43 protein-coding genes and 1 pseudogene (1 of these 44 only partly in view) are annotated in these 57,671 nt (G+C 50.0%); 15 read left to right on the forward strand and 29 right to left on the reverse strand.

The annotated features are described in order from the left end of the window. Positions 1-3,297, reverse strand: partial view of a pullulanase-type alpha-1,6-glucosidase gene (gene pulA / locus G367_RS0117790; protein WP_020414517.1) — the 5' portion only. 30 nt of this gene lie to the left of the window's left edge; 3,297 of the gene's 3,327 nt are visible here — the first part of the coding sequence; it begins with the start codon at positions 3,295-3,297; its stop codon lies beyond the left edge, outside the window. Between the two features lie 590 nt (positions 3,298-3,887). On the opposite strand from pulA, the gene rsgA reads away from it, so the two are divergent. Next, positions 3,888-5,009 (forward strand): ribosome small subunit-dependent GTPase A, encoded by a 1,122-nt coding sequence (gene rsgA / locus G367_RS0117795; RefSeq protein WP_020414518.1) that lies wholly within the window; start codon positions 3,888-3,890, stop codon positions 5,007-5,009. Between the two features lie 90 nt (positions 5,010-5,099). On the opposite strand, the gene G367_RS0117800 is transcribed toward rsgA, so the two are convergent. Beyond that, positions 5,100-5,417 (reverse strand): DMT family transporter, encoded by a 318-nt coding sequence (locus G367_RS0117800; protein ID WP_020414519.1) that lies wholly within the window; start codon positions 5,415-5,417, stop codon positions 5,100-5,102. Between the two features lie 293 nt (positions 5,418-5,710). Here G367_RS0117800 and G367_RS0117805 point away from each other — a divergent pair, with 293 nt between their 5' ends. Beyond that, positions 5,711-7,786 carry a TonB-dependent receptor gene (locus tag G367_RS0117805; protein WP_020414520.1) on the forward strand — a complete coding sequence of 692 codons (2,076 nt, stop codon included), beginning with the start codon at positions 5,711-5,713 and terminating at the stop codon, positions 7,784-7,786. Between the two features lie 68 nt (positions 7,787-7,854). On the opposite strand, the gene G367_RS0117810 is transcribed toward G367_RS0117805, so the two are convergent. The 5 genes from G367_RS0117810 to G367_RS0117830 form a co-directional block, all read right to left on the reverse strand. After that, on the reverse strand, positions 7,855-9,705 hold the full coding sequence (locus tag G367_RS0117810) for a DUF885 domain-containing protein (RefSeq protein WP_020414521.1): 1,851 nt from the start codon (positions 9,703-9,705) through the stop codon (positions 7,855-7,857). A 141-nt stretch (positions 9,706-9,846) separates the two neighbouring features. Then, on the reverse strand, positions 9,847-11,763 hold the full coding sequence (gene dxs / locus G367_RS0117815) for a 1-deoxy-D-xylulose-5-phosphate synthase (protein ID WP_020414522.1): 1,917 nt from the start codon (positions 11,761-11,763) through the stop codon (positions 9,847-9,849). A gap of 93 nt (positions 11,764-11,856) precedes the next feature. Further along, on the reverse strand, positions 11,857-12,765 hold the full coding sequence (locus G367_RS0117820; protein ID WP_020414523.1) for a polyprenyl synthetase family protein: 909 nt from the start codon (positions 12,763-12,765) through the stop codon (positions 11,857-11,859). Further along, the gene (locus G367_RS0117825) at positions 12,766-13,017 is read right to left on the reverse strand and encodes an exodeoxyribonuclease VII small subunit (RefSeq protein WP_020414524.1); all 252 of its coding nucleotides are present in this window, start codon (positions 13,015-13,017) and stop codon (positions 12,766-12,768) included. Between the two features lie 84 nt (positions 13,018-13,101). Continuing rightward, on the reverse strand, positions 13,102-14,574 hold the full coding sequence (locus G367_RS0117830) for a DUF7133 domain-containing protein (RefSeq protein WP_020414525.1): 1,473 nt from the start codon (positions 14,572-14,574) through the stop codon (positions 13,102-13,104). Between the two features lie 820 nt (positions 14,575-15,394). Here G367_RS0117830 and G367_RS0117835 point away from each other — a divergent pair. Continuing rightward, positions 15,395-15,964, forward strand: a complete 570-nt coding sequence (locus G367_RS0117835) for an HNH endonuclease (RefSeq protein ID WP_020414526.1) — start codon at positions 15,395-15,397, stop codon at positions 15,962-15,964. A gap of 103 nt (positions 15,965-16,067) precedes the next feature. On the opposite strand, the gene G367_RS0117840 is transcribed toward G367_RS0117835, so the two are convergent. The 6 genes from G367_RS0117840 to G367_RS0117865 all read right to left on the reverse strand — a co-directional run bounded on the left by G367_RS0117840 (position 16,068) and on the right by G367_RS0117865 (position 23,373). After that, a complete protein-coding gene (locus G367_RS0117840) occupies positions 16,068-17,078 on the reverse strand; it encodes a D-alanine--D-alanine ligase (RefSeq protein ID WP_020414527.1) in 1,011 nt (336 codons plus the stop codon). Between the two features lie 4 nt (positions 17,079-17,082). Further along, the gene (gene mepA / locus G367_RS0117845) at positions 17,083-17,988 is read right to left on the reverse strand and encodes a penicillin-insensitive murein endopeptidase (protein WP_020414528.1); all 906 of its coding nucleotides are present in this window, start codon (positions 17,986-17,988) and stop codon (positions 17,083-17,085) included. 76 nt (positions 17,989-18,064) lie between these two features. Next, the gene (gene hisC, locus G367_RS0117850; RefSeq protein WP_020414529.1) at positions 18,065-19,138 is read right to left on the reverse strand and encodes a histidinol-phosphate transaminase; all 1,074 of its coding nucleotides are present in this window, start codon (positions 19,136-19,138) and stop codon (positions 18,065-18,067) included. Continuing rightward, positions 19,135-20,178 (reverse strand): FHA domain-containing protein, encoded by a 1,044-nt coding sequence (locus G367_RS0117855; RefSeq protein WP_020414530.1) that lies wholly within the window; start codon positions 20,176-20,178, stop codon positions 19,135-19,137. Before G367_RS0117855 ends, hisC begins: the two co-directional genes overlap by 4 nt. Beyond that, the gene (locus G367_RS0117860; RefSeq protein ID WP_020414531.1) at positions 20,169-21,467 is read right to left on the reverse strand and encodes a S1C family serine protease; all 1,299 of its coding nucleotides are present in this window, start codon (positions 21,465-21,467) and stop codon (positions 20,169-20,171) included. Before G367_RS0117860 ends, G367_RS0117855 begins: the two co-directional genes overlap by 10 nt. A 124-nt stretch (positions 21,468-21,591) precedes the next feature. Further along, the gene (locus G367_RS0117865) at positions 21,592-23,373 is read right to left on the reverse strand and encodes a trans-sulfuration enzyme family protein (protein ID WP_020414532.1); all 1,782 of its coding nucleotides are present in this window, start codon (positions 23,371-23,373) and stop codon (positions 21,592-21,594) included. A gap of 536 nt (positions 23,374-23,909) precedes the next feature. On the opposite strand from G367_RS0117865, the gene G367_RS25750 reads away from it, so the two are divergent. Beyond that, positions 23,910-24,410, forward strand: coding sequence for a hypothetical protein (locus G367_RS25750; protein WP_026305227.1), 501 nt, complete (start codon positions 23,910-23,912; stop codon positions 24,408-24,410). Here G367_RS25750 and G367_RS25310 read toward each other — a convergent pair. The 5 genes from G367_RS25310 to G367_RS0117895 all read right to left on the reverse strand — a co-directional run bounded on the left by G367_RS25310 (position 24,304) and on the right by G367_RS0117895 (position 31,381). After that, positions 24,304-26,949, reverse strand: a complete 2,646-nt coding sequence (locus G367_RS25310) for a serine/threonine-protein kinase (RefSeq protein WP_020414533.1) — start codon at positions 26,947-26,949, stop codon at positions 24,304-24,306. The genes G367_RS25750 and G367_RS25310 overlap by 107 nt on opposite strands. Positions 26,950-27,572: 623 nt before the next feature. Beyond that, the gene (locus tag G367_RS0117880) at positions 27,573-28,547 is read right to left on the reverse strand and encodes an FHA domain-containing protein (protein ID WP_157533606.1); all 975 of its coding nucleotides are present in this window, start codon (positions 28,545-28,547) and stop codon (positions 27,573-27,575) included. A gap of 842 nt (positions 28,548-29,389) precedes the next feature. Next, the gene (locus G367_RS0117885) at positions 29,390-29,956 is read right to left on the reverse strand and encodes a YceI family protein (RefSeq protein ID WP_020414535.1); all 567 of its coding nucleotides are present in this window, start codon (positions 29,954-29,956) and stop codon (positions 29,390-29,392) included. Continuing rightward, positions 29,953-30,564 carry a cytochrome b gene (locus G367_RS0117890; protein WP_020414536.1) on the reverse strand — a complete coding sequence of 204 codons (612 nt, stop codon included), beginning with the start codon at positions 30,562-30,564 and terminating at the stop codon, positions 29,953-29,955. Before G367_RS0117890 ends, G367_RS0117885 begins: the two co-directional genes overlap by 4 nt. Positions 30,565-30,715: 151 nt before the next feature. Continuing rightward, the gene (locus tag G367_RS0117895) at positions 30,716-31,381 is read right to left on the reverse strand and encodes a hypothetical protein (protein ID WP_020414537.1); all 666 of its coding nucleotides are present in this window, start codon (positions 31,379-31,381) and stop codon (positions 30,716-30,718) included. A gap of 304 nt (positions 31,382-31,685) precedes the next feature. On the opposite strand from G367_RS0117895, the gene G367_RS0117900 reads away from it, so the two are divergent. Both G367_RS0117900 and G367_RS0117905 read left to right on the forward strand, forming a co-directional pair. Next, on the forward strand, positions 31,686-33,194 hold the full coding sequence (locus tag G367_RS0117900) for a dipeptidase (RefSeq protein ID WP_020414538.1): 1,509 nt from the start codon (positions 31,686-31,688) through the stop codon (positions 33,192-33,194). Positions 33,195-33,352: 158 nt separating this feature from the next. Next, on the forward strand, positions 33,353-34,258 hold the full coding sequence (locus tag G367_RS0117905) for a 1-acylglycerol-3-phosphate O-acyltransferase, YihG family (RefSeq protein WP_020414539.1): 906 nt from the start codon (positions 33,353-33,355) through the stop codon (positions 34,256-34,258). Positions 34,259-34,323: 65 nt separating this feature from the next. Here the strand turns inward: G367_RS0117905 and G367_RS0117910 are convergent, their stop codons facing one another. Further along, positions 34,324-34,761 carry a host attachment protein gene (locus tag G367_RS0117910; protein ID WP_020414540.1) on the reverse strand — a complete coding sequence of 146 codons (438 nt, stop codon included), beginning with the start codon at positions 34,759-34,761 and terminating at the stop codon, positions 34,324-34,326. Between the two features lie 276 nt (positions 34,762-35,037). Here G367_RS0117910 and G367_RS0117915 point away from each other — a divergent pair, with 276 nt between their 5' ends. From G367_RS0117915 to fghA, 6 genes are all read left to right on the forward strand, one after another. After that, positions 35,038-35,466, forward strand: a complete 429-nt coding sequence (locus G367_RS0117915) for an Hsp20/alpha crystallin family protein (RefSeq protein WP_020414541.1) — start codon at positions 35,038-35,040, stop codon at positions 35,464-35,466. 67 nt (positions 35,467-35,533) lie between these two features. Next, positions 35,534-35,950 (forward strand): CBS domain-containing protein, encoded by a 417-nt coding sequence (locus G367_RS0117920; protein ID WP_020414542.1) that lies wholly within the window; start codon positions 35,534-35,536, stop codon positions 35,948-35,950. Positions 35,951-36,145: 195 nt separating this feature from the next. Continuing rightward, entirely contained in the window at positions 36,146-36,718 is a 573-nt protein-coding gene (locus G367_RS0117925) for a PhnA domain-containing protein (protein ID WP_020414543.1), read from the forward strand. A gap of 220 nt (positions 36,719-36,938) precedes the next feature. Beyond that, positions 36,939-37,952 carry an AraC family transcriptional regulator gene (locus G367_RS0117930; RefSeq protein ID WP_020414544.1) on the forward strand — a complete coding sequence of 338 codons (1,014 nt, stop codon included), beginning with the start codon at positions 36,939-36,941 and terminating at the stop codon, positions 37,950-37,952. 166 nt (positions 37,953-38,118) lie between these two features. Then, positions 38,119-39,252: an S-(hydroxymethyl)glutathione dehydrogenase/class III alcohol dehydrogenase gene (locus tag G367_RS0117935; protein ID WP_020414545.1), complete on the forward strand. Its 1,134-nt coding sequence runs from the start codon at positions 38,119-38,121 to the stop codon at positions 39,250-39,252. An 11-nt stretch (positions 39,253-39,263) separates the two neighbouring features. After that, positions 39,264-40,127, forward strand: coding sequence for an S-formylglutathione hydrolase (gene fghA / locus G367_RS0117940; RefSeq protein ID WP_020414546.1), 864 nt, complete (start codon positions 39,264-39,266; stop codon positions 40,125-40,127). 103 nt (positions 40,128-40,230) lie between these two features. Here the strand turns inward: fghA and G367_RS0117945 are convergent, their stop codons facing one another. The 3 genes from G367_RS0117945 to G367_RS0117955 form a co-directional block, all read right to left on the reverse strand. Next, positions 40,231-40,644, reverse strand: coding sequence for a hypothetical protein (locus tag G367_RS0117945; RefSeq protein WP_020414547.1), 414 nt, complete (start codon positions 40,642-40,644; stop codon positions 40,231-40,233). Positions 40,645-41,220: 576 nt separating this feature from the next. After that, a complete protein-coding gene (locus tag G367_RS0117950) occupies positions 41,221-42,483 on the reverse strand; it encodes an NADH:flavin oxidoreductase/NADH oxidase family protein (RefSeq protein WP_020414548.1) in 1,263 nt (420 codons plus the stop codon). Then, on the reverse strand, positions 42,473-43,132 hold the full coding sequence (locus tag G367_RS0117955) for a TetR/AcrR family transcriptional regulator (protein WP_083922774.1): 660 nt from the start codon (positions 43,130-43,132) through the stop codon (positions 42,473-42,475). The genes G367_RS0117950 and G367_RS0117955 overlap by 11 nt, the downstream gene beginning before the upstream one ends. Before the next feature lie 812 nt (positions 43,133-43,944). On the opposite strand from G367_RS0117955, the gene G367_RS0117960 reads away from it, so the two are divergent. Then, complete coding sequence (locus tag G367_RS0117960) at positions 43,945-46,155, forward strand: S9 family peptidase (protein WP_020414550.1); 2,211 nt, start codon at positions 43,945-43,947, stop codon at positions 46,153-46,155. A 188-nt stretch (positions 46,156-46,343) separates the two neighbouring features. On the opposite strand, the gene katG is transcribed toward G367_RS0117960, so the two are convergent. Continuing rightward, entirely contained in the window at positions 46,344-48,617 is a 2,274-nt protein-coding gene (gene katG, locus G367_RS0117965) for a catalase/peroxidase HPI (protein WP_020414551.1), read from the reverse strand. 575 nt (positions 48,618-49,192) lie between these two features. On the opposite strand from katG, the gene G367_RS0117970 reads away from it, so the two are divergent. Continuing rightward, a complete protein-coding gene (locus G367_RS0117970; RefSeq protein ID WP_157533608.1) occupies positions 49,193-51,166 on the forward strand; it encodes an alkyl/aryl-sulfatase in 1,974 nt (657 codons plus the stop codon). A gap of 78 nt (positions 51,167-51,244) precedes the next feature. Here the strand turns inward: G367_RS0117970 and G367_RS27010 are convergent. The 5 genes and pseudogenes from G367_RS27010 to G367_RS0117995 all read right to left on the reverse strand — a co-directional run. Beyond that, positions 51,245-53,143, reverse strand: a pseudogene (locus G367_RS27010) (DNRLRE domain-containing protein); the annotation flags it as partial. After that, positions 53,143-53,784 (reverse strand): Lcl C-terminal domain-containing protein, encoded by a 642-nt coding sequence (locus tag G367_RS0117980; RefSeq protein ID WP_020414554.1) that lies wholly within the window; start codon positions 53,782-53,784, stop codon positions 53,143-53,145. The pseudogene G367_RS27010 and the gene G367_RS0117980, both read right to left, overlap by 1 nt. After that, the gene (locus G367_RS0117985) at positions 53,781-55,382 is read right to left on the reverse strand and encodes an ethylbenzene dehydrogenase-related protein (RefSeq protein ID WP_040629045.1); all 1,602 of its coding nucleotides are present in this window, start codon (positions 55,380-55,382) and stop codon (positions 53,781-53,783) included. Before G367_RS0117985 ends, G367_RS0117980 begins: the two co-directional genes overlap by 4 nt. Positions 55,383-55,486: 104 nt before the next feature. Next, the gene (locus G367_RS24210) at positions 55,487-56,089 is read right to left on the reverse strand and encodes a glutathione S-transferase family protein (protein WP_020414556.1); all 603 of its coding nucleotides are present in this window, start codon (positions 56,087-56,089) and stop codon (positions 55,487-55,489) included. 82 nt (positions 56,090-56,171) lie between these two features. Beyond that, a complete protein-coding gene (locus tag G367_RS0117995; protein WP_020414557.1) occupies positions 56,172-56,423 on the reverse strand; it encodes an HP1242/YdcH family protein in 252 nt (83 codons plus the stop codon). 117 nt (positions 56,424-56,540) lie between these two features. Here G367_RS0117995 and G367_RS0118000 point away from each other — a divergent pair, with 117 nt between their 5' ends. Continuing rightward, on the forward strand, positions 56,541-56,771 hold the full coding sequence (locus G367_RS0118000) for a hypothetical protein (RefSeq protein ID WP_020414558.1): 231 nt from the start codon (positions 56,541-56,543) through the stop codon (positions 56,769-56,771). 81 nt (positions 56,772-56,852) lie between these two features. Here G367_RS0118000 and G367_RS0118005 read toward each other — a convergent pair whose 3' ends face one another. Continuing rightward, a complete protein-coding gene (locus tag G367_RS0118005; protein ID WP_157533611.1) occupies positions 56,853-57,545 on the reverse strand; it encodes a TetR/AcrR family transcriptional regulator in 693 nt (230 codons plus the stop codon). Between the last annotated feature and the right edge of the window lie 126 nt (positions 57,546-57,671).

The raw sequence follows: 57,671 nt of genomic DNA on the forward strand, positions 1-57,671 counted from the left end.
TGCGGTAGTTCGGCCGGGCAGAGTAAAGGTGCCGCTGCTCCGATCAAATTTCACTTTGTACAGGCGTGAGTCTACAGAGCGACGCTGACGTGGGTGCTTGAACAGGTACTCACCAATGAGGTTTTCGCTGCTAAATTCTAATGATTCGTCATCGCCATTAAACAGCACCACAATACGTTCAAAGCGGCGATCGATGTTGCCATTGGCATCGGATAACTCCATCACAATCAGCCCAGGAATCTGGCCGGGTCCGGTGTTGAGGAAATTGAGGTGTGCCTTTACGGACTCTGCATCAGACAAGCGGAACAGGGGAGAGCTGTTGCGAATCGCCAGCTGCTCGCGGAATAGAGCGGAGCTCCACAAGCGGTGCCGGCGCTCGGGAGCCAATTCCGGGTTTGCCAGTAAAGGTTGCATCAGGGACCAGTTATCTTCGTTTTTATCGGCGATAGGCAAACCTATACCCCAATTATCGGTGGCGAGGCTGAAGTCCAGTGCATTAAACCAGTCACCGGAATTGTAACTGTCCCGATCCATCGACTTTGAGCGCAGGAAATCCTGGCCTGCGTGGATAAACGGCACTCCCTGGGCGAACAGAACCAGGGAATTACTGAATGCCTGGATACGCACTCGTTCAGCCAAGTCGGCGCTGTCGCTGGCTTTGATCTGTACTCCGTCGAACAGCGTCTCGTTGTCGTGGGCGGCAATATAATTAATGGATTCCTGCGGGTCGGCGGTATAGCCGGTGGGCTGGCCGTTATAGACCAGCTCGCTGCCGGTAATGATATTGCCGTTGGCATCTTCAAAAGGATAATCCGCCAGGTTGCCGGCGAGGGAAACGCGGACTTTATCTGTCAGGGTTAGCAGTGTGGCACGCTCATCTTCTCCCTCAAACTTGCCGTTGCTGTCGGTGAACAGACCGGTACCAAAGCCCTGCTCCTCAAAGCCTCCGAAGGGGTTGCCGCCACGCACGGAATCGCGCAGGCGATCGTTAAAAGTGCCTATACCGCTGCCCGCCATATTGCCCTGGCGGGCCTGTACAAAGCGAGCATCGTCAGCCACCTCGCCAAAATTCCAGCCCTCGCCGTACAGGTAGATAGCGTTGCCATCGACACCATCGGCTGCCGGGGTCAGTGATTGCAATGCCGCTTGCGCCTTGAGGATATTGTCGAGGCTGTGGTGTCCCATCAGATCGAAACGGAAGCTGTCCACCTTATAGGCCTGGGCCCAGGTGACCAGGGAATCGATCATCAGCTTTTCCATCATGGCGTGCTCACTGGCGGTGTTGGCGCAGCAGCTGCTCATTTCCACACCGCCCTCCAGATTGCGGCGGTGATAATAGCCGGGGACGATTTTATCGAGTACGGAGTTGTCGTATTGGCCATAGGAGCTGGTGTGGTTGTAAACCACGTCCATCACCAGCCGCAGGCCGGAGTGGGATAACCCTTGCACCATTTGACGGAATTCGCGAATGCGCGCAGGTCCATCGGGAGCGCTGCTATAACTGCCTTCGGGGACCGTGTAGTGCAATGGATCGTAGCCCCAGTTAAAGCCATCGGTATCGCGAACAGAATCCACCTGGGCCTGCTGCTCGCTGCTGTCCGATGCGTAGTCTGAGAGGTCCGGGGTTTGCTGCTGCTGCGTGCGATCCTCATTGACTGTGGCAAAGTCAAAGGCCGGCAGCAGGTGGATATGGGTGAGGCCGGCGCGGGCCAGTTTATTGAGGTGGCGCATGCCGTCGCTGTGCTTGCGGGTGAAAGCCTTGAAGGTGCCGCGCTCTGCTTCGGGGACAGTTTGATCCGCAATACTGAAATCGCGTACGTGCAGCTCGTAGACACTGATATCTTCCGGCTGGGTTAACTGGGGCTTGCGCAGGCGGTCCCAACCGCGCGGCTTCAGGTCCTGGTCATCCAGGTTGACGATCTGGCTTTTGCCGCTATTGATGGAGAGACTCAGGGAGTAGGGGTCGGTGACCAGGTTGGTTTCAACCTGGCGGCTGAAGTAGGAGTACACCTCGACCTCGTAGAGGTAAAAGCTGCGGTCCCACTGCTTATCGATATCGGCACTCCAAACCCCGGTAGATTCATCGCGCAGCATGGATACCACCTGATCGGCGCTATGACTGCTGGAGTCTGTAAACAGGTGCAGCTTTACTGCCCGTGCGGTGGGTGCCCAAAGATCGAGTTGGATACTCTCCTCGCCGACACGGGCACCGAGTTCACCGTCGTAGTAAAAGCGATCATCGAGCGCACCTGCCATCTGCACACCAGTCGCATCCAGTAAGTTGCCCTCCGCATCGTAAGCGGCGAGGGCGAGCTGCTGGGTGACCAGATCACTGATGGAGGCCTGCCCTGGCAATTGCCAGGCACTGAAACTGGCCAGGTGTGGGAATTTTTGTTGGGCGCTGTCGGGCAGGGTGGCGAGAGGGGTGAGATCAATGGTGCCATCGGAACGGATATCACCGTCCTCCAGTTTTAGCTCGGCGCTGTTGCTGTAGTGCAATTTAACCTTGGTGCCTTCCTGCACCTGGATATCCCAGGCAAAGCTGCTGGTATCCACCCAGTGCGCTTTATCGCTGCTCAGGTCACCCTTGGCGAAGCCGTCACTGCTGACGGTGACTTCTTTACTATTCGAGTCAAAAGCAAAGTAGATTTCGTCGTAATCGGCGACCACGGTAAAGCTGACGTTGGCTCCATTGTTGCCGTAGCTCTCCTCCCAGCCTTCGTGCAGTGCTACCTTGAATTCATAGGAACCGGCAGGAAGCGCTGAGGTGATAAAGGTGTAGGTGCCATCTCCATCGGCATCCTGCATCCAGCTGCGCAGGCAACTGGGTTGCCAGTCTCCCGGACACCCCAGCAGGGATTGGAAGTTGCCGGCTACAGCGGCGACCACGCTACTGTGGTTGTCGGTGATCCAGTGAGTCTCGTGGTCGTAGATAAATTTAACTTCGCGGGCCTCATCCAGGCTAAGGGAAATATTACCGCCGTCCCGCTGGCCGCCCCAGCCATAATTTTCATCCCAGCTGTTGTTGAGAGCGGCTTTGTACTCCCAGTTGCCGGCGGGTATCCAAAAGCTGCCTTGCCATTTGTTGTCTTCGCTGTCATAGCTGAGCAGGGTGGCGACACAACCTGGTTGCCAGTCGCCATCGCAGCCCAGTTGGCTTTGTAGGTTGCCGGGAATATTGACCTCTGTGGGGTCTGGTGTGTCAGATGCCCACACCGGTATTTGGATGGAGCAGAAGACTGCCCCCAGAATCAGCCCGGCCTTTGTGCCGGGTCCTGTAAATTTTGTTGTTGGCATAGCGCTTCCCATTTTTTGTTGTACTTGTTGCGGTTCTCTCAGTTGGTATTGAATCGCAGTCACGCATTGACGGCCTCCCACCCCGAGGAGGTGGAGGTCTGGGAGAGGTAGTTGGGGGTGTCATAAAACCTTTATAAATTCGTCACTTGGTGGAAACACCCGCAGGAGAAGATGTTTCCCGAGTAAACGCGATGGCGAAAGAAAAAGCCGGATCTATACTCAACTGATCGGGTTATGGTGAGTCGAGAAAGGTGATGCACTCGCTGTAATCGGATTCGAAGGCCGGCTTTTGCCGGCTTTGCTTTTTGTGGCGGGGCAATTACTGAGAGGCTTCCCGGGATTATCCTTGCTCCTATCCCCGGGTAGTGCTAATTTGCCCATAACCCGCCAGGTACTATGGCGGAATCCAGAATTCAATAACTGCGGAGGATGATTGATGATTGTTGCAACCCTCCGTCGGGTCCAGTAGCAGCCTCCAGCTGCCCACGCCCGGCGATAGATTCCTAGACGTCGGGCTTTCCCTGAGAAAGCTCTGTTGGCCGCGTATCTGCGGTCGCTTGGTGCTTTGTTGCGCCCAGAGGGTTTCAATCTTGAGTAAATCTCACTTTACCCGCCGGTCTGTTAATAGATTCGGCACTAAATCCCCATCTATCAAAATTGAGCGGGAAGCTTCTCCGCTACAAAAGCTCGGTTGGAAGTCTTTTTTCCAACAGCAGGTGACGCTCGAAGAACTCGAACAGTGTTTGCCGCTGCGGGTTATGGCTGTACACCGCGGTCGCCTGGAATTGGCCGGCGAGCAGGGGGCTGTGTCCCTTCCCCTAACCGGGAGTCTTGTGGCTAATTTGCCGACGGTGGGGGATTGGTTGTTGTTAGAGAAGAGCAGTGGATATTTTGTGCGTTTGTTGAGCCGCAGCAGCCAGTTTGAGCGCATGGCACCTGGGGGGCATCAGGTGCAGATGATCGCTGCCAATGTCGATAGTGTTTTTATTGTTTCGTCCCTGAATGAGGACTTTAACCTCTCACGTATTGAGCGCTATTTGGCTCTGGCACGGGAGTCCGGTTGCCGCCCCCACCTGATACTGACTAAGGCCGACCTGTGTGAAGATACTGCCCCTTTTCTTCAGGCATTGCGCCCATTCGGTGAATTACCTGTTGCAATGGTAAATAGCCTGGATCGAGAGAGCGTGGCACAGCTGCGCCAGTGGTGCTTACCTGGGGAAACTATCGCGCTGTTAGGTTCTTCTGGAGTGGGTAAGTCCACTTTGCTAAATGCGCTGTCTGGCGAATCTCTGGCTGAGACTGGGACCATTCGTGAAGCTGACAGCAAAGGGCGCCACACCACACGGAAACGCTCTCTTCACTCCCTGAGTTGGGGAGCGTTGTTACTCGATAGCCCTGGGATGCGGGAGCTGGGGTTGGTGCATGTTGAAGGTGGCGTGGCGGAGACTTTCTCCGATATTGAGGCCTTGGCCAGGGAGTGTCGCTTCTCTGACTGCCAGCACCAGTCAGAGCCAGGCTGTGCGGTACAAGAGGCGATAACGGGCGGTTCGCTGGATGAGCGGCGCCTGCGCAATTGGCAAAAACTGCAACAGGAACTAAGCCGTAACGGTCAAACTCTGGCGCAGAAACGGGCGGGGGAGAGAGCGCTATCCCAGATGTATCGATCTGTGCAAAACCAGGCGCGTAAGCGCAAGTATCACGGGGAGGATTGAAAGTAACTCCTGTATCTCTAATTTTTATAAGTGGTATGCAACCAGGGATAGAAGGGCAGCATTAGCTGCCCTTCAAAACTGTTATGTAAGCTAGCGAGCCAGTTTTAATGTGACAACCCCGACGATAATTAGCAGTACCCCGAGATATCGACCGAGGCTGGCCGTCTCACCAAAGAAAACGATTCCCATCAGAAAGGCACCGGCCGCACCGATACTTGTCCAAACCGCATAGGAAACTCCAATGGGGATTTCCCGCTGGGCCAACCACAGTAAAAATCCGCTGAGGCCAATAAACACAACAGCCATTACAACACCCAGCAGGCGGGTAGATACCTCCTGGGATATTTTTAGCCCCAGTACCCAACCAATCTCACAAAGACCAGCCAACAATAGGTAGAACCAGGCCATGCTTTTCCTCTTTAAAACGTAATTTTTAAAAAATTCCTATTTCATCCTCCTTTTGGAGGTTAGGTCGGAGAATAGCTAACTGCCACTTTACTTAAGAGTTTAGAGAAAATTGATCGACTAATATGCCGGTGGGGTGTCGCTACTGCGTGTTTTTACATTGGCACAGGTTTTGACTGGGAGCTTGATAGGCTAAGGCGGAAAGGGGAATTTGATAGTGGGAAGGGAGAGAATGGGAAAACTCTGCCCAGGTCCTGTATGGTTGACTGTAATCGAAGGAGAATCAAGCTGGAAGCATGTTAAAAAAAATCAGGAGTCTGGGACTAATACTATTGTCGGTCAGCCAGGTGGCTTGGTCCGACCAAGCGAATATCGAATCTGTCGTCGTTACAGCTAGTCGTGTTGAAAAACAGCTTCAGGAGTATCCTGAAAGCTTCTCTATGGTTGCCGGTCAGGAATTAAAGCTGATTAAGCACAATCATATCCAGCAAAGTTTAGCGCGAGTCCCTGGGGCCAATGTGGCAAGAGGCAACGGTCTGGAATATTTGCCCGCATTGCGTTCGCCAGTACTGTCAGGGGCTGGAGCCTGTGGCAGTGTGCTGACAATGGAGGATGGCATCCCTCTGCGGGCAAATGGATTCTGCAATATAAATGAGTTGTTTGAATCCCATAGTGAAGTGGCACAGCGAGTTGAAGTTATTCGCGGACCAGCCGGCACTCTGTATGGTTCCAACGCTATGCATGGTGTCGTGAATATTCTGAGTCCGGAAATTGAAGAAAATACAAAAGCCTTTTCTGGAACTTTAGGTTTTGAAGGTGGCCCCCATGATTACTATCGAACCAGTATTTCAGCTGAATCTGATCTTTCTAACGAAGGCAGAGTACGAGCAGATCTTTCCCTGGCATCTGATGGGGGTTATAGGGACCACTCTGGTTATGACCAGCAAAAGCTCAGTCTTTTGCACTCTGTTTCTACAGCGCAGACACAGATCCGTTCTCGTCTGGCAGTCACGAATTTAAATCAGGAAACAGCGGGTTATATCGAAGGACACAATGTCTATCGGGATGATCGGAGGGACAGGGAAAACCCGAACCCAGAAGCATTCCGCGATGCCTCCGCGGTACGGCTTTACTCTATTCTCGATATTGATTTGGGCTCGGGAAAAAAGCTATCACTGGCCCCTTACCTTAGAAAAACAGATATGCGTTTTCTACAGCACTATTTACCGGGGCAGGCGTTGGAAGAAAATGGCCAGGAGAGTATCGGCCTGCGAAGCAGCTATTTCTTTACCAGGGCAGGCAACCTGGAAATAGTAATGGGGCTAGATATGGAATTTACCCAAGGCTATTTACGAGAACTCCAGAAAGAGCCAACAGAGGGATCGGTTTTTTTACGGGAGACTATCCCCGTAGGTAAGCACTATGACTATCAAGTAGATGCTTATAGCGTTGCCCCTTTTACTTTGGCTACCTGGAATGCTACCGATACTTTAAAGCTCTACAGCGGCGTACGTTTAGAATCGGTACAGTATGACTACAACAATAAAATGCTGTCTGGCCGTACGGCCGAGGATGGTCTCCCTTGTGGCTTTGGTGGCTGTAGGTTTAGCCGGCCAGAAGACCGCAAAGACAGCTTCCAGAATTGGTCGCCCAAACTAGGAGCTACTTACGATCTCAAACCTGGCTTGCAGTTTTTTGTCAATATGGCCCAAGGACATCGGGTTCCCCAAGCAACAGAACTTTATCGTTTACAGCGAGAACAAACTGTTGCCGAATTGGATTCTGAACAAATCAGCAGTATTGAACTGGGGGTGCGAATTCTTAAAGAGCACCTTTCCTATGAACTTGTGGCTTATGGAATGCGCAAGCGCAATGTAATTTTTCGGGATACGGAGTACTTTAACCAATCCAGTGGGAAAACCTCACATCGCGGTGTGGAGATGGCGCTTGGCTATGCATTTGCCCAGAGCTGGCGACTGGAGACATCCTCCAGTTATGCGGAGCACCGCTACCGTGATGAGCGAGAGCTGCAGGGAGTGTTACTGGATGGTAATCTTGTGGATTCAGCCCCCAGGGCTTTCGGTAGCTATCGCCTGCAATGGCAACCCCGGCAAGAGATAACCGCTGAGCTGGAATGGTTACATCAGGCGCGCTACTTCACAGATCCCCAAAATCAGCATGAATATTCCGGGCACAATTTATTGAACCTGCGGGCCGAGTGGGTATTTGATCGCTGGGCTCTTTCTATAAGGGCGTTAAACCTTACCAATAAGGCCTACGCAGAGCGAGCGGACTACAGCAGCTTTGTTGGGGACAGATACTTTCCAGGGGAGCCACGCTCAATATATTTGTCAGTATCTTCCGAGTGGTGATTAGAGGGCTTTTAGCGGAGACTTCAGTCATAAAAAAAGGGCAGGGAATTCCTGCCCTTTTAGTTTCTCTAGCCCGCCGATGCTTGCGATGTTGCTGGGGGAGAAGCCTGAGCCGATGCAGAGCCCTGACTTTCAATCCAGCTGTTCATTCGTGTCTCGAGAATATTTAAGGGCAGCGCGCCGGCGCCAAGAAGGACGTCGTGGAAGCTGCGGATGTCAAAATTATTGTCTAGCTCTTCTTCTGCTTTTGCACGTAGCTCTTTAATTTTTAACTGCCCTAATTTATAGGCCAGTGCCTGTCCTGGCCAAACCAGGTAGCGGTCAATTTCCACGGTGACATCGTGCAGAGGCTTGGCACTATTTTCCATAAAATAACCAATTGCCTGCTCACGGCTCCAGCCCAGTTGATGCATGCCGGTGTCTACAACCAGGCGCACGGCGCGCCACATATCGTAGGTCAGTGCACCAAACTCGCTATAGGGATCTTTGTACAAACCCAGGTCATATCCGAGGCTTTCGGAGTAGAGGCCCCAGCCTTCCACAAAAGAGGTATAGAGAGCCATACGTCGTAGTGGGTGAATATCACTTTGCTCCTGGGCCAGGGCAATCTGTAAGTGATGGCCAGGCATTGCCTCGTGTACCGTCAGCGCCTCCATTTCCCACTTGGGCCGGCTGGGCAGGTTGTAGGTGTTGGCAAAGAAAATACCTGCGCGGCCAGCCTCGTTGGAGCCTGGCAGGTAATAGGCCGTGGTTTGTGACTGCTCCGAGTAGCTGGGAATGGGTTTAACTCCATAGGGCAATCTGGGCAGGGTGCCAAACAGCGCGGGCAGCTCGCCATCGATGCGCTTGGCAATATCCCGGTAGTCTCTTAACAGGGCCTCACGGCTGGTGTGGTAAAAGCGTGGATCAGTGCGCAGGAATTCGGTAAAGGCCTTGAAGTCTCCCTGGAAGCCAGTCTTTTGCATGACAGCTTGCATCTCTGCACGGATACGCTTGACTTCGGCCAAGCCTATGCGGTGGATTTCCTCAGGGCTTAGTTCTGTAGTAGTGTTTTGCTCAACCTTATAGGCGTACCAGCGCAGGCCGTCATTGCGGCTGCTAAGAGCGATATTTTTCTGCGCACCGGGGATATAGTCACGCTCGATAAATTCAGCCATTTTCCGCCAGGCCGGCGTTAACTGCTTGTTGTAAATATCCAGAGCACGTTGGCGCAGGCTCTGTTGCCTGGCAACCGGAATGCCCTTTGGCATGTCTGCGAAGACCTTGAGCAGCGGGCTCTGTTCCGGAGTTGCTGGAATCAGGGCGCGGATCTGCCTCGGTAAATCACGCAGGGTAATCTGTGGTGGAGTAATTTCCCTCCTGAGCCCCTCACGCATCAATTCCTGGGTTTGCTCAACCAGGGTTGGCAGCTTCTCCAATCGAGCCAGGATATCCTCGTAATCGGCCACCGAGCGGCGCGGCATACTAATTAGCACAGCTGGCACGCTGCGCTGGATACCGCTCATATGGGTCACAGGCTGTAGGTGATCGGGAAACTGGAAGCCTTTTACTTCACCGAGTAAATCCTGGTAAAGCAACTGGTAGTCCAGTTGTTGCTTTTCGGGCAACTCGCTGGCATCTAGATTGCGAGTAGCACCTAAAAGTCGACGGGTCTGTTCCTGCCGAACTTCGATGCCTCTCTTTGAGTTGTCCACCCAGCGGTCATTCTGTCCGGGGTAGCCTTCGTAGGTGGCCATGCTGGGATAGCTTTCCATAATCCACCGGTAGCGGAAGTCTTGCAAAGCTATCAACTGCTCCGAGGCATTCTCAGAGGGAAGGGCTTTAAAGGCCTTTCTGAAAGCTTTCTGGTCCATGGCGGTAGCACTGAAACTGGCAAGCAGGCCTATGGAAGTGACAAGGGCTTTTTTAAAAAACGACATCTTTCCCCCGAATCCAAGCAGAAATTGATAGAAAAAGGGCCAGTAAAAAGCCCCAGTCGCGCCCGCAGTACCTGAATAAAGCTGGACACACTATTGAAGTTATTGGTTCGTTGGACTGGGAAGGTCCTGGAACGAACCCGATTAGTTGGCCGCTGCCGTGCGCCCCTTGAAGTTGTGTTGGTTAAGTATCTGCAGCCGGCGATGTATCTGCTCTTCAATTCCGGCAGCATCAAGACCGATTCCGGCAAGCAGGTCCTTATGCTTACCGTGCTCGATAATTTGGTCTGGCAGACCTAACTGCAATACGGGCATGGTTCTGGCAGTAGTATTAAGGTACTCAAGCACTGCGCTGCCGGCTCCACCGGCAATGGTGTTCTCTTCGATGGTCACCAGCAATTGGTGGCTATCCGCCAGCTCGTCAATGAGCGACTCATCCAATGGTTTGACCCAGCGCATATCGGCGAGAGTGGCGCCAAGGCGCTCCGCAGCTGCCATAGCGGGGGCTAGCAGGGTACCGAAATTCAATATCGCCACGCCGCTGCCCTCGCGGAGTAAACGGCCCTTGCCGATGGGAAGCTCTCGCATCTCTTCTTCGATCGTAGCGCCCATGCCGGTACCGCGCGGATAACGCACAGCGGCGGGGCCATTGTGGCAGTAGGCGGTATACAGTAACTGGCGGCACTCGTTTTCGTTGCTGGGCGCTGCGATGGCGAGATAGGGCAGGCAGCGCATAAAGGTCAGATCGAAGCTGCCTGCATGGGTTGGGCCATCTTCACCAACAAGGCCGGCGCGGTCGATGGCGAAGGTGACATCCAGGTTTTGGATGGCAACATCATGCACCATTTGGTCATAGCCGCGCTGCAGGAAAGTAGAGTAAATGGCCACAACCGGCTTTTGGCCCTCGCAGGCGAGGCCGGCGGCGAGAGTAACAGCGTGCTGCTCGGCAATGGCTACGTCTTGGAAGCGCTGTGGAAAACGTTTGGAAAACTCCACCATGCCGGAGCCCTCACACATGGCGGGTGTAATAGCTATAAGCCGCTCATCCTGGGCGGCAGTGTCACACAGCCACTGGCCGAAGATATCCTGATATTTGGGCAGTTTCTTTTTGCCTGGCACTGCAACTTGAACTTTACTCTCCGGTTCCAGTTTGTTCAGTGCATGGTATCCGACAGGGTCGGCCTCCGCCGGACCGAAGCCCTTGCCCTTGGTAGTGGCTATATGCAGTAGCTGGGGACCGGGCTGGCTGCGCAGGTTGCGCAGGGTGTGCACCAGATCGTGCATATTATGGCCGTCCAGTGGGCCGACATAGTTGAATCCCAGTTCCTCGAAAAGTGTACCAGGGGTAATCATGCCCTTGACGTGCTCTTCTGTACGTCGTGCCAGCTGCCAGGCCTTGGGTATCGCAGACAGGATCTTGCGGCTGCCCTCGCGCATATTGAGGTAGGTCTTGCTGGCAAGGATCTTGGCAAAATAGGTGGCCAGTCCGCCGACGTTTTTCGAGATCGACATACTGTTGTCATTGAGAACAACCAACATATCCCGACCGGTATGAGATGCGTGATTGAGCGCCTCGAAGGCCATACCTGCGGTCATGGCGCCGTCTCCGATAACCGCTACGACTTTACGCTCATCGGGGGAGCCCAGGGCCATACCCAGGGCCGCGCCGATAGAGGTACTGGAGTGACCGACTCCGAAAGTGTCGTAGGGGCTCTCGCTGCGCTTGGGGAAGCCTGATAGGCCGCCCTGCTGGCGCATGGTGAGCATCTGTTCGCGGCGACCTGTGAGAATCTTGTGCGGGTAGGTCTGGTGGCCTACATCCCACACCAGGCGGTCTTCTGGAGTGTTATAGATATAATGGAGGGCGATAGTCAGTTCCACCACGCCGAGACCGGCGCCGAAGTGTCCGCCGGTTTGGCCGACACAGTACAACAGGTATTCGCGCAGCTGGTTGGCGAGTTCGGGCAACTGGCGTTCGTCAAGCGCGCGCAGTTGGGCTGGCTCGTCGATAGAGTCGAGCAGCGGCGTATGAGGGCGTGAGCGTGGAATGTCTTCGAGCATCAATCGTATCAATGGCTACAGATAATGATAGTGAGGGGGATTGTATGCCCGTGACAGGCATATTGCATCCCAAAGGGGGACGGACGCCCCACTCTAGTGGCTGCGCTGGACGATATAATCAGCGAGCTCTCGCAGTAATGAGGTATCGCCAGGCAGTGTAACCAGGGCATCAAGGGCCTGGTTGTGCAGTCCCTGCAACTTCTCCCTAGCGCCATCTACGCCAAGAAGGGAGACATAAGTAGGTTTGTTCAGCAGCGCGTCTGCACCCTGGGGCTTACCTAAAACCTCAGTATCTGCAGTGATATCGAGGATATCGTCCTGTACCTGGAAAGCCAGGCCAATAGCTTGCGCATAGTGACTAATAGTTTGTAGCTGGACACTGTTGGCGCCACCGAGTAGAGCACCCATTCGTGCACTGGCGCAGATCAGCATGCCAGTTTTCAGGCGATGCATAGGCTCCAGTTGTTCCAGAGTAAGGGTTTTGTTTACAGAGTCCAGGTCGATAGCCTGGCCCGCAACCATTCCCCGGCTGCCAGACGCTGTCGTCAGCTCCTGTAAAAGTTGTAACTTGAGTGCAGGCTCAGTGTTATCTGCCAGTAGCAGTTCAAATGCTTGGGTTTGAAGCGCATCGCCGGCAAGGATTGCTGTGGCTTCGTCAAAGGCGATATGGCAGGTAGGGCGGCCCCGGCGCAGATCGTCGTCATCCATTGCTGGTAGGTCATCGTGGACCAGGGAGTAGGCGTGGATACACTCTAGGGCCGCCGCGGTTGCATCACATTTAGCTGGATCAAAATCTACTCCATAAAAGACTTTGGCACTGGCATATACCAGGGCCGGACGCAGGCGTTTGCCTGGGCCCAATGCGGCATAGCGCATAGCCTCAAAGAGTTTTTCGGCATTGGGGGCAGGTTGCTTGAGGACTTCCTTGATTCGTGCTTCAACCCTTGTGGCTGCATCATGGAGAAAGGCCCGCAGTGTTACGGGTGCGGTTTTACTACTCACTCAGGCATCATCCGCGGAATCATCGGTATCGAATGGTAGCTCGCGAATATTACCGCTCTCTTCCATCAGCAGTTTGACCTTCTGCTCGGCGCTGGCCAGTTTTTTCTGGCACTCACGGGTGAGCTTTACTCCACGTTCGAAGTCAGCCAGGGCCTCTTCAAGAGGCAGGTCTCCGGCCTCAAGGCGTTCCACCAATTCTTCCAGGGCCTCCAGGCTTTCTTCAAAAGTTGCTGATTTTTTCTTTGCCGCCATAGCATCGCCTCTTAATTCCGAGGCAACCTTAGCCGCTGGCGCGACAAGGGTCAATTAGAGTGCACTCGCTTCCCAGTAGATGAGCTATCTCAGGGCCTCGAGAGATAACAGGTAATGGGCCAGTGCTTTTTTCTGCTGATCCGTAAAGTTGTATCTAGGCATAGGAGGCGTCGGTGCATCGAAATAACTGGCAAGTGTCTCCAAAGTGTATTTTTTGCTCAGTTCTTTCAAGGGCACTTGTTGTTGGTGACAATGAGCGCAGTCATGTTCCTGGTAGAGGGCTTTGCCTTCGCGAGCGGCGTCGGAGTCTATTGTAGGTGGTTTTCTGGGAGTATTATTAGTGACCTTGAGAGGATAGGGGGCCGAGGCTTTTAGCATGCTACCGGGAGACAGGTGGTAAATCGCCCCGGCGTAGTCGTCGGTAATATAAATTGAGCCCTGGCTATCTTCAGCAATGGCCACTGGTCGACCAGAAACTTCTTTGCGATCGTCACTGAGAAACCCCCAAAGGAAATCCCGCTGGGTGATATCCCCACTTTCATCCCAGTGTAGGGATACCACTTTGTAACCGTCTTTGACGCTGCGATTCCAAGAGCCGTGCAGGGCTACGAGAGCTGCCCCCCGGTAGTCTTCCGGTTGTTCCGGGCTGCGCAGGAAGCGAATACCCAATGGCGCATTGTGTGCGGCAAATTCGTGTACCGGAGGAACTGAGGATGCGATCATCTCTTTTACTGTCGGGTTTTCATCACCAATGAAATCTGGGTCGGGTATCCGGTCTCCATAGGCATAGGGCCAGCCATAGAACTTGTCTGGCCGAATTAGGTTGAGCTCATCGGGTGGGAGGTCGTCGCCGAGCCAGTCGCGGCCATTGTCTGTGGCATATAAACCGCCATCTTTTGGGGACCAGTCGAATCCAACGCTATTGCGAAGTCCAGTGGCAAGGATTTTAAAGTCACTGCCATCTGGCCGCATACGCATTATCGTGGCGCGCCGTGGGTCTTTCTCGATGCAGACGTTGCAGCTGGAACCGCTGCTCAGATAAAGCCAGCCGTCTGGACCCATTTCAATGGTTTTGGTCCAGTGACCGCTGTCCTCCAGGTTTTCGATAATCCTTTGGTAACTTCCAGCAAGGCGCCCATCGGAATGATCGAGTGGAACCCGCCCAACGGCATCGCTCTCTGCGATATAAAGCCAGTTTTCATGTAGAGCTAGACCGTGGGGCCGGTTTAAGTTATCGATTAATACCCGCTGGGCATCCGCTTGTCCGTCGCCGTTACGGTCTGGGGATAGCAGAGATACCTGTCCCTTTTTTGGCTGCGAGACGAGGATGTCGCCTGAGCGGGTGATCACCAGCCAGCGTGCCCCGGGAACATCGTCGGCAAATAGCTGAAGATTGTATCCCTGAGCGTTTGAGAGCCCACTTAAAACCTGCTGCTCGGTAGTTTTAATGCCACCAAAAAGTTGGCGCCAAGGAACACTTATTCCTGAAGCAACTGCGGATAAGGCGCCTGAAACTACAGCGGTAAAGATAAGCAAAAAAATTAGCGTATATTTCAACGTTATTTTCCCTAATTGGATTGCACTTGAAATAAAGGTGTTTATAGTGGCCGCGCTCACCTAATTACCCTTGTTTTACCACAGCGTGTCTACAGGGTCTCCCCCTCCTTTGTGAAGGAAATATTTCACTTTGTGAGATATGTCTTACACAAATTTCAGCAGATTACCCCTACTTTTTTCTCGCTTGATGTCCATAATTAACTGGCAGGGACGCAAAAGGGACTGCACCTCTGCGGCAAAGGATAAATGGATTGCGCCGCTCGCCCTAAGGATATGGGCACCATCCTGTGAGACGCACCGCCCGGGCCGGATTGCCTGGGCGGTGTTTTAATTATTGTGCCCAAACTTCCTCACATTTTTATTTAAATAAAATCTATTAATGTTTTTCTGTTCCACTCCTCGGACGGTTTAAGAGAGTGAGTTTACTCTTGATGGTGGCTTCAGCTGTCTGGAATTTGTAATATTTATCCGCTTTAATAATGATAGGCCGGCCAAAATTGCTCGGGCTGGCGGAGGGTGGCGCATTCAGTAATCTACTTTCAGCAGTGCCCATTTTGCCCCAGACATCATCGAGTTGTTGGGGTGCTGTTTTCTTGTCGGTGAAATTATTTGCAGGTTATTGCACTTTTCCTGTCATAGTTTTTATTTTTTCAACACTGAAATCTCTCTTACAGATTGAATCCCATCCCAAACCTTTCTATCCGACCTATCAAGGTTGCCTGTATACAAACAGCCAATTTTTAAAATTATTTAGCCTGCTGGCTGTGATGACTTTCGGTATGAGTCGGGTTTTTCCGTTTGACTGCGGGGAGGCGAGGTCATGCAAGCAAGAATTTTACGCCTGAATTTGGCAGGGCAGCCACTGGAATGGCTTACATGGCAGGAGGCTTCCTGCCTGTATGTGCGGGATTTGGTCACATGGTCACTCGGGGGGATTGTGCAGCGGGTACGTGGTGGTTTCAATCGTAGCGGTAAGCGTTCGACATTGGATCTGGCGGCAATCATTGCCTGTGGTGGTGCCAGAATGGCGCGCCCGCGCAGCCGACCTCCACTGACAAACCGGGCGCTATTTTTTCGTGATGCTCACACCTGCCTGTACTGTGGCGTGCCCTTTAAATCTATCGATCTGACCCGTGATCATGTTATGCCTGTATCCAAAGGAGGCTTGGATTCCTGGGAAAATGTGGTAACAGCTTGCAGGCGTTGTAATCAGCACAAAGGAAGTCATTTGTTGGAAGACATTGATATGGAATTATTGGCATTGCCATTTTGCCCAAATGCGGCGGAATACCTGGCGCTAATTAACAGTGAGCGTATTCGAGGTGACCAAATGGAATTCTTGCGTGGTCAGTTCTCTCGGCGCAGGCAGCAGGGATGGTTACACCTCTGATTGGCAGATAGATTGGAAAAGTAAAATAAATGTCAGATATAAAAAGGGGCCTATTGCCCCTTTTGGTTTTTCAGATTTCGAACGGTTAATAACTATTTTCTAACTACCGATTCTGTATTGATTCAGATACTGCAGCACGAATCAGGCCTGTCAGGTATTCGGTAAAATCGTGGCCATAGTTCTCCATCATTTTCGGGAACATGGAGTTGGGTGTCATACCTGGAAAAGTGTTTACCTCATTGAGGTAAAGCTCGTTATTATCGGTCAGGAAAAAGTCGATACGGGACAAATCTTTTAGCTTTAAGGCTTTAAAAGTACGCATCGAAACTTCTCGAATCCATTCCAGTTGTTCTTCGCTCAGTCCCTCCGCTTCAATAAAAGTTTCAGCGCGGCTGCCAGTAGTATATTTTTCTTTATAAGTGTAAAAAGTATCTGATGGAGCGCGTACTTCGCCGGGACGAGTGGCGATTAGTTCTTGCTCAAAGGTATAGACCGCCACTTCCAGTTCACGCGCATTCAAGGCTTTTTCTATCAAAACATAGGGGGAGAGAGTAAAGGCTTCTTCAATTGCGCTTACTAATTCTTCCTTGCGAGTAATTTTGAAGCAACCTACTGAGGAACCCTGGTTGGAGGCCTTTACAAATATCGCCTCCCACTCCTCCAGCGCTGCGTGAGCTTTATTCAGCTCCTCAGCTTCCATGCTGTGCAAAAAAAGATAGGGTGTGTTGTCTATTCCCAGCGCACTCAGCCACATCTTGGTTTTGATTTTGTTAAAGCAAATTTTGCTGGCTTCAGGTGCGGACCCGAAGTAGGGGATACCAAACATATCCAGCTGGGATTGCAGGTCACCTGTCTCACCGGGGTAACCGTGGATGGAGGGAATAACGTAATCGACGTTCCAGGCATTGCCCTCTTCATCACGAATTTTGCGGTCGTAAAAGATATGGTAAACCCGGCCCTGTTTATCGGTGAGGCAGCCACTTGCATCCATTTCCACCCGCTTCAGGGCAATATCTTCGGCTTGTGTCAGCTGCGCTTCAATAAAATCCGCGGTACGCAGGGACACTTCGTGCTCGCTGCCGCCACCGCCACAGATAAGCAAAGTGTTGATCATAGATTTATTCCGTCGTGGTGCCGGCAGGGGGTGCCAATAGTACCTGCTGGCATTGCTGCGGCATCGTCTTAGGTTTGGGCTTTGTCGGTTGGGGCTTGGTGCCGTTTAGTATTGCGTAGAATTCCTCGCTAAACCACCAGTCCAGGTCGTTGCCACAGGGATCTGTTCGCACCGGTGCCTGGGGTTTGCAATCGCTGCTTCCCTCGGGGCAAGCCAAGCGTACATGGAAGTGATAGTTATGTCCCCACCAGGGGCGCACTTTGCGCAGCCATTCGTTATCCCTGCCCACAACTTCACACAACTGGCGCTTGATTGTGGGATGTACAAAGATACGTTCCACCCTCTGGTCTTCTGCTGCCATACGCAGGATTTTGGGGACTCGCTCATCCCAGTTTTCGTCAATAAGGCGATGTTTTTTTGCATCTGCCAGAGGAATAGCGGAGATATTATCGCGCTCCCACTGCGTGAGTGGTCGCTTGGCAGCACGCCGATCCTGGGAGTACCAGATATCCACATCCAGGCCGGTTTGGTGGCTGCTATGCCCACCGCTGCCAAAGGGGCCGCCGCGGGCCATGGACATATCGCCAATCTGGATTCTGCCCAGATCATTCTGTGCCACACTTTGCGAAAAGTCTTTTAGGAAGGCGATAGTATCCGGGTGCGCAAAATGGCGTTCGCGGCCTGTGCGCACCAGTTGATAACCCTCACCGCGCAAGGGCAGGGTTTCTCCCCCCGCAAGGCAGCCATTGGTGTAGGTGCCAATGCTGGAGGCCGCCTGAGCGCTGGGCTTTTCAGTATCTTCCCAGGGGTTGGCCTGGGCGATGCTGCTGAGAACGATTGAGGTAATGGCCAGGGCGCGGGCAATCAACCTGGGGTGTTTGATGGAGGGGGACGTTGATGGAAAGTACATAGTTCCCATGTTACCGGTAAGTCACTGTAGTCGGATCGCAGTTAAGCGGACCCGACGAGTATAGACAGGTTGCCTGCTAGCTCTGTGACGCAAGTATCTCTTTGCAGTTCCGTATAAGCTGGTCCATTTCATCATCTGTGCCAATGGAAATTCTCAGGTAATCACTGATACGGGGCTTGTTGAAGTAGCGCACCAGGATATTCCGCTCACGCAGTGCCAGGTATAGGGCTTCAGCCCCTGGCTCCGGTGGCTTCGCCAGAATGAAATTTGCCTTGGAAGGCACGACCTGGAAGCCCAGCTCCTGTAAGGCTGCCCCACTACGCTGGCGCGTAGCGATGACCTTGCCGCAGTTATCTGCATGCCAGGCGCGATCGCGTATTGCGGCGGTTGCAACCTGTTGGGCAATGGAGTCTATTGGATAAGAGTTAAAGGAGTTCTTGGCGCGAAGCAATCCCTCAATCAAATGTTCCTGTCCCATTGCAAAACCGAGGCGCAGGCCGGCCAAGGCATAGGACTTGGATAGGGTGTGGATCACCAATAAATTAGGGTATTGATCAATCAACTGGGTGGCACTTTCTCCGCCAAAATCGATATAGGCTTCGTCAATAATTACTACCCGTTCTGAATGCAGGCGCAATAACTCTTTGATTTGATCGAGTGGTAAGTAGCGGCCAGTTGGTGCGTTGGGGTTGGGAATAATGATACCCCCGGCATTACCGGCATAGTCCTCTACAGCAAGGGTGAAATCCTCGCGTAGAGGGATGGTTTTAGGTTCTATATCAAAAAGCTGGCAGTACACCGGATAAAAGCTGTAGGTGATATCGGGGAATAGCAGAGGGTCGCTGCGACGGAAAAAACTGTAGAAACTCAGCGCAAGGACTTCATCTGAGCCATTGCCTACAAATATTTGATTGCTATTGAGATCGTAGCGCTCCGCAATAGCTTCGCGTAACTCAAGGGATTCCGGATCCGGGTATCGACGCAGAGCATCAGCGAAATCGCCTTGTGCTAATAGTGAGAGCGCCCCCGGCGAGGCAGGGTAAGGGTTCTCATTAGTATTGAGCTTGACCAGGTTTTTACTATTGGCTTGTTCGCCTGGAGTATAAGGTTCCAGTTGCTCCAGTCCAGGGCTCCAAAATGACTTGTTCATTGCCCAACCTCCGCGTTGCTGCTTGTGTCTTCTGCGGTAGAGCTGTCCATGTTCCCCGGTTCCGACTCTTCTTTCTCGATGGGAATATCAAATAGTGCTGTTGAGCCGGCGATAAAATCCTGCATCGGCACCGGTTTACGTAGCAGCATATTATCGTACTTGAGTTCGGTGGAAATCTCCGGTGCCTCACTGAAGTCATTGAGCTTGCTGAGGCTTTCAACCAGGCTGAGTCCTAAAAAGCCGATGGGTAATACCATCGATACAGCCCAACGCCAGCCGCGTCCAAGATTGGTGGCCAGGTAGCAGGCACACCAGAGCATGGCTGGCAGAATGATCGCGAGCACGAGGAAGTCGAGAGCCTCCATCATATCGCCGATAGCGAAGTTGTAGTTCAACACCCCACTGAACCACTCCCAAACGGTATAGCTTAGGGCGCCTATAGCGGCGATAGACAGGTGGGCAAAGAAGTGGGTTTCATGTTTTACCACTCTGCCAATGAAAGCCCATGCACCGGCATAAATCACCAGGCCGATGGTAGCACTTGCCAATATATTGATGGCAAGTGTCCATTCATAGCTACGTGCATAGTTGAGGTAACTGAGTAGCACGGTGGAGCAGGCCACAGCCAATACTAGCAATATGGCGTTCAAGGGGCGGGATAGGCCTGAAAACAAACTTTCCAGAGAGTGCAGTGGGGTAGCTGCTGGCACAGCATCATCAGAGTAGAACAGGCGCAGCCGGGATTTGCCACATTGCACTATATCCCCAGAGGTAATCTGATGTGAGGAGATTTCTCCAGGCTTGACCGACTTGTCCTGCAGGTTACCTAATAGCTGGCTGCCATTAACTGAATTAAGGTCATGCAGAACGTAGCTGCCGTCTTCTTCATGGCGTATTTCAGCGTGGCGGCCATCGGCGTGAATATCTTCTAGGATAGCATCGTTGCTGAAAGCGCGACCCAGAGTGAATTTTTCCCCATCCATGCAGTAACGCATTTGTACCCGATGGGCACGGTTGAGTTCTTCAATAATCAGTGCCATTGGATCTCGCTCGTGAACTTCTCGGTAAAGGCGTCGGCGGACTCCTGGGTAAAACCAGAGAGGGTAAAGTGGCTCACCAGTGCACGGTTTTTCTGGTCCACACTGAGGCTCAGAAAGAAGATGTCATATAAATTGGGAAAATCTTTATAACGTCTTACGCAATAACTGGTACGCGCAATCAGTGGTTTTTTACTGCGGTCTGGTTTTGATACCGGGCCATTGCCAGTACGCGGTTGCGAAGTAAAGCCCTGGCGACAGTGGAAATTAGTTACGTCTTCTTCGCCAGCGCTGTTGCCAGGATAAAACGTGCTCATTTGTTGTTCATATTCTGCGTAAAAGCGTGCAGGCAGCAAGTTGTCGGCCTCCAGCCAGAAAAATTCATACTCCACTCTGCCGGTATTGAACTCGTCAGAAAGGAAAATAACATCTTGCCCAGTGCAGCCCTTGTCGATGCGCTTTATAGGGCTATCGTCATCATCCTGCGTATTGCCCCAGCACTTAATGGCCGGCACGATTTCCCCAACTACCTTTGCTTCACCAAGTGAACGGCGTTTCCAGTCGGCCTGCAGGATGGAGTTGATAATTCGCTGCTGGTTGTCGACAAGCTGCTGGTACGTCACAGCCTTTAAGTCCAGGGCTTCGTCGCGCTGATGGTAGTGCTCTACTAGCGAGGATAGCTTATCTACTGGTACCAGGAAGCTCACTTGATTTCCAGCAGTGGCGACATTAATACCTACCACTTGGCCTCGGGTATTGATTGCTGGGCCGCCACTCATTCCTGGGTTGATGGAACCGGCGAAGTGGATACGATCATAAAAACTGCCGCCGGCAATACCATTGTAGGTGCCTGGAATCAGTGTCATACCCAGATCCAAAGGGTTGCCGAGTGAAACAATGGTTTCACCCTTCTTGGGGGTGTCGGTGGCAAGTTGAAGATACTCCTTACCTGGATTGTCCTGGCGCAGTAGGGCCAGATCGTTCACTACATCTATATCCAGCAACTCCAGTGTGCCTTTAGTGCCGTCAGTGGATAGATACTCCAGAGTGTATTTTTCAGGATCACTGACGGCCTGAGCGACTACATGGTAATTGGTGGCAAGTAACCCATCAGCTGAGATTTGGAACCCGGAACCGAGACCGGCTTTGGAGTTGGAGGATTTTTCGATCAGGCGAATCTGGTAGAGGCTGCCGCGGTAGTCGCTGTAAAGCTGCTCGTATCCCTGGGCCAGCACCATTGCAGAAAGGCAACAAAGTACCCAGGCCAGAAGGCATGCGGAAATTTTCGGCATTTTTGTTTGATTAAATTATGGACAGAAATAGTGATACTACGGGATATAGGGTAGTGCAACAAGCGCGGCGCAACGGTAGTTACCGGCTGCGCCACTTTCATTCATTCCCTTAAATCAATTTCCTTTACAGGTAATCGGCAATTTTCGGTTGTGCTTCCACTACCTTCTGGTGGGATTGCATATAGAAGTGAGTAAAGAGTGCATCGGCCTCCTCCGGAGAGATAAAGCCGTCACTGAACCCTGGACTCACAGGGTCCAGATGAAGACGTGCGCAATTAATCACGTGGGCTGCGAGCTGTGCCATATTTTCATCCCCCACTGAAATACGGATGGTAGTTGGGAATATGCCTGCAGCTTCCATCGCTTCAGGAGAGAGCTCCGAATGAGAGGTAAGTGCAGGGCAGAGTACCATGGTATTGGTTTGCCCCAGGCTCACCATTTGCCCAAAGGCCGGTTCCAATGCATCAAAGAAGCTCTTGAAGGCCGCGGTGGGAATCTGTGCTGCCTCCATATCAATACTGAACAACGGTGTTGGGAACTCATAGCGCATTAATGACTCGCGCATTTTTGAATTCGGGTGACTCTCTACCGCGTGGCTATTCACGCGGATTTTATTGTGGCTGGCAAAGAAATGGCTAAGGCTCAATGTATTGATACATTTGGTAAGCATACGCATTTCCAGGGTACGCATGCCGCAGTGCACTTCCCATGCCTTATCCGCATCCAGGAAAGCGCCTTTAATATAATATACATCCCAGAACATGCACTGGTCCCAGTTGAGCCCTTTGGCACTGTCCCCCTTGGGAATAAACATGCGGTGATTTTCCCCAATAACCACGCCAGCTGTTGCAGCGCCGGTGCCGCCAATATCCTTGGTATAGGAGTGCACAACAAAATCCGGGCGCTCCTCACGGTCCTCCCGGCGTAATGGTTGATACAGAAAGGGGGTGGCCAAGGTGGCATCCAGGCTTACGAGGATATTTTCCCGATGTGCCATCTTACAGATACCCGGTACATCCAACATGATACCGTGTGGATTACAGGGTGATTCGATATAGGTGTGGATCTTCGCCCCCCTAGCAAGATTATCGGCATAATTCTGCTGGGTCTCATTTAAAAGCTTTTTAAAATCCTCTCCGCTAGTGCCATCAAACCAAACCAGCTGGATTGCTAGCTTGTCTTTTCGAGCGTAAAAATCTTGAAGCAGCTGGTGTACGCCGCCGTAGATATTACGCGAGACAATCAATATATCGTCGCGGCGCAGCTGGTTGGAAAGCAGTGCATCAATGGCTGCCATGCCAGAGTTAAAGTTCCAGGCCATATATTCGTTTGCTGCAGGACCGCACTCTAGGTCCACAATGGCATTGGCGAGGGAGATAGAAGTCGGGTTGAGCAGGCGTGAGTAAATGTCGTGGCTGGGTTCGCGGCCGCGAAAGGCGTCATCTACCCACTCGGTACAGGCATAGATGTAGGTGGCAGTGCGTGCGATCACCGGGGTTGCGGAAAAAATCGCTGGAATATTGTCGAATAGTGGATAACCACCACGTGTGGTGATATTGAAATCGTCTCCCTGCAGACTTTGAAAGCTAGCCCGCAATGGGTTTTGTAGAGTATCCAGCAGTTTTGCCAGTTGGAAACTCATAAAGCGCTTGGCATTGAAATAAGCAATTTTATCTGAGCGATCCAAGCGCTGCAGGGTGTCTGTAACCTGGCTCCACAGTTGGTTCAGATTGCCCTGGGCCTGATATAGCAGTGCTGCAGTTTGCTCCAGTAATTGGCCGTGCTCTGAGTCTGAATCGATGCAGAAATGCTGCAATTGTTCACGCGCCAACTCCTCAATATTTGTGGCTTCAGTACTGTTGCGGCGGGGAGAGAGAATTTTTACATCTTCGAGATTCGCTTCCATCGTATCCTCACTAAGCGATGCTTTTTGTTATATCGCGACTCTAACAGCCTATGCCGACGTATAAAACATTTGGCGCGTAATTTTCTGTAATTGGGCGTGATAGACCTGTAATTCTCAATTCCGTAAAGTAGGTTCCAGTTGAGGGGGGCGGGAGATTGTTAAGCAGTTCCCCTGCCATGGATCGGCAGCCCCCGCAACATAACTTCGGATGGATTTGGTTTTCTCACGTTTTCGCAAGCGTGGGATTAAAAGGATTCAGCGCAAGCTGAACGGTCGAGCTGGAACCGACAGGTGCAGAGTCTTAGTCGGAACTTTTGGATGAGCTTGCCCGGGGCACGGATGCCAAATTTTGCTCTTGATAGTGTTGTTGTAACCGTCGATGGTTGGGACCATCATTCCGGGCCGGTAGTATCAGTACTGCCGGCTTTTTTTTAAACCGGTACCGGTTATGATTGCGCAGTCACAGACGTAGTTTACATGAGATAAAACGTCTTTTGGTTACACCAAATAACAAATTCTTACGAGAGGGATGAATAATGGTCGCTTGTGCCGACTTACCCGTACTGGAGTGCGAGGTACCTAAAGAAGGGTTAAAGCTGGATCTGGTTTTACGGCCCAGAGAGCAGAAGGATGGCGAGCCTCAGTATTGGCCTCTTTACAATGCAGCTAACCCGGAAGAACACTTTGGGAATATGCGCTTTAAAATTTATAAAGGTGGAGTGCTTACCCTGAAAGTTTCCCTGGATTTGTCAGAAGTTCCAGGTCGAGAGTTGGAGTTTGTTCGTTACCAGCAAAACCATAAACTTGATGGAATTATCGCGCTGAGTCCTGATTTTCGCCATCAATTTCGCGCGCGAGCCAAAGAAGTAGATGGAGATTACACTAAGCTGGTGATAAAAATTAAAGATAAGGATCGTATTCCAGATCGGTTTAATTTTTTGTGGATGTGTGTTGATCCTGAAACGGGAATGCATTTTGTTTCCGGTGATCCGGAAGCGGGTATTGACCCCGTTCCGGCTTCGGGTACTGGCAAATAGAGTTAAGAGAGGCTTCTATTGCTATGGGTTGAGCGCAGAGTTGTTGAAATTCAGGTAGGATGAACCACACTGCGCTCATCCCTTGTGCTAACAGCTGTTCTATATGGTAACCGGCAGAGCGCCACTCTTGAGCAATGGCATATACTTGGGCTGCAGAATATTTTACGTAGGTATCATCTGGAGCTTTTTGGAGGAGCTCTTTTATCATGCTTATAGAAAGGGAAACCTGCCCTAGATTCGCTAAAGCAACAGCTCTATATCTTTGAGAGCGAAAATCAGATTTGCCTTCTGTAGTTTGAAGGAGCCTATTCAAGAACTTTTCTGCGTTTTTATGGTCAGAAAGCATAGCGTATGCCTCTGCGACCTGACTGATCATTTGAATATTGCTTGGCGAACTCTCCAGGATATCTAGGTAAATTTTCAAGGCCTCTCTGTAATTACCTTGAAGAAAAAATATAGTCCCAAGATTAGATTTTGTACGCCAGCTTCTATGAGCTTCTGGAACCATTTGTATGGCAGCTTGTGCCGTATCAAGGTTGCCATTTTCTAGTTCTATAACTCCCAGTAAGGCATAAGCAGGCCAGTATTGAGGGTTGCTCTCAAATAGTTTATTTAATACTTCTTTTGGGGAGCTGTAGTCACCGCTGGCTACTTGGGTGATTGCAACTAAGTATAGGTGATTTGCTGAAGGTGATAATGCTACGGCCTTTTGAGCATAAATTAGCCCTTCAGAGTAGCTGCCATTACTAAAATGAAATCGCGAACTTTCGGCAAATAGGTGGGCGGAAGGGTAGCCTCTTTTCTCGAGTTTCTTAAGTATTGTTTCAAAGCCTTTTTTGTCTGCATCAATAGACCTAATCTTTAGCTGAGCCTCAAGTAGAGTAATTTCATCTGCCCCGGAAATATCAGCACTAGAGAGAATTCCCATAGTGGATGTTAGCAGCTTGTTATTGTTTGTTATGATAAATATCCTTGCTGCGAAATCAGCATAGAGCTTATAAAGGTTCACATTTCTGGGGTATTTGCCAATTAATTCTTCCAGGTGATCGAGATCTTCTTCGGTTAGGGGGGTATCATTTTTATTTAATTTTGCTAGCAGGGTTAGATACAAGTTGTAATCACTTGACTCCATTTTAACCTTACCACTAACTTGCTTTTGATAACCACTTGGAAAAAGTGCTAAAGAGCTGTTGCTAATAGTATATTGAGACTCCTGGCGGTGCTCGCTGAGGAATAAAAAAGAGGCCTGTTCTTTTACTTGGTTATTTTCAGGATTGATTCTTTGTAATTCAATGTTGCAGCGCTGCTGCATACAATCGAGATGGGCGAATAAGACATCGGTGACGCCTTTTTCGTGTAGTTTTTTTAGTTGCTGCTCCTGAGAGCTGTTCTCATCGGGAGTGAAATTTACCAAAGCGCTGGATTCAAGACCACCTGGAGTGCTCGTTAACGCCTGGCGAACCATAGCTCTTACCAGAGTGGATGCGTTATCACCACCTGAAATTTCACCACTGATCTCTATTGGTAATACTGCAATATATTGCGGTGTCAGCTGCGTAAGTGAGCGCCAGCCCCAAACTCCCCCGGCGAAGAGTAAGGCTAGTCCGGCAATAAGGGTAGAAATACGTTTATATTTCTTTCTAGGTTTTATTAATAATTGCGTGACCGTATCAGAATACTGATGAGTGTCAGCGTCAATTCCAAATTTGCGAATTATTTCCAGGGCCTCATACACCTGTAGAGCTGAGTCTGGCCGTTGCTCCGGATGTTTCCCTAATAGTCTATCTAAAAGAGCACCAAGGGGCTTTGGAATATCTGGCCAGGATTTTTGGGGTGGGATATGAGGTTTATTGATGATTTGCTGGGCAAAAGCCAGTGCACTTATATCCTTTCTTTCGAAAGGTTTACAACCACAGAGAAGCTCATAGGCGATACAGCCAAGGCTGAATAGGTCGCTACGCGCATCCAGGGGAGTTCCTTGTAATTGCTCAGGGGACATAGCTTGTACGCTGCCAGCTATGTGGTCCTCCCTGGTAAGCTGTTGATCGCAGTCCAGTGCTTTGGCAATACCAAAATCGGTTATTTTCGCAACACCATCTACAGTAACAAGGATATTCTCTGGTTTAAGATCTCGGTGGATAATACCGAGGCAGTGTGCTTTGCCAAGGCCTAAAGATACTTGCATCAGCAAGTCGAGCTTCTCTGGCAGTGTGGATGTTTGTTCGCGTATCCATTCCTTGAGGGTCACGCCTTCAACTAGCTCCATTACCAAGGCTATTTTGTGCTCCTCCTCTATCACATCATATAAACGTACGATATTGGGATGGTTTAGCCTGGCTAAGAGTTGTGCCTCACTACGAAAACGAGCTTCTGCTGAGTTGCCAGTCATATCTGAGCGTAACTGCTTAATCGCAACCTTGCGCCCCAGCTTGATATCCTCTGCGAGGTAAACAACTCCCATACCCCCAGCTCCCAGAGTGCGCTCAACCCTGTAACGGCCTTGGTATTCCTCAGTTTTCTCCAGCGCAACTACGTCCATTGTATTTTGATCTTCTCGGATGGATAGGCCATTCTACCTGATAGTACATTTTCGTGAAGCTATCTGTCTCCTTTCTGAAGGAAATGGTTCACGTTATTCCATATTTTTTGGCTTGATCAGCTCTATTAGAGAGACTCTATTATGCTTGTAGTACAATTAATATTGGTACTTGACGAGTCAATGCTGGCTTAATTTTAAACAGTTCTGATTCGAGTATTGTAAGCTAGGTACAATGCTGTGCTGTATATACAGCTAGAGAGGAGTTGCTCCTGGTTTCTGGAAGGCATTATATGGCCTTCCAGTCCCAATGTGCCTGAAGCTTCCTACCAATGGCCCTTGGGTGCTATTTGTACTCAGAGGTTACTGATCTTCGCTCAACTATGTTTATTAATGGAATCTGTTGAGTTGAGTATCATGTATGCCTACCGTTGCTTTGCGTAGCAAACAATTTATTCCCCCGGTGCTGAAGAGTGCCTTTACCATATAAGATGGTCACCCAGAGGGGGTAGTAGCTCCTGTAATGTAAGCCTTGTCTGTATCTTGGTGATTCAGTTCTACCATTCTGGTAACTAAATTAATAGTAAAGTGGTCCTTAACTTAACAAACCCTGGCTCCCTCAAAATTTAAGCTTCTCCTAGCTCTGCTTTTGCCTCCAGCTGGGTACCCTTATATATCTCAAACTGGTGGCAGCCAATACGGATCTCCCAAGAGCGGCGTTCAACCAGGTTTGAAGTATCAACTGCGTCCGGCAGGGATTCGGAAATCTGTTTGCGTGCACGGAAGATCTGGGTGTTTAGATGATTGACAGTAATACCCAGCTCGTGGGTAGCTACTTGGATCGAGACCCAGCCCTGCGAATCCATATCTAGGCCGTTTTGCATGTCCCTGAAGCGTGCTCGGGCAAGGTATAACAGCAGATAATTGTGGATCCGTGCAGGCAGGGATTGCTTCATTCCCTCTCGCTGCAGCTGTAGCTGAACATGCTCTTCGTGAGAGCTGACTGAGAAGCGCAGGCCGAAGTCGGTGATCGACAGCTGTTGTAGGGATAGCTCCTTGGTGGCGCCTTGATTATCTGCCAGAAATAACTGCCAGCTGTTAAGGCCGCAGTCGATGCGGTCGCCATGGTTCACTAGCTTCTTGTTGCCGACTTCAGCGGAATTGCCAGTGAACTCATATTGCCACTGCGCAGTTACGGGACTGAAGTGTAAGCTTGCCAATGGTTCACTCTCATCAGGGAGCAAGTGGTATTGCTCAAGAGGTTGTGCTTCCCCGGTTTGCAGGTCAATGAGTAGATTCTCTGGCGCATCAAGATTCTCGATAATCCAGGCTGGGTTGTCAGCCCGGCCGAAACAAATCTTGTCACCTGTCTGTAGTGGATAGCTCTTGGCGGGAACCAGTTGTTGGCCGTTGAGCCAGGTTCCGTTGCGGCTGAGATCACGAATATTCCAATGGGTGCCGGTCCATTGGATTGCCGAGTGAATACCGGAAATCTCAGCACTGGTGATACGGGTGTCCACTGCGCCCTGGCGGCGACCAATAGTGTGGTGGGCCATTAAATATACTGGTTGTTCCCTATCTGGGTGCTGTAGGCAAGCCATTTTTTTGTCCTTTTTACCCTGGCAAGAATGCTCAAACTTCTTGCGAATCTGGCTCCAGCAGGCTTAAAACATGGTAAGCACTTACTCAAGTGAGTAAGAGAAAACCTGAGGTAATGAGGTTTATCTCTTTAAGCGCCAGCTAGAAAGCTGCAGTAAACCAAGTTGATTGCCGCTACCGCCACGGATATTGGCAGTGTGATGGGCAGCTTATCCGGTGCTAAAATCCTGCTCTAAGTGAGTGGTCACTCTGAGGTTGAAGTTGCTCTGTATAATCGTTCCATTTATACCGATCTAAGGAACGATTGCAATGATTGATACTAATTGCCGCTATTTTCGCTGAAAAGTTGTTCTGACGTCAAAAGCGCCGTAATCATTTGTGCTTGCTCAGTGTGGACTGGTTTGAATTTCTACTGCTATTTGCAGCTTGGGGGAGGCTGAAATCGAATAAAAATTTGCACTTCTTTCTCTTATCAGGGCTACCAGCTAAGCTCTCGAAGCCACAGGCCATCTTTATCTGAGCAGCACTTGTACAAACTTACTACAGTAAAATCCAAGCTATAACTGGTACTAACCTAATAGAATCACAGCGAATCAAGAATGCCAACTTAGCGGCAATTCCTGCCACCCTGCCTAATAAGTACGCAATTTCAAATTTGAATCGACCGGTTAGGTGCTACTTGGGACTAGATTACAGTTGTCACAATGCTAATTTTTTGCACTGGTAAATAGCTCGTGATGGATATTTAAATTGATGGGCTGAAAAGATAAGTGAGATTGGTGATAACAAAGCCAGGGCTTATGGAGCCCTGGCTTTGTATGTATTTGGGCGATTGTGTCTGGACTTAGATACGGATGCCTTCAATATCCAGAATCATCTCTACTTTCTGGGAGGCAGGGCCCAGATTGTAATCGATACCAAAGTCTTTCAGTTCGAACTCTGTAGTGCCACTAAAGCCCTGACGGTAGCCGCCCCAGGGGTCTTTACCACCGCCAATATTGGTTACGTCGATCGTAATTGGCTTGGTAATGCCGTGCAGGGTAAGTTCACCTTTTAACAAAGCCTTGCCATCTGCGAGAGGTTCGAAGCTGGTGCTTTTAAAGGTGGCTGAGGGGAATTTTTCAGTGTTTAGGAAATCGGTCCCGCGCAAGTGCTTGTCGCGCTCAGCATGGTTACTGTTGAGGCTGGTAACATCAATATTGACGTTAACCGAAGATTTCTCTGGCGCTTTATCGTCGTAAAAGAAAGAGCCGTCGAAATCATCGAAGCGGCCATACAACCAGCTGTAGCCTAGGTGTTTGATACGGAACTGTACAAAAGCATGGGCACCTTTAGTATCGATTTTATATTCGGCGGCTTGGGCTGTGGTGCCGAGTAGGGCTGCGAATAAAAGTGCAGTGAGCTTCTTCATAAGGCTGTTTCCTTTTTTGTGGTTGTGATGGGGGCTTGTTCTTCTGATTGCTCAGAATCTTTGGATAGTCCTAGCATTTTCAGCAAGGTGGAATCATGGTCGATAAAATGATGCTTCAGTGCTGCCAAGGCGTGAATGGCTACCAGAATAATCAGGCTCCAAGCCAGAACTTCATGCACACTACCGGCCATATCTTCCTGGTTGGGAATGCTTTGAATAGTGGCCGGCAGGCTGAACCAGCCAAAAACCTCAATGGCTCGCCCGTCAGCGGTGGAGATCAAGTAGCCGGAAAACATAATGGCAAACAGGAGGAGGTAAATGAGTTGGTGTGCTCCCTTAGCCACAAGTGTTTGCCAGCGTGGCGTATTGGGTTCTGCTTGTGGCGCAACATTGATCAGGCGCCAAAAGAGCCGTAACACCAGCAGCAGTAATAGCAACACACCGATACTCTTATGAATATTTGGCGCCTGCTGGTACCAAGGATCGTAGTAGGACAGCTGCCTCATCCACCAACCCAAGGCAAAAAGACCGATGATGGCTGGTGCCATCAACCAGTGCAAAGCGATGGCAGCCCAGCCATAGCGAGTCTGGTTATTCCGTGCCTGCACGGCTTACCTCCGGAGATCTCTGGTATTGCTTTATTATGACTGGCGCTAGGGTACAGCCTTTGTCGCTTATGACCAATGGTTGGAATGAGACTCTGCGAGGGAGGTCAAAAGTGGTTACTTCAGGTGGTATTGGTATTTCGAGTGATTTTTACTAATGCGCCTGCCTTTGCGTCCGCTCGCGTTCTGCGGCTAGAAGAACCCTTTCACAGGCATTACGGTCCAGGGATGTTGAGCGTCTGGCGAGCTGCTCAGCCAGCCAGCTAGTAGAGTGCTCCTCGCCATCCAGGGCCAGTTGTTCCAGTTGCCAAATAACGTCGAGTAGCAAGTCGCGCTCCAGGTTGATACTGGCCTCCTGAGGTGAGAACAGACGGGGTTCCAGCTGCTCCAGGTCACTGCGTTTGAGTACCAGTTCAGCCAGGTTGGGATACCAACGGCTGCTATAGGGTTCAGGTAGTTGATGATGATCGAAAGTAATCCGAAGGCGATTACCTTGGGCGTCTTCAAGCAGGGGGGTATCTTGTTCATATGCTGGCAGAGCGGGGTTGTGGCGTAATACGCCGACAATTGCCCGCCAATCACTTTGATTATCCGTACAAAGGCGCAGGGGCTCCACCAGTTCGCGGCTGCCGATTTGATCCAGGAACATTAACTTTTGCCCAGGGCGATACCAGTAAAGGTCAAGGAGCTTCTCCTCAGCAAGGTCCGCTAAATGAGCGCTGGTTAGGGGCTCCTCCGAGAGGGCGCTCAAGTGATTGACAGCCTGTTGAACACTCAGCCATTGCTTGCGGTGGAAATGTTTGCCAATCGCGGTTCCCATGCACTACTCCCGGGTGGGGTAAGGATTTTAGGAAATAGATAGTCCGAAGTATTTGCCTGCTTCTTACCCCCTCCCTGAAGCCAGGGATCTGGCTGGCTCATTAAATGGGAATGCAAGCAAAGGGAGACAGGCTTAGGTTACCCGTTTGGGCCCATGGTCACTGAATAGTTTAGCAGTCAGTACTTCCAAGCCGGGGATGGGTGGTTGTCGTGTGGTGATAAATACCACTGGGACTGGGGTGAAAAGGTGAGTCATGCTAATAAGAGGAGATGTACAATGGCGCTTTTACTCACTTGGGGGAATTATGAGGTTGAAGCCTGTTCTCTTGTTATTGCTTTTACCAGCTTTTTTATCTGCTGGAGCAGAGGCTGAAGTTTCTTCCCTGGCTCAGGACACCGCGGACTACGCAGTCGAAAAATACGAAGGGGCCATGACAAAAACCCTCGCGAGCCTGGTGCGCTTCGAGACTGTTGCAAGTGAGGAAACCCCCTTGGCTGATAACCCCGCTTTTGTAGGATTTAAAAAGGTGCTGGAGTTAAAAGCGAAGGAGCTAGGGCTTGAATACCAGGACTATGGTCATGTACTGGTAGTGGCCTTGGGTGAGGGACCTGAAAAGGTCGGTATTGTTACTCATGGGGATGTACAGCCGGCAAACCCTGAGAAGTGGCAAAAGAGCCCTTTTTATCTCGATAGTGAAAGTGAACCCGGCAAGCTGATTGCCCGAGGCAGTGAAGACGATAAGGGGCCTATCGCAACTGCACTCTATGCCATGAAGGCAATTAAGGACCAGGGCTCGCCTATTAAGCGCAAGATAGAGCTTCTTATTTACCTGGCTGAAGAGTCTGATTGGGAGCCCTTGAGACACTTTCTGAAAACTTACCCAATTCCCGCTTACAACATCACTATTGATGCTAGCTACCCGGTAGTGACCGCAGAAAAAGGGTGGAGTGAAATACAGGTTAGCACTATTGGAAGTTTGCCGGCGGACTTTGCCAAGCCCTATGTTGAGGATTTTTCCGGTGGTTATTTCCGCAGCCAAGTGCCGGACGAAGCCCGAGCCACCCTGGCTAATGTCACTCCGGAACTGGTTGAGGCAGTTCGCACCAGAGCAGCCAAACACTCCCAAGCGACTTTTGAAATATCGCAAAGTGAGAACAAGCTAGTTGTTACTGCTCGTGGAAAAGCCATCCATAGCTCTGAGCCGGAACATGGAGTCAATGCAATTGCTTTCCTGGCCGACCTTCTTAGTGTGCACGAATGGCCGGCTAATGCTGCTGGAGCAACTGTACGTTACCTGAATGACCTGGTAGGCACTGGTATTGAGGCAGAGAAATTTGGGGATATCGCCTATAACGATTCATTTATGGGGCCAATGACCGCTTCCGTTACCATGGTGAAAGTCACTGAAAATGGGCTCACCAGTTACCTGAACCTGCGCCGCCCCACGGGTAAAAGTGCTACCCAGCTGGAAAAAGAAATTCATTCTGCACTATCAAGTTGGCAGGAACGGACCGGCATAATATTTGCCGATACTCAGGTTTCCCTGGGTAATCCCTACCGGGTAGACAATGCGCCTCATGTTGAACCATTGCTGGATGTTTTCAGCCATTTTACTGGTATGGAAGATGCCAAGCCTGTCGCCATAGGTGGTTCTACCAATGCCAAACTGCTGCCGAATGCAGTCAGTTTTGGTCCCTCCATGCCGGGCAGTGCTTATACGGGCCATTCTGAGCATGAATTTATCACTGTGGAACAATTCCGTCTGAATCTAAAAATGTACACAGCCATGATGATTGAGGTTGGCAACTTATAAGTGTGTCCGGTAAAACGGATTTATTCACAGGAAGTGGTCTACCAAGTGCTTGAATTGACCGGTTAGCCTCGGTCAGCTCAAGAGTGAAACTATGTGGTTCTTTGAGGGAGCTGCGGTAAATTACTTCATTCGTTATTCAATTATTAAAGAATCGCAAGATGTTAAATTTTCTTCCCTCGATTGTTTTGCTGATATTGGCCTCGACTCTGTTGGCCATTGGCACCATTCTGTGCTTCATACCCATATTATTTTTTGTGGTCCTGCGATTGATTTTGCCCTTTGCTGCGCTGCGCAAGTTCTTTGCGATCATTTTTATTTCTTGTGCTGAAGCCTGGCTCACTCTGAATAAAGGCTGGATGAAACTCACCCAGAAAACCCAGTGGGACGTACAGGGCGATGAGTCGCTGGATAAGAATGGTTGGTATCTGGTGACGTCAAACCACCAGAGCTGGGTGGATATTTTTGTGCTGCAGTCCATTTTCAATCGAAAAATTCCTTTCCTGAAATTTTTCATAAAACAGGAGTTGATCAAGGTTCCGGTGATGGGGGTTTGTTGGTGGGCGTTGGATTTTCCTTTTATGAAACGCTATAACAAGGAGTTCCTGAAGAAGCACCCGGAAATGCGCGGTAAGGATTTGGAGGCGACAAAAAAAGCCTGTGAACGCTTTAAATTAACCCCCACCAGTATTATGAATTTCCTTGAGGGAACACGTTTTACGCAAGACAAACACGACAGGCAGGGATCTCCCTTTGCCCATCTGCTCAAGCCTAAGTCCGGGGGTATCGCTTTCGCAATGCAAAGTATGGGTAAGCAACTAAACCGCCTGTTAAATGTAACCATAGTTTACCCGGATGGTATCCCGTCATTTGCTGATTTCCTTGGTGGGAAAGTAAAGAGGGTGATTGTTCGTGTTGAGCAGATTCGTATTCCGGAAAAGTTCTTTCTTGCGGACTACGTAAATGATCAGGTATTTCGTGCTGAATTCAATCAATGGGTCTATGAGCTGTGGCGAGAAAAAGATATGCTGATTGGTAAATTGCTTGCCGATAGCGGCAGAGCCTGATTTTTCCAGAAAAACAATAAAGGGGCTAGTCAAGTAGCCCCTTATTTTTCTGCTACAAAATTTAATTACAACCAGATGGGCAGTTGGGCCCGAATTTCTTCTGGTTGGCTTTCTACCAGGTTCTTACCGGTCTCACCCGCAATGGTAGCGCGGGTTGGAGTCTTGAGAGCATCCCGTAGGCTACCCACCATATATGGCTCGGCTACGATATAAAGTTTTTCGTAGCGCCCCTCCTGTCGCCCCCGCTCTAAGGTATGAGCAATCTCTCTGGCAAATTTCTCACCGTTGCGATGGCGTAGATCGGAAAAATTACCCATGGTGTGGCGACCCTTGCCACGGCTGTCAAAAGTGCGTCCAGGGGCGTCACTTTCGAGATCGCGGCCCGATAAGCGGGATTCAGGGTGGAGGAGAGCTTCGATTTCGTGGAGGTTTCCGGCGCGTTTTTTTGCTTCGAAAATCCTGGCTTGCGACTGGTTGGCCACGAGGACCCATGCTAGAGCCATGCGCTTATCCTCTTTAATTTACCTGTAATTATCGTAGTTAAATTCGATGCCACTGACTAATATCCTTAACTGCAAGATATCCAGCAATTCCCATATAGATAAAAAGTAAATAAAAAATATTTTTTAATGCTATTTGCGATGGCTACTGTGGGCACTTATTCCTACCGAGTGTCGCTGAATTACCTAGAATGAAGTCAAGATGTGAGAGGCGCAAGCCGGGTCCGAGAAGCGAGCTTGCGCTTCCTGCGACATAGTGGAAGCAAAGAGGTTGTGATTATGAGTCTGATACCGAGAGGGTCCCTACTGGATCTGGACAATATGTTTGAACAGATGCTCTCACCCAGCCGTGGCATTACCAATGAGCGGGAGGGTTTCTTCTCTCCGCGTATCGACGTGAGTGAACGTAAAAACAAGTATGAAATAAGCGCTGAATTGCCAGGTGTTGGTAAGAACGATATCAATGTGACTCTTGAAAATGGTGTCCTGACCCTTGAGGCAGAAGTACATCGCGAACTGAAGGAAGAAAAAGATGGCCGTGTGCTTCGTCAAGAGCGGCGCTACGGTAAGTTTTTACGCAGTTTTAACCTGGGTGATGATGTGCGTGAGAGTGAGATCGACGCAAACTTTAAGGATGGTATTCTGACCCTGACGGTGCCCAAGCATGAGGGGCATCCCCCACAACGAAAGCGTATTGAAGTGCACTGATTTTCTAATGGGTGGCGGCCATGCCGCCACCCAGTGAATATATTTAAGAAATTGGCGGAGGTACGTGATGAAAGTAAAACAGGCAATGCACCAGGGAGCTACCTGGTGTACTCCAGACACCCCGCTACAGGAAGTGGCGAAGATCCTGCGTGATGAAGATATAGGTGCCGTCCCGATTGGAGAAAATGATCGTCTGATCGGCATGGTTACTGACCGCGATATTGTATGTCGAGGTGTAGTGCAGGGTGGTAATTTGTCCTCGCTAACTGCCCGCGACGTGATGACTGAAGGCATTGAGTGGTGTTGGGAGGAAGATGACCTCCTCTCAGCTGTACACAAAATGGAGCAGCAGCTACTTCGCCGTATGCCAGTACTGAACAGTGAAAAGCGTATGGTGGGTATTCTTAGCCTGGGTGATATTACTTCGGCCATTGCCAGTAAGCAGGGTGGCCATTTTGCCTCAGCGATCTCAGCACACCATTAGAGCTCGCTACTAGCGAAGTATTATCAACAGGGGCCGTGGGTCCCTGTTGATACCGGTCTTAGAGCTATGCGCCTTTCCCCTATCATTTCTCCAGGCTAACTTTTTTCACCTCGCTATTCCAAATTTTCGATAGCCACGTCGTTTGCCCATATGGGCGAATTAGCGCTTATACTGCGCACTTTTTTGAGGTCCACCATGATCACTCAGGAACAGTTGCAACAGCGCAGTGGCGGTCAATGTGAACTCTGCAAGGCACAGGAAAACCTAGCGGTCTATGAGGTAGCTGAGTCAGTGGGTCAGGCAAACCCACAGGTGCTTTTGTGTCAGACTTGCCGGGAGCAACTGGATAACCCAGCACATTTAGACAGTGCCCACTGGCAATGCCTCGCAGATAGTATGTGGAGTCAGGAACCTGCTGTGCAAGTATTGGCCTGGAGGCTGCTAAAGCGTCTATCTGTCGAGACCTGGGCTCAAGATTTATTCGAAATGCTCTACCTGGATGATGACCTGGTTAATTGGGCCCAGGCGGGTACTTTTCCGGAAGAGGGGGAGCTACTCGTGCATCGCGACTGCAATGGTGCAATACTGCAGGCCGGTGATAATGTCACCATTATCAAAGACCTGGATGTAAAGGGCTCCAGCCTTGTGGCCAAGCGCGGTACTGCTGTGCGCGGCATCAGCCTTACCGATAACCCCGAGCATATTGAGGGACGTGTTGAGGGGCAGCGTATCGTGATTCTGACGAAATTTGTGAAGAAAAGCGGCTGACATCCCTTTTAGCTGCGTAGTTTTTCTATCGGTAAGGATATTTATCCCCATAAGTAACTCTGTTACCCGAAGGCATTTGGCCTGATATCATGCCAGTTCTAATTTACCCGATTTCTTTTTTCCTGTGTGCTCGCGATCCGGGGCCATATTGATGGCGTGGCTAAACACTGTGGAAGATAGTGGTCAATAAAGCAGAGGTTGAAGCTGTGGGGATGGAACGATGAAGCCCACTTATGAGATTCGCAGCGGCACACTTGCGGGTTTCAATACTCTGGTGCCGCAAATGGGTGGGAATCCCGCTGCCCTCCTGAGAAGCGTTGGCCTACCTTCAGACTGTGTGCGCCGCCCGGATATCCTTATTTCTATCGCGACCCTTGTCGACTTACTGAATCTCTGTGTGGAAGAACTGCAGTGTGAAGATTTTGGTTTGCGTTTGGCAGAGATGCAGGGTTTGCGCATGCTTGGGGTACTGGGAAAGCTATTACTCAATGAAGGGAGCCTGGATGCTGCCCTGACAGTGAGCCACCGCTACATGGTGCTACATAACCAGGCGGATCACTGGCGAATATCGGAGCGGGATGGTCTGTTGATGGCACAGAGAGTCAGCCATTCTGGTGGGCTTGGCGCTGCGGAGCAGTACAGCGAACTCGCTATGGGTGCCGCCTGCCGCTTATTTCAGGAATTGGCCGGTAAAGATATCCGCCCGCTACAGGTACAGTTTTGCCATGCCCCAATTTCTTCCAGGCAACGATACCGGGACTATTTTCAGGCGGAAGTCCTGTTTGCCCAACAGGGCGATTGCCTGACATTTAATGCTGAATTACTTCAGCGACCCCTCAATGCCCCTAGCCAGAGCCTGGTGAATTATTTTGAAGAGTTTACCCAAGGGTTGATCAAGGGATATGAGGGGGATATTGCTTCTCAGATACGTACTTTGATATTGCAAACTCTGGGAGCCCAGCAGCACAGTCTGGCTCAGGTCGCGCAGTTGGTGGATACGCCAGTGCGTACATTGCAGCGACGTTTGAGTGAGGCGGGTACTTCTTTCAAACAATTGCTCCAGGAGGCGCGTATGGAGACCGCCCGGTGGCATCTGCGCGCTTCCAGTATTGATATTGGGCTGCTCTCTGCGAGCTTGGGGTATACCGACACCAGTGCTTTTTCCAAAGCCTTTCGTACCTTACATGGCAGCTCACCACTACAGTGGCGTAAACGACAAAGAGAAATAGCTTAAGGCCCAGGTATTAGAGCTGGTGGAAAACTAACCAATCCGTGAAGCTGGACCTAGCCCCCCCCTTTTATCTGCTTGCCCTTGACCCTGTTCCTCTTTGCCTCTATTCCAGCGCCGGGCTATCCTGGCCCCTTGCTGAATTCAATGAGCATGACCAAGGAAAAATACTATGGGTGCGGAGACTATTCGCTGTAAAGCTGCGGTGGCCTGGAAGGCAGGTGAGCCACTTTCTATAGAGGAAGTTGATGTGATGCCTCCCCAGAAGGGAGAGGTTCGTATCAAGCTGACGGCTACTGGAGTTTGTCATACCGATGCCTTTACTCTGTCTGGCGAAGACCCTGAAGGAGTATTTCCTGCGATTCTCGGCCACGAGGGTGCAGGTATTGTCGAGTCAGTAGGGGAGGGGGTTACTGGCTTGAAAGTTGGTGACCATGTGATTCCTTTGTACACGCCGGAGTGCGGCGAATGTAAATTCTGCCTGTCTGGTAAAACCAATCTGTGTCAGAAAATCAGGGCTACCCAGGGTAAGGGGCTGATGCCCGATGGCACCACGCGTTTCTCTATCAACGGACAACCCATTTATCACTATATGGGTACTTCCACTTTTTCGGAGTACACAGTCCTTCCAGAGATTTCGCTGGCAAAAATTAATCCGGAAGCGCCGTTGGAGGAGGTTTGCCTGCTTGGCTGCGGTGTCACAACCGGAATGGGCGCGGTAATGAATACTGCCAGAGTAGAACCGGGTTCGACCGTTGCTATTTTTGGGCTTGGCGGGATTGGTTTATCCGCCGTGATTGGTGCCAAAATGGCGGGTGCAGAGCGCATTATTGGCATAGATGTGAATGAGGAGAAGTTTGCCCTGGCAAAAAAACTCGGCGCCACTGAATGCATTAACCCCCGGAATTATGAGCAGCCGATTCAAGAGGTGATCGTCGACCTCACCGATGGTGGTGTCGATTATTCCTTCGAGTGTATCGGCAACGTAGACGTAATGCGCTCTGCCCTTGAGTGCTGCCATAAAGGTTGGGGGGAGTCGGTAATTATCGGTGTGGCAGGAGCTGGACAGGAAATTAGTACTCGCCCCTTCCAACTGGTAACAGGGCGGGTATGGCGAGGCACGGCTTTTGGAGGGGTAAAGGGGCGCTCGGAATTACCGGACTATGTAGAGCGTTATCTCGCTGGTGAGTTTAAGTTGGATGATTTTATTACCCACACCATGCCGCTGGAAAAAATAAACCATGCATTTGATTTGATGCATGAAGGTAAAAGTATACGCAGTGTTATTCACTATGGTGAAGCTTGAGCGGAGTTACCATGACTATTGAACTTGTCAGCAGCACCAGGTCTTTCGATGGCTCACAACGGCAATACAAGCATGATTCCGATGTTTTAAATTGCCCAATGCACTTTTCTATTTTTTTGCCACAGGAAGCGGAAATTGACCCTGAATATCGCTATCCGGTGCTCTATTGGCTATCTGGACTCACTTGTACCGATACAAACTTCAGCCAGAAAGCGGGGGCCCAGCGCCTGGCCGCAGAGCTGGGTATCGTACTGGTTATTCCTGATACGAGCCCTCGCGGCAAGGATGTGGCCGATGATCCGTCCTATGATCTGGGGCAGGGGGCTGGCTTCTATGTCAATGCCACTCAACAACCCTGGAAGCTGCACTACCGAATGTACGATTATATTGTGGATGAGCTTCCTGCACTTATTGAAGCTCACTTCCCGGTGAGTCAGCGTCGTGCAATCAGTGGTCATTCTATGGGTGGGCACGGAGCCCTGGTAATAGGCTTGCGCAACCCTGAGCGTTATACCTCAATTTCGGCTTTTAGTCCTATTTGTAATCCTATTGCCTGTCCCTGGGGTGAGAAGGCATTGGGAGCTTATTTGGGGGCAGATACCACTAGTTGGGAGGAGTACGACGCGAGTGTACTGCTGGGGCGAGCTACAACTCATGTGCCGATACTTGTATCCCAGGGCGATGATGATGAGTTCCTTGAGCAGCAGCTGCGGCCTGAGGCTTTACAAATGGCTGCAGGAGCTTGTAATTACCCGCTTCGGCTAGAGCATCATGCAGGGTACGACCACAGCTATTACTTTATTGCCTCATTTATTGAAGAGCATCTGCGTTTCCACGCGGATTACTTATTGAAGCGGCATAAAACTGCAATTTAAATCGGCAGTTAATACACGCAGGGCAATGCTGCAACCGAGCATAGGAGAATGGCCCGGTTGCAGTGTTACTGGCTATTGATTGAATTTACCTGGGTATTTTCCTTTATTGAGGTGCAGCTGCACGACATTCACCGAGGACTTCTGCCTGGTTTTGGTGGAATGTCTGCTCAATCAGGAACCAGCCGTTAGGGCAGAAGCCGCTTTCGATTAGCAGAAGCTCCATCCGCTCCATAGCCATTTTCCTAATATCGCCTGAGGTTGACTTATTGCGTCCAGATTTACCTGAGCTGTGTTTGCCTCCCGGCGGCTTGGCTCCACTTCCTATACCTGTGCCACCAGAGTTCTGGCCTCCACGGCCATGTGGCCTGGTCCCCAGGCTCGCCTTATATACAAAGCGCTTGTGGCCTACTTCAGTAATATTAGTAACAAAAGATTCTGTGGTGGGAGCCTCTGGGGTGGAGTTACAACCGCTGATGAGCAGGGTCGTCGCCATAAAGGCAATTAGTTGAACCTTCATTGTTGTTATCCTGTGAGTAATTCGGTTCAAGTATGACCGTCGCCCCGAACAAATGTCGGTTAAGCAGAGTAAACAATTGTTAAGGCCAATTACTTCAATAAGGTGTTTCTTTTCTTAAGGGCCTTTACAGGTTATTTTCTTGTTACCTGAATAAGTTACTCTTGAAACCTGTATTTTTAAATGTGCGTAGAGGCCTGCCCAGATTATTTTTACTGTGATCTATGGCTTGAAAATGGGATAAGAGCGTCAAAAATAAAGCGGCTTTGTAGTTCTATGGCAATTTATAGAGGAGAGATAGTGAGTAAATTTTCGGGTTTGATTTTAGGGTGCACAGTGTCTCTTCGGCAGCTGGAGAGGCTGATTTTTCTGAAGCGCTAGGAAGGTGTCCTCAGTTACAAAGACCTGTAGAAGAGCCATAATCTGACAACAAAATGTTGTTACAGGCATTTAAAACTACTTGTTTTTCACGAACTCACCCTGGTTTTGGCCGGCGGGGGTACGTCCTTGTATTGTCTCAGTTATCTGCTGTGATTTACGGTGAGGAACTATAGTACTCCCAGGCGCAATAAAGTTTTATCAGGCTCGTCGCCTCTGAAAAGAAAGTAATCCGACAGCAGTCAGCGTTTTTAATACTGAGGTCCAAGCACTCATATTTGGTTTCGTTGGCTTTCCCTTGCCAATAAGGGCCAGCTGTTGTTCGTACCAAGTGACATCCAGCATAGCCATAAAATCCAGGTTGGGAATACCTGTGGTGAGCTTTTTCAATGTTATCTTATGGTTGCCATCTGATAAAAGTTTGTGCGATAGCCGTGGGTCAACCGCTAATGGGCGGGCAAGGCCAATCATATCCACGGCATTTGATACAAGGGCGGCCTCCATGGCAGCTGCGGAACGGAAGCCACCGGTGACTACGACGGGAATTTGCAGCTGTGCTCGTGCCTTTTCTGCATAATCGATAAAATAGGCCTCTCGCTTGATAGTACTTTCCTTCACATTGGCACCAACCATACTTGGGTTTTCATAGTTGCCACCGGAGATTTCAATTAAGTTAATACCTTCATCCTGCAGGGCTTTTAGAACCTGCATGGATTCCTCTTCACTGAATCCACCCTTTTGAAAATCTGCTGAATTGAGTTTTACGCCTACCGGAAAATCTTCACCAACCGCTTCGCGAATAGCGCTATATACCTCGCGTAAAAATCGTAAGCGATTTTCTAAGGTACCTCCCCACTGATCATTTCGCCGATTGTGGTGAGGGGATAGAAACTGATTGATCAGATAACCATGAGCAGCATGTATCTGAACTCCGGTAAATCCAAACTCTTTTGCCTGTGCGGCGGCCCAGGCGAATTTTTTAATGATAATAACTATTTCATTTTCGGTGAGTTCTCTAGGGCAGTTGAAGGTCTTCTCTAAGCCGTTAGCCAGTGGAATTGCAGAGGGTGCGACGGGTTCAGTGCTTAAAAAATTGGGTGTTTGCTTGCCTGGATGATTTAATTGCATCCAGATTTGCGTACCGTTTTGGCGCCCGGCTTCGGCCCATTTCCGGAACAGAGAAAGGTCTGACTCCTCGTCTAATACCACATTCCGCGGTTCACCCAGAGCGGTACGATCAACCATGACGTTACCGGTGACCAGCAAACCTGTGCCCCCTTCTGACCATGTGCGATATAAGTGAATCAGCTCCTTGGTGGGGGCATGATTGGGATCCGCTAATTGCTCACTCATAGCAGATTTAAACAAGCGGTTTTTCACACTGGTTCCCGGCAGAATACTCAGTGGGCGAGCGAGAGGTGTAGCTCGATCGGTGTTTTTTAAGGTGCTAGTGCTATTTTTCAAAATGAATGTCCTGCCTGTAAGTTTTAATGCTGGCCAGTGTTTGTGCTCCTTGTTGCGTCACCAAGGTGCTAAAAAAAGTCCGTAGTTGTCTGAGTAAATCATTGGGATCACCGGATACCTGGTATTGCAGAATACTGCCCTGCCAAACGCTATAACACAGTGTCGCAAGCTTATCGGCGGGGACGTCACTGCGTAGATCTCCTTGATCTTGGGCCAAATGTAATATCGATTGAAGATTTGCCAGCCACCTGTGCTCTACAGACTCAATGGCTTCACGGCAAAGAGGGCTGGCCTGGGCTACCTCGGCCGACATCGCTCCGAGCAGACAGGCACAAGACTGGCCAACTTTTACTTTGTTCTGAACACGGTTTTGAAAGCAGCACCAAAGCTGGATCAAGCCGGGTGCCTGATCCATGTTTAATTTCGTCTGCGCTAGTTCCGCATCAATCTGTTGGCCGTAGCGGTGAATAATGCTGGCTACGAAGGCCTCTTTACTGGGGAAATAGTTGTAGAACGAACCTTTGGGTACGCCTACTGTATCCAGCACCTGCTTGATACCAGTGCCGTGATATCCCTGGCTGGTCAGCATTGCGGTGCCTGTTTCTAACAATGCTTCTTTGGTGTTTCCGCTTTTACGTGGTCGAGCCATTAAAATTAGACCGGTCGTCTATTAACTAATGTTCAATATATGACCGATCGTCTTGGAATGCAAGGGAGAGTGTTTTGTTTTGGTAGTGTCAAGCTGGGGATCAGGGAAAGGATACTTAGACGGGGAGATCGGCACCGGCAACCTATGATACTGGGCGTATGGTCGATTTTAGATCTCGATAGAAGCTTCCAGTAATATTCGGCCACACACTATGGTTCACTGAAATCCAAAATACTCTTTCAAAATAAAATTTATTCAGGGGTTTGAGTTCAATATACGGCTTATTGTGCTATTTAATTGCTTATTTTGGGGTTTAAATTGCCCACTTTGGCAGGGTCCTACGCTTTTCACCGTCGCACATTTAGATGGCCCCTCTATCACCTTGCCTGCCCCGACTACAGGGTCTGCCTCAAAGTTAGATAAGAAAGTGAATCGATTGTGATTGGGTTCGCGGTGGTTATTGGGAAGAGTCTCGCTTTGGGATCGAGTTGTTATGGAAGGAGGTGAGAATTGTTTTAATGGAAGAAACAAGGTACATCTCTCACTGTTTTTGTTTCGCAAAAGCCAGCTCCAAGACTGTCTTCAGGCACTGTAAACATACATGGTGCAGAGTAAATGACGGTAAAGGAAGGCAATTACAGAAGGTTTGATTGTCACTCTGTTAATTTCAGAAGGAGAGCTTGATCCCCTCCGTTATCTGGAGATTACATTGTAGAATTCAAGGACTTTGTTGCTTGCAGAGAAAGCGGTCTTACGCCCTTCTCACCGCAGATTTGCGCCTAGCATAAAACACTAAAACAAAGAGCCCTTCTATGAAAAGAAAACTGCTTGCCCTGCTTAGCTGCACAACCTTTGCGGGACTCTGTTCCGCGGATACATTGACTATTGAACGAATATTCTCCGATCCGGCCCTTGGGGGCACAGCGCCCCGTGCCCTTGAGTACTCTCCCGATGGTAGTCGGGTAACTTTTCTGAAGGGACGGGATGAAGATTACAACCGCTACGACTTATGGGAGTACAACATTGCCGATAGGCAGTCCCGTATCCTGGTGAAATCTGACAGCCTGCACAGCGGCGATGAAGTGTTATCCGATGAGGAAAAAGCCCGACGTGAGCGTCAAAGAATCTATGGCAGCGGTATTATGGAATACAGCTGGTCTGAGGATGGGAAATCCTTGTTATTTCCGCTGGCAGGAGATGTTTATTATTACAATTTGGATACGAAGTCCGCGCGGCGCTTGACTGAAACCGAAGCTTTTGAGACCGATGTTCGTGTTTCCCCGAAAGGGCGATATGTCTCTTTTATTCGTGATCAGGATATTTTTGTCGTCAACCTGAAAAGTGGTAAAGAGCGAGCGCTAACCAGCGATGGAAATGGGCCTATCAAAAATGGCATGGCCGAGTTTGTTGCCCAGGAAGAAATGGATCGTATGACAGGTTATTGGTGGTCTCCAGACGACCGCCATATTGCTTTCCTACAGGTTGATGAGTCCCCTGTAGATGAAGTGATCCGCAGCGAGATATATGCAGATCGCATCGATATGATAAGCCAGCGTTATCCCGCAGCAGGGCGAGCTAATGTCAAGGTTCGCCTGGGTGTGATGGAGGTGGCGTCTGGAAAAACCCGTTGGGTAAACCTGGGGGAAGAGCAGGATATTTATATTCCCCGAGTAGATTGGGCTCGCGATAATTTACTGACTTTTCAATGGCAGTCTCGGGATCAGCAGAAACTTGAGCTTCGTGTTTTTGATCTCAATAACGGCAAGACCCGCAATCTGTTAAAAGAATCCAGTGACACCTGGGTAAACCTCAGCGATGATTTATTTTTCCTGGAAAACAGTGACCAATTTATCTGGTCATCTGAGCGAGATGGTTTCAAGCACCTCTATTTGTACAGTTTAAATGGAAAACTACAGAAGCAATTAACTGTTGGTGATTGGATAGTTGATGAGCTGGAAGCTGTGGATGAAAAGAAAGATGTTGTGTATTTCAGTGGCCGTAAGGATTCTGACATAGAAAGGCACCTTTATAGTGTACCAATAAAAGGTGATGGGGGTATTCAGAGAATATCCACACGCAGTGGTATGCACGGTATTGAGTTTGCTGAGGATGGTTCAGGTTACATCGATAAATTCACCAGCATAACTACTCCTCCACAGGTAAGTTTACACCGCTCAAGTGGCGAGCTGATAACCTGGCTGGAGGAGAACGCTGTTGTTGAAGGGCATCCCTTATTTCCTTATATGGAGCAGTGGATTACTCCGGAGTTTGGCACTATCAAAGCTCCACAGGGACATAAGCTTAATTACCGCCTATATAAGCCGGCCAATTTTGATGAGAGTAAACGTTACCCGGTCATGGTATTTGTTTATGGTGGTCCCCACGCTCAGGTAGTAACCAATAGTTGGGACAAGCACATCAACCAATTTATGGCTCAACAGGGTTACATCGTTTTCTCTCTGGATAACCGTGGTTCTGCAAACCGGGGTACAGCGTTTGAAAATCCCATTTTCAAAAATATGGGAGGCCCGGAGGTAGAGGACCAGGTAACAGGTGTTAAATTCCTGCGCACACTACCTTTTGTTGATAGCAATAATATTGGTATCTATGGCCACAGTTACGGTGGCTACATGGCACTAATGAGTATGTTTAAGGCCGGAGATTATTTTAAAGCTGGCGTTTCTGGTGCTCCTGTGACCGATTGGATGCTTTATGATACTCACTATACCGAGCGCTACATGGGTAATCCCAATACAGATGCTGAGGCCTACCAGGCTTCCTCTGTATTTCCCTATTCGAATGGACTGAAAGGTCCTCTGCTGATTTATCACGGGATGGCAGATGACAATGTTTTGTTTACCAACACTACACGTCTGATTAAACAGTTGCAGGATAATGGCCAACAGTTTGAACTTATGACCTATCCAGGTAAGAAGCATAGTTTACGTGGCAAGCAAACTCGTATTCATCAGTACACTATGATTAAGGAATTCTTTGATCAACATCTTCGCGATGATAGTTAAGGCAGACTAAAGAAGCTAAATTTCTATAATTTTTTTCTTTGAAGTTGTTTTTAGGGGCCAGCTTACAGAGGAGCAAAATTTCCGATCACTCAGGATGTATAGAAATACTCTATGGCTTGATTCAAAATCCATACCGGGCATACCTGCCCGGTATGGATAATAGGGACTAATTAAAAAATAGATTTTAGCTACCGATTAACTTCATCAAATCTGTCCAGATTCATCACCTTCGTCCAGGCTTTGACGAAATCCTGGGTAAATTTTTCCTGGGAGTCATTGGAACCATAGACTTCAGCCACTGCCCGTAGCTCTGAGTTGGAACCGAATATCAGATCCACTGAGGTGGCAGTCCACTTATCTTTGCCAGTTTTACGATCCTTGCCTTCATAAAGCCCTTCTGACTTTTCAGACTTCTTCCACTCGGTGGACATGTCCAGTAAGTTAACAAAGAAATCATTAGTGAGTACACCGGGGCGATCGGTGAAAACCCCGTTGGGAGATCCGCTGGTATTGGCATTGAGCGCACGCATTCCTCCTACCAGGACTGTCATCTCGGGCACGCTTAAGGTGAGTAGGCTAGCGCGATCCACCAGCATTTCCGTGGGCGTTCTGCTGTTATCTTTAGCGAAATAGTTGCGGAATCCATCGGCGGTGGGCTCTAGTACCGCAACAGATTTCACATCGGTTTGCTCTTGGCTTGCATCAGCCCTGCCAGGCCTGAAGGGTACTTTGATATTGTTTCCACCCTCGGCAGCGGCTTTCTCAATGGCAGCGGAGCCGCCGAGCACGATCAGGTCGGCAAGTGAGACTTTCTTGCCGCCGGATTGATTGCTATTAAAGTCCTGTTGAATTTTTTCCAACTGCGTCAGCACCTTTGCCAATTCGGCGGGATCATTTACCGGCCACTGCTTTTGTGGCTCCAGGCGAATGCGCGCTCCATTCGCTCCGCCACGCATATCGGAGCCGCGGAAGGTGGAAGCTGATCCCCATGCAGTTCTCACCAGTTCAGGAATCGTTAAGCCAGAGTTGAGGATTGCCGACTTAAGGTTATCAATATCGCTGTCATTGACCAGGGGATAATCCACTTTGGGAATGGGGTCCTGCCAAATTAGGGCCTCCTCGGGTACTTCAATACCCAGGTAGCGTGCTTTGGGTCCCATATCCCGGTGGGTCAGTTTGAACCAGGCTTTAGCAAAGGCGCGTTTAAAGTCCTCAGGGTTTTTCTGGAAGCGTTGGGCAATTTCCTTGTAACTTGGATCAAACTTCAGTGCCAGATCAGTAGTAAACATGATTGGCGCATGACGTTTGTTTTTATCGAAGGCGTCAGGCACAAGATTGGCGGCAGCGGAATCATCAGGTATCCACTGTACCGCGCCTGCAGGGCTCTTGGTTTTTACCCAGTTAAAGTTGAACAGGTTATTCAGGTATTGTTGGCTCCAGGTAATTGGTGCTGCAGACCAGGCACCTTCCAGGCCAGAAGTCATGGTGTCATCCGCATTGCCTTTACCACACTTGTTTTTCCAGCCGAGCCCCTGCTGTTCTGTGGGAGCTGCGGCAGGCTCTGGTCCCAGGCAGTCGGCCTTGACGGCTCCATGAGCTTTACCGAAGGTGTGACCGCCGGCAATTAGTGCCACTGTCTCTTCATCGTTCATGGCCATACGGCCAAAGGTTTCGCGAATGTCTACGGCGGCAGCTACCGGATCGGGTTTGCCATTCGGCCCCTCAGGGTTGACATAAATCAGCCCCATTTGTACCGCACCGAGCGGCTTTTCCAGCTGGCGGTTACCCGTATAGCGCTCGTCTGCGAGCCACTCGGTTTCCGGCCCCCAGTAAACCAGGTCAGGTTCCCAGTCATCGATACGTCCACCCGCAAAGCCGAAAGTTTCAAATCCCATGGATTCCAGTGAGACATTGCCTGTGAGAATCATCAGGTCTGCCCAGGACAGCTTGCGACCGTATTTTTGTTTGATGGGCCAGAGCAACCTGCGAGCTTTATCCAGATTGGCATTATCTGGCCAGCTGTTAAGGGGATCGAAACGCTGCTGTCCACCACCGGCACCACCCCGGCCATCGTCGATACGATAAGTGCCTGCACTATGCCAGGCCATGCGAATCATAAATGGGCCGTAGTGGCCAAAGTCTGCAGGCCACCAGTCCTGGGAGGTTTTGAGCAGGGCCTCGATATCATTTTTGACTGCTTTTAAATCCAGCGTTTTAAATTCTTCTGCGTAGTTAAAGTCATCCCCCATGGGGTTGGACCTGGGTGAGTGCTGGCGCAGGGGTCTAAGATCCAGCTGGTTGGGCCACCAGAACTGATTGGACTTTGGCTGACCCTCCACAGGGCCTTGGCGAATTACAGGATCAGTCACAACTTCCTCCTCATTGGCGGCAAAGGATTTTAGCGTCAGCAGTGACATGGCGATTATCAGTGCGCCACAGAGTGGGGGTCTTTTTATTAGCATTGAAATTATCTCCATACCATTTGAAATGCAGACCTCGGCTCTATACCGGGTGTGAGTCCTTCACTGCCGGAGTCAAAAGGGTTATATAGACTATATTGGCGACTTGGTTACCTTTATTCTGCTATCTCAAGTGCCAGCGCACAGTATATGCCTGTCTTTTCAACGTCTGGTTAAATCCTGTTTGTTAATCGTGAAGGGTTGCTCAAGAGCAGGGTTAAATTTCGCGTATTTCATTTTTAAGCTGATTTATAGGGGCGCTGGAAATTATTGTTTGTTGACTTGGTCGTAACGGTTTTTTCTGCCGCCTTGAAGAAATATAAATTACTACTTATTTCGTCGCTTGAATATCAAGGTTCTTACAGCGGATTTGGCTTAATTTGCGCCAACTAAATTTCGGCGGCAGAAACAACAAATAGCTTTCCTTTTGAATGGTGTGATTTTTTCTGTCTTTCGTTGGCAGAATTCCACCGAGGTTTCAGGGAATTAGAGTGGGAGACCATTTTGTATCTGGTTACCCTCTCCTGTCTTAAGTATGGAAATGGAGTGTCATGCGTAACCAGCCTGGGGGAGCCTCTATGCGTTCATTGATATTATTGTTATCACTTTTCCTCATTGCCTGTGGCAGTGAACCCGAAGCCGGTATTGATATCTTCAATGCTGAAATAAAGCCTGCCTCGAAGGCAACTATCGTCCACAACCAAACAGTTTCTGATCGCTTACCATTTACTGATAAGACAGATTTTGAACTGGCCAAACGAGGATTTATTGCCACTATTCCCGGCGCCCAGATTAAAAATACTGAGGGACGTGAGGTGTATGGTTTATCCCAGATGCAGTTCCTGCAAGGTAGTTCTGCTCATACGGTAAACCCCAGCTTATGGCGGCAGGCCCAGCTCAACGCGTTGAACAATGGGTTGTTTAAGGTGGTGGATGGTATCTACCAGGTGCGCTCCCTGGACCTGGCGAATATGACCCTGGTAAAGGGGGATAACGGCTGGATTGTTATCGATCCCCTGACATCTGCGGAAACTGCGTCTGCGGCGCTCGCCCTGGCCAACAAATCTCTGGGAGAGAGGCCGGTCAGCGCGGTAATTTTTACCCATAGCCACGCGGATCATTTTGCCGGGGTGACGGGGGTCCTGACAGCTGAGCAACTGCAGAGTGGTTCGATTGATATTATTGCTCCAGAGGGATTTGCAGAGGAAGCGATCAGCGAGAATGTGCGCTCTGGCAATGTGATGCAACGGCGCGCCTTATACCAGTTTGGTGACCTCTTGCCCTCAAGCCCTGATGGGTTTGTTTCTTCAGGGCTTGGCAACCGGGTATCCGATGGTGAGCATGGCATTGCCACACCAACGGTTGTAATCCCTGAAGCCGGTGCACAAATGAAAATTGACGGCGTGGAGATTGAGTTTGTTAATACTCCGGGGGCGGAAGCGCCGACTGAAATGGTATTTTTCTTTCCCCAGTTTAAAGCGTTATGTATGAGTGAAATAGCCAACCATACACTGCACAATATCTATACCCTGCGTGGTGCCAAAACAAGAGACGCCCTGGCCTGGAGTCGTTACATTGAATTTGCGATGGAGAAGTTTGGTGGGGAGACAGAAGTAGTATTCAGTAGCCATCACTGGCCTACCTGGGGGAAAGGGGAGGCTATGGATTATCTCGCCAAGCAGCGGGACCTGTACAAATATATCCACGACCAAACGCTGCGCCTCGCCAATCACGGCTATGACATGATCGAAGTTGCTGAGAGGCTGGAATTGCCTGAAAGCCTTTCACAGGCCTGGGCTAACCGAGGGTATTACGGCACGGTTAATGTCGGTGCCAAGGCTGTATACAATCGCTATTTAGGTTATTTCGATGGCAATCCGGCTAACCTGCACCCGGTTCCCCAGGAAGAGGCGGCTCAGCGCTATGTGGAATATATGGGGGGGGAGGAAAGCATTATGGCGCGGGCACGGCGGGACTTTGCTCGCGGTAACTACCGCTGGGTGGCCATGGTACTGAAGCATTTGGTTTTTGCCGAGCCGGATAACGACCAGGCCCGTTACCTGCTAGCCGACAGCCTGGAGCAGCTGGGTTACCAGGCAGAATCCGGTATTTGGCGCAATTTTTACCTCTCAGGTGCGAAAGAATTGCGTCATGGTGTTGAATTTCGAGAAGAGGTATTGCCGGCTGAAGAAATAGTCGCCAGGGTGCCCTTGCAGCTGTTATTCGATGCCATGGCCGTGCGACTAAACGGAGAGAAAGCGGCGGATGCGGAGATCCGCCTGAATATTGATATGACCGACACCAGCGAGAAATACCTGGTCGTGGTGCAGAACGGGGTGTTACATGGCTATCCCGGTCGGCACAGTGATGATCCCTCAGCCAGCCTCGCCTTGAGCAGTACCGATCTGCGTTTGATGTTTGGCGGCTTGGTAGGTGCGCCCACCATGATCAGGGAGGGCCGCTTGAAGGTGAGTGGCAATCCCCTGGCCCTGATTAAATTCGGCAGGCTCTTCGATAAGTTTGACCGGAACTTTAATCTCGTTACGCCATAGCAAAGTAAAATCATCGGTTTTTACAGCTTTGGGTAGAGGTCCGGCAATAGTGGTGCAGTCGGCCTCAACCGTTAACTTCGCCGAGGTACCGGTTTCCTTGGAGGTGAAGTCGACCCCGTTGCTGCCTGAGCGGGGAGCGATAACCAGGCCGGTATTGCCACTATTTATCCAGCTTTCTATAAGCCCTGAAGAAGTCAGGTCGATTCGCTCAACACCTGTGTAGAACGGGACAAAACTCTCTGCCAGGTCATCGCGCACCGAGGAACCGCCAACGGAGTTCCAGGTTACAGACTCCTCTTGCCAATCATTTGCGGCCAGGTAAACACCGTAGGTATTGCCGGACCTATTGGTGACATTCAGCTCCAATGTGGCGGTATTGATCGAGCTACAGGCGGTGAGGTCTGAGAGGTCGAACTTGATCAGCGAGTACAGGGTACCAAAAGTGGAGTCACTGCCATCGGCAAGCAGCCCACCGGAATCCCCATCAAAATTACTGGATGAGTAGCGTGAAGAAATAAACACATCGTCAGTCACTGGCAATATAAAGTTGTTGCTGCCGCTGCCATCTTCAGAAATAACGCTGCGGTCCGCGTTGTTGCGTATTAAAGTCATGGCCTCACCGATACGGTTGGCACTCCACCAATTCACATTACTGGGTAATACCAGTGGATCTGCGGTGCGATCTTCTCGCGATAAGGTGCTGGCGGTATCGTTAAATTCGGCAGTACGCACCACCAGTTCCTCTGCACTCACCTGAATTACTTTGAATTGCTGGATACTGGCCATGTCGATAGTCCAGGACTTGGCATCGTTGGCAGACCGGGCCGGAGCCCCCCAGCTGCCCTCCCCGACATAGACAGTGCCGCCGGAAGTGGTTGTGGAGAAGTTACTACCACTTGGGATGACTGCCTCGGTAAGTTTGGTGAGGTGGGTATCGGACTCCACTACCAGGTTCATGGCGTAATCGTAGAAAGGCTGTGCCCACCAGCTGAACAGGGTGGGGTTGTCAGACTTGCCTGTGTAGTGGGGAAATAAAGGCTTATGGTATTGCGCAAAGCGCCAGCTGGCAGCACTGCCTGATGCTGATAAGTCACTTTCAAGCCAGTTATTCATGGCAGTTGCATAGGAGGACCAGCCACTGTTCTGGAACTGGCTGTTGAGGGTATATACACGCAATAGGGGAGAAACCTGCACAGCACCATAGGTGTCGCTGGGAGTGCAGTCACCGTCGCCATTAAAGTCCACGCCGAAGACCTGGCAGATGGTGGAATAATCATCGTCCTCATGATTGCCGTGTGTGGGAATTAACGGGTAGATGCGTTTGTAACTGTAACCATCGATATTATCGCTGGAATAAGTCAGCTCCCAGTCGTCCAGAAACTCACGCATTTCCGATGCACTATTCGCGTTGGTAAAGTCTCCACCGTGCATAACGGCGAGGGGGCGAATTTTTGCGAGCAGCTCATTTCCCTGCCGGCGGGTGGTATGGCCAGTTCGGGTATCACCGCCGGCAACCACTACAAATGGGGAATTGTGCGCAGGTGCAGTCCGGAACCAAAAACGATCCCCGCAGCCATCTTGATCACAGATACGAAAATAAACGGGGGAGTCTGCATTTAAATCCTGTAAGCGCACGAAGTGACTGGTGATACCGCCATCGAAGCTTTCGCTGTTGCTGACATAGGCACTATTCCAGTTACTTTCGTCGGTGGAGTAGCCATAGTTTAGGTAGGGGTTATTGCTACTGCCGTCAGGTGAAAAGCCAATCACTGCGCTGCTGGAAGCATCACTATCCCAAGAGAGCCTGTAATGTTTGGTTGCGGCACTGGCACCCATTGTAAGTAATAACGCCGAGATTGTAAGAGCACTGCCAAAATATCGTCTCATTAGAGAAATCCTTTGGAAATTGGGACCATTTTTGTGAGAGCGTCGCGGCCTGGAGGGGGGGTGGATTGCATGGCAGCAACGCGCAGGCATTATTGAGGAGCTTTGTGACAGGCTGTTGAACGACTGGTTACCAAGCGGACGAATGCGGCATTACGATAGGGAATTGTGACCCTGTCCCCACCAATAAAATTCACAGCAGTACCGCCGACTGTTAAATAGCGGTAAATACCGCTCAGTTTCTGTTTATTTTCACTGGTCCAGTAATCGCCTCGCATGGTTTTTGGAAAGTACTCGGACTCAATTGTGGGACTGCCCGGTTTATTGTCTTTGCTGATAATCGTATTGATCTCACTGAGAGTGGGCAGGCGCCAGTTGCCTGCTTGACACAGGCGCTCGCGATTAGTGTGCCGGATCAGGTCTTCAGTATCGCAGCGGTTCAGCTCAAAGTAGCAGTCGCCATTATTGGCAACGCCTTCGCTATCAATAAACCAGGAGTAGGTCCAGCGTCCATCGTGGATGTCCTCGTTGTCGGTTTTTACTTCCCATAAGAGACCACTACGCTTGTCACAGACGCAGGACCAGGGACCTTCCCAGGCGCCGAGTAACTCCCCCTGCATATTGACCTTGACCAAGTAATGTTCCGGTGGCTCAGGATTTTGTGGGGCACGGACTATTGCTGCCGCAACCAGTGTGAAAGGTAGAGCGAAGACCAGAAGTAGGCGAAGTATCATAAGGTTTTATCAAAGCTGAGTTGAATGGCGCGGCTGTGGCGAGTATGGGCAATTTGTGCACGGTCAAAGGCGGAGACCCACATGCAGATGCCGTCCACAATAGGAATATCTTGGGAAGAGCCGGTATCCAGTTTGCGCACCAATTCCAGGGACCAGTGGCCATCGCGCCAGATACCACGAGCGCGGACATCTGCACGGTCGCCCTCAAAGCGATTGGAGGTATACAGCACCGAGGGCATCAAGGTACCCAATGGGAATTGGTCGTGACTTGAAGAATAGGGTTGGTAATCGAACCAGGAAATAGTCCAATCCGGGCTTTGACTGTGGGGGAGAGAATACTGATAGGGAGCCAGCTGATCTGTTTTTGCAGGTAGGCGCTTGGGGGTGATTGTAGTGGGAGAATACCACTTCCAGTTCATTCTATAAGCACCGGACTCTTTGCTATCCTGCTGGTAACCTGCGGTATAGCGACGTGCACCGGGACGCACTTTATCCGGTTTGCCGATAAAGTTGTCATCAGCCAGGTGCATCTTATTGGTACGTACTGCCTTCCAGTGCCAGAGGTCATGCACCTGCTCGGAGGTACTGTAATGGTAGCCCTTGCCGTGCCAGTTTGCGGGTTTATCAGCCAGTGGGGATTGTCCCAAATGGGCGGTGCCAGCTGCGGCGAAAGAGCAGTTTTCAGAAAGGAGTATTGCGAATTTATCTTCGTAATGACGTTTTTCATCAAATATCTTATAGCCTGATTGCAAGATTTCCCAACCTTCTGCAGTTTTTTTCAAGGGCAGGTGGGCGAGGCTCTCATTGGGATCTTGCCAGGTGATATGAAAAAAAATTTCCTGACCATTTTGCAGGGCCTTTAACTGCACATCGGAGCGGCCTTTATAAAAATTGGCCCCACCATCAGTACGTAAGGTGAGTATTTGAGCCTGTTGCCATTGTGGTTCTGAGGCCATGCCATCGATGTTGATGATGGTATTTGGTGAAATCTCGGCGACTGCCAGGGGGTGATGGGAATATCCGTGAATTAAATACCAGCTTCCCACTAAAAGAAAGCCAAGGGAGAACGTGCCTAGAGATAGTGAAACTAAAGGAAGGTATTGTCTTTTGGGCAGTGATGGTTTGAGGATAAATGGAAGTGCACGCAAGCCAAATTGCATAAGGTAAACACCGCCGTGCATAAAAATATAAAAGACAAGTCCGATGGCGCTACAAAAGTGAATCGAGCGAAGCCAGGGGAGTGGGCCCAGGCCGTTAAACAGTATCCAACCGCTCAACAGTGAAGTTATAAGCAGGGAAACACCACCCCAGGTAACTAGTCTGTGATAATTGATAGGCTTGGGCGTCGATATTCCAGGCAGGTTTCGAAAATAGGGGATGCGTGAGATCAAATATCCTGCAGCGGCCAGGGAAAGTAAAATTGCGGAGACAAAGTGAACAGTATGGACCTCTCCTTGGGGGAGAAGCTCTGCAATAGTAATAAGCGCAGGCTTATCCAGGGTTGCAATACGCAATCCACTGAAAAGGCTACAAGTTACCGCCACAACAGCGGCGCCGTGTAGAAGTATCCACGAAGGGCTCTTCGATCTATTTGACATGGCGGCGCCTCAAAAAGCGCTCAGGCTATCGATAGGATATGACAGTTTAGAGAAGAATTTATGAGACCAGGAATTGAAACCTGGCCTGAGGGTGGAAACTAGGGTTATTCGTGCAAGTGAGTGGCACGAAAGCTTTCACGAGCTTCAAGGTTTTCCGATAGGGCAGTTAACTGTGGTCGTCCATTGCGCCAATCGAAATCATCATGACGGAAGTCCAGATATGACAGGGCTGAGCCAAGGTTAATATGGATCAGGCTGAGCTGTTTGGGGAGCTTTGATACATTTGACTCAAGGAAGTCCAGTGCCCTGGTGATTGCGTCGTTAAAACGTTGCCACCAGAACTCTGAGTGCAATCCTTCGTGCTTACGCAGTTTTTCCATTTGTCGCTGCACCAGGGTTTCCATCAATCCTGAGGTCGTGCTGTAAAGTGTGCGCAGATCCCAGTCATTCTCCATGGCTTTACTCAGGTGGCCATCTCCAAGTTGTTTGTCCAGGTAGGCACAAATAACTTCGCTGTCCATAATGGCACTGCCATTGTCCAGATTCAGGCAGGGCACTTTGCCAAGGGGATTGCTGGAGATTAATTCCTGTTCATTTTGAAATGGATGGGAAAATTGCTCAGTGATAACAGACTGGAGTTTATGTTCATGAACGACAATACGGGCAGTTCTAGAAAAGGGAGAGGAATAAGTCAGGTAGAGTTGCATGGCGCCATCAACTTGTTCTGATTGCTTGTGATTTCAGTGTGCTGAAAGGCGCCGGCAATGTCCAGACAATAGCCATCGCAAATTAATGATGGGTAATCATTCCTGTGATGCGGTTATAGAGATGCTGCTTAAGATAAGCACGCTGTTTTTTTAGGCTGGAGTAGTGGTCGTCATCAGTGCCTATCCCGCTGTCTTGAAGACCGCGAATTTGTTTATCAAGTTTTCGGTAGAGGTCGTTCTCCAGTTTGAATTGCAGGTCATCCCTTAGAAGTATCTTGATGGTTTCTGCATACTCTGGGAAGTCCGATTCCAGCTCGTGCGCGGCAATGGGCATATGAGAACCTCCACTTGATCCAGTAAGAGTTTCACTACGAATTCTAGTTCGGGTCCAGATGGTCACAAATGGGTCGATTGAATACTGCCCTTTTAGGGCGGAAATGGGCAATTTGTGATGACAGATATCGATGAAAAATCAAGAATAAGTAGTAATAAACGAGTGATTTTTAAAGAAGTTTCCGTGATTTATTTTACCTGGGAAGTTGATGATATTTTTCTTTTTCAAATAGGCCTTCGTTTTTGGAAAGCTAATGATTTAGGGGTTTTGGGTTGTGATGGTTATTTGTTTTTGAGTTTGTTGGAATTGAAGAATAGGATGTGGCGAATAAGTGATGGGCAAAAATAAACCCGGCAATTTTGTTGCCGGGTTTATTTTTTAAGCAAGAGTGGATTGAGAATCCTCTACTAAAAGAGGCCTGTACGCTGTTTAGGCTGAAGCCTCCAGCGGAGCGAAGCGCAGTTGGCGCCTCTGTAACAGTTCTCCCAGGTAAAGCTTCAAGTATGCGGCTGCCGCTCGCTTACCTTCAGCCGCGGACTCATCGGTTATTCTTCCGAAACGCGAGTAAGCCTGGGAGCAGAAAGAGTCATTGATATTGATCGCACACATAAAGCGGTCGCGCCAATCCTGCGATGGAGGCAGTTCAAACTCGCGAGACAGATTCTTTATCAAGGTGTCTGCCAAACGCCAGTTATTTTCCATTTGCAGTTGACGCAATGCCCAGCTGGATTGCGGTCCGTAGTGTACCTTCAGTGCAGAAATATTGTCTTCATAGTAGCTGCGTACCAGATCACACAGCTGATTGAGCATATCCTGCCAACTTTCCGCAGGTGAAAAGTCTGAATGGCCCAGCACTACGTCTCCGAAAGACTTGTAGTGCCGTTCTGCCAGGGCAGTAAGGCTGGCATCCACACTGGGAAAGAAATGGTAGACAGATGCTGCAGGAACCCCGGCTACCTGGCTCAGGTTTGCGAGGCTGATATCGGTTGAATCCTGCTCAGCGATTAAGGTTTCCAGCGCATCGAGAAGCTTCTCGTATTTCTCGCGGCCGTTCTTACGTTGTGGTTTGCGCGGACTAGCAGTGTCGCGCCGGCTGATAGCCCGTCGATCGATTTGGTTCAAATTCACCTCCCCCTTAGACAAGCGCAATCTGAAAGCGCCAGAAATGCGCTTTACTTCCTTGTAAAAAATTGTCTTCTGGAATTGATGATTATTATCGTACCAATTTCGGCGAGCAAGGGGATTTTG

The organism is Microbulbifer variabilis ATCC 700307, from assembly GCF_000380565.1.
GTDB lineage: Bacteria > Pseudomonadota > Gammaproteobacteria > Pseudomonadales > Cellvibrionaceae > Microbulbifer > Microbulbifer variabilis.

Coding starts and splice junctions, on each gene's coding strand:
- G367_RS0117800 (WP_020414519.1), bottom strand. CDS start 5,417: ATGGCCTGGTTCTACCTATTGTTGGCTGGTCTTTGTGAGATTGGTTGG.
- G367_RS0117805 (WP_020414520.1), top strand. CDS start 5,711: ATGTTAAAAAAAATCAGGAGTCTGGGACTAATACTATTGTCGGTCAGC.
- G367_RS0117810 (WP_020414521.1), bottom strand. CDS start 9,705: ATGTCGTTTTTTAAAAAAGCCCTTGTCACTTCCATAGGCCTGCTTGCC.
- dxs (WP_020414522.1), bottom strand. CDS start 11,763: ATGCTCGAAGACATTCCACGCTCACGCCCTCATACGCCGCTGCTCGAC.
- G367_RS0117825 (WP_020414524.1), bottom strand. CDS start 13,017: ATGGCGGCAAAGAAAAAATCAGCAACTTTTGAAGAAAGCCTGGAGGCC.
- G367_RS0117835 (WP_020414526.1), top strand. CDS start 15,395: ATGCAAGCAAGAATTTTACGCCTGAATTTGGCAGGGCAGCCACTGGAA.
- G367_RS0117840 (WP_020414527.1), bottom strand. CDS start 17,078: ATGATCAACACTTTGCTTATCTGTGGCGGTGGCGGCAGCGAGCACGAA.
- mepA (WP_020414528.1), bottom strand. CDS start 17,988: ATGTACTTTCCATCAACGTCCCCCTCCATCAAACACCCCAGGTTGATT.
- hisC (WP_020414529.1), bottom strand. CDS start 19,138: ATGAACAAGTCATTTTGGAGCCCTGGACTGGAGCAACTGGAACCTTAT.
- G367_RS0117855 (WP_020414530.1), bottom strand. CDS start 20,178: ATGGCACTGATTATTGAAGAACTCAACCGTGCCCATCGGGTACAAATG.
- G367_RS0117860 (WP_020414531.1), bottom strand. CDS start 21,467: ATGCCGAAAATTTCCGCATGCCTTCTGGCCTGGGTACTTTGTTGCCTT.
- G367_RS0117865 (WP_020414532.1), bottom strand. CDS start 23,373: ATGGAAGCGAATCTCGAAGATGTAAAAATTCTCTCTCCCCGCCGCAAC.
- G367_RS25750 (WP_026305227.1), top strand. CDS start 23,910: ATGGTCGCTTGTGCCGACTTACCCGTACTGGAGTGCGAGGTACCTAAA.
- G367_RS25310 (WP_020414533.1), bottom strand. CDS start 26,949: ATGGACGTAGTTGCGCTGGAGAAAACTGAGGAATACCAAGGCCGTTAC.
- G367_RS0117880 (WP_157533606.1), bottom strand. CDS start 28,547: ATGGCTTGCCTACAGCACCCAGATAGGGAACAACCAGTATATTTAATG.
- G367_RS0117885 (WP_020414535.1), bottom strand. CDS start 29,956: ATGAAGAAGCTCACTGCACTTTTATTCGCAGCCCTACTCGGCACCACA.
- G367_RS0117895 (WP_020414537.1), bottom strand. CDS start 31,381: ATGGGAACCGCGATTGGCAAACATTTCCACCGCAAGCAATGGCTGAGT.
- G367_RS0117900 (WP_020414538.1), top strand. CDS start 31,686: ATGAGGTTGAAGCCTGTTCTCTTGTTATTGCTTTTACCAGCTTTTTTA.
- G367_RS0117905 (WP_020414539.1), top strand. CDS start 33,353: ATGTTAAATTTTCTTCCCTCGATTGTTTTGCTGATATTGGCCTCGACT.
- G367_RS0117910 (WP_020414540.1), bottom strand. CDS start 34,761: ATGGCTCTAGCATGGGTCCTCGTGGCCAACCAGTCGCAAGCCAGGATT.
- G367_RS0117915 (WP_020414541.1), top strand. CDS start 35,038: ATGAGTCTGATACCGAGAGGGTCCCTACTGGATCTGGACAATATGTTT.
- G367_RS0117920 (WP_020414542.1), top strand. CDS start 35,534: ATGAAAGTAAAACAGGCAATGCACCAGGGAGCTACCTGGTGTACTCCA.
- G367_RS0117925 (WP_020414543.1), top strand. CDS start 36,146: ATGATCACTCAGGAACAGTTGCAACAGCGCAGTGGCGGTCAATGTGAA.
- G367_RS0117930 (WP_020414544.1), top strand. CDS start 36,939: ATGAAGCCCACTTATGAGATTCGCAGCGGCACACTTGCGGGTTTCAAT.
- G367_RS0117935 (WP_020414545.1), top strand. CDS start 38,119: ATGGGTGCGGAGACTATTCGCTGTAAAGCTGCGGTGGCCTGGAAGGCA.
- fghA (WP_020414546.1), top strand. CDS start 39,264: ATGACTATTGAACTTGTCAGCAGCACCAGGTCTTTCGATGGCTCACAA.
- G367_RS0117945 (WP_020414547.1), bottom strand. CDS start 40,644: ATGAAGGTTCAACTAATTGCCTTTATGGCGACGACCCTGCTCATCAGC.
- G367_RS0117955 (WP_083922774.1), bottom strand. CDS start 43,132: ATGGCTCGACCACGTAAAAGCGGAAACACCAAAGAAGCATTGTTAGAA.
- G367_RS0117960 (WP_020414550.1), top strand. CDS start 43,945: ATGAAAAGAAAACTGCTTGCCCTGCTTAGCTGCACAACCTTTGCGGGA.
- katG (WP_020414551.1), bottom strand. CDS start 48,617: ATGCTAATAAAAAGACCCCCACTCTGTGGCGCACTGATAATCGCCATG.
- G367_RS0117970 (WP_157533608.1), top strand. CDS start 49,193: ATGCGTTCATTGATATTATTGTTATCACTTTTCCTCATTGCCTGTGGC.
- G367_RS0117980 (WP_020414554.1), bottom strand. CDS start 53,784: ATGATACTTCGCCTACTTCTGGTCTTCGCTCTACCTTTCACACTGGTT.
- G367_RS0117985 (WP_040629045.1), bottom strand. CDS start 55,382: ATGTCAAATAGATCGAAGAGCCCTTCGTGGATACTTCTACACGGCGCC.
- G367_RS24210 (WP_020414556.1), bottom strand. CDS start 56,089: ATGCAACTCTACCTGACTTATTCCTCTCCCTTTTCTAGAACTGCCCGT.
- G367_RS0117995 (WP_020414557.1), bottom strand. CDS start 56,423: ATGCCCATTGCCGCGCACGAGCTGGAATCGGACTTCCCAGAGTATGCA.
- G367_RS0118000 (WP_020414558.1), top strand. CDS start 56,541: ATGACAGATATCGATGAAAAATCAAGAATAAGTAGTAATAAACGAGTG.